This is a genomic window from Cellulomonas humilata (genome assembly GCF_013359775.1).
Classification (GTDB): domain Bacteria; phylum Actinomycetota; class Actinomycetes; order Actinomycetales; family Cellulomonadaceae; genus Cellulomonas; species Cellulomonas humilata.
The window spans coordinates 1-56335 of sequence record NZ_JABMCI010000069.1; the positions used below are offsets into that span (position 1 = coordinate 1).

Genomic DNA, 56335 nt, shown 5'->3' on the forward strand with positions numbered 1-56335 from the left:
CGTCCTGATCCAGAACATCACCATGCTCGAGGTCTGGAACAGCGTCCTCGCCCAGATCGAGGCGCTCACCGGGATCACCAGCTACGCCGTCATCTTCACCGTGGCGTTCGCCGTCGCCGTGTCGGTGCCCGTGGGCCTGCTGGCCCTGGCATCGCGCATCGCCGCCAGTCGGAACCTCGACGACACCAAGCTGAACTTCGCGCGGTTCGGGTATGCACTCATCCCCCTGGACGTCGCCGCGCACCTCGCGCACAACCTGTTCCACCTGCTCGCCGAGGGCGGGTCCGTCTACTACACCGTCGGCGCACTGGTCGGCGTCGGCGGCACCGGCGGCGACCCTGCCCTCATGAGCACGGGGGCCATCCAGGTCCTGCAGTTCGCCCTGCTCGCCCTGGGCGTCGCGGGCTCGCTCTACACGGCGCGACGCATCGCCCACCGCCGCTACCGCACCGCGAGCCGCCGCCGGTCGACCTTGATCCCCTACGTCGCCATCATCGTGCTGCTGGGCGCGATCAACGTGTGGATGTTCCTGCTGCCCATGGCCCACCGCATGTGACTCGCGGCCGTCCTCGCCAAGGAGGGCTTGACCTTCGACCCGAGTGGAAGGTTTACGGTCGCGGCATGAGCTACCGCATCGCTGAGGTCGCAGCCCTCGTCGGGGTGCCTGCCACGACGCTGCGCTACTACGAGGACATCGGGCTGATCGACCAGCCCGCCCGAGGCGGCAACGGGTACCGGTCCTACGACGACGCCGATCTCGCGCGGCTGCGGTTCATCACCGCGACCAAGAACCTCGGCATCCCGTTGGCCGACGTCGCCGAGCTGGTGAAGGCCTACGACGTCGAGGAGTGCTCGACCGTCGCCCACCAGGTCGTGGAGATGGTCGCCCGACGTCTGGCCGAGACCCAGGAGCGCATCGGCGAACTCGTGGCGCTGGCGGCCCAGCTGCAGACGGCCTCGGCCCGGCTGGCTGACGCACCGACGTCGGGTGCCTGCGGGGACGGGTGCCCGTGCGCGACCGCGGCACCCGCGCCCCTGGCCGATCGACGGACGTTCGTCCCGCTGACCCGCGCTCCGGTCGTCGCTGCACCGGATTCACCCGTCATCGCGTGCTCCCTCGACGCCGGCTCGGTGCCGGACCGGATCTCCGACTGGCAGGCGCTGGTCGCCCGGGCGGCGAGCCGCGAACCGATCACCGGCGGCGTCTCCCTGCAGTTCGTCGCCTCGCCCGAGCTGGTCGCGGAGATCGCACGGCTCGCCGCCGCCGAGCAGGACTGCTGCACCTTCTTCACCTTCACCCTGCAGATGACCACCGGCCACGTCCGCCTCGAGGTCCAGGCTCCCGACGCCGCCGCCGACGTCGTCGCGGCCATGTTCGGCACGGCTGCCTGAGCCGGCCCGCACGACCCCGACCGACACCCGAACCGTTCCGGTCGCGATCCGTCCTGCCTGAAACCACCGAGGAGATCCACGATGAGCACCCCGACCACCTACGACCACACGACCACCGGCAAGAAGAAGGGCCTCCTTGCCGGCATCGCCATCGCGGTGGCCTGTGCCGTCGTGTGCTCGCTGCCGCTGATCGCCGCCGGCGGTCTGGTCGCGGGGGTGGGGGCGTTCCTCCTCGGTGGGGAGGCCGTGGCCCTCGGGGTGGTCGTCCTCGTCGGTGTGCTTGTCGGAGCGGCGGTGTGGGTGCGGCGGCGTCGGGATACGGCGGCGGCAACCGCGTGCGGCACGGGGTGCGGGTGCGGCGGCCGCTGCTGACCTCGACCAACCATCGCCGGGCACGTCGAAGGACCGACCATTCCGCGTCAGCACACCGCGGCGGCGAGCGGACCCGCGCGAGACTGCTCCCATGACCCTGCTGCGCTCCCTGCTGCTGTTCGCCGTCGCGGCCGTTGCCGAGATCGGCGGCGCCTGGCTGATCTGGCAGGGCGTCCGCGAGCACCGCGGCGTGCTCTGGATCGGCGCCGGGGTAGTCGCCCTGGGTGCCTACGGGTTCATCGCCACGCTCCAGCCGGACGCGAGCTTCGGACGCATCCTGGCGGCGTACGGCGGGATCTTCGTGGCCGGCTCGCTGGCGTGGGGCATGGCCGTCGACAAGTTCCAGCCCGACCGCTGGGACGTCATCGGCGCGGCCATCTGCCTGCTCGGCGTCGCTGTGATCATGTACGCACCCCGGACCTGACCCGAGCCGGGCGCACAAGACAGCGCCGCTCGGTGCGCTGCAAGGGCGGGCCCGGATCTGCGGGCGCGGCGATCACGGGAGCGTCGACCGGAGAGACCTCGACGACCAGAGCCTGACACTCGCCTCGGCGGTCGTTCAGCCACGAGAAGGGCGTCGATCGGAGGGCGTTCCATACCTAGAGGCGCTAGGGTTTGATACCTAGCACATCAAGGTAGAGGAGCCGTCGTGCGCATCGACAAGGACCTGGTCGCCGCCTCGGCGACACCGCTCGTGCTCGGGATCCTCGCGGACGGCGACCTCTACGGGTACGCGATCCTCAAACGCGTCGGTGAGCTCTCCGGCGGGCGTATGCAGTGGACGGACGGAATGCTCTACCCGCTCCTGCACCGGCTCGAACGGCTCGGTCACGTGTCGTCGTCCTGGGGCACGTCGGAGTCGGGCCGACGCCGCAAGCACTACACGATCACCTCGACCGGCCGCGCGGCGCTCGCCGAGCGGCAGGCGCAGTGGACCGTCGTCGCGGACGCGCTCCGGCAGGTCTGGGAAACGGCGCCGCGGCCCGCGACGGTCGTCGAGGCGTGGGCATGATGGCGCACGACGACGAGCTCGAGGCCCAGGTCGACCGGTGGAGGGGCTACGTGCTCCGACGTCAGGTCATCTCGTCGGCCGACGTCGACGAGCTCGAGGACCACCTGCGGGGGCAGGTGGCCGACCTGCGGGCGACGGGGCTCGATGACGACGAGGCGTTCCTCGTCGCGATCAAGCGGCTCGGCAACGTGGACGCCGTGTCCCGCGAGTACGCACGTGAGCACTCGGACCGGTTGTGGAAGCAGCTCGCGCTGGTCCCCGACAGCACGCTCGGCGCCTCCGGCGCCCCGGCGCCGCGGTGGCGCGAGCTCGCGGTCGTGATCGCGCTCGCGGTCGGCGCGGGCGTCGCGGTGCGGGCCGGGATCGCCTGGTTCGACGACGAGGGTGCGCTCGCCCGCAACGTCGGCCTGCTCGTGGCGCCGTTCCTCGCCGCGTACCTCGGGTGGAAGCGCCAGGTCGGCGTGCGGACGGTCGCGGCGATCGCCGTGCCCTTCGTCGTGCTCGCCGTCGCGCTCAACGTCTACCCGTTCGTCCCTGAGGGATCGACCGAGGTGCTGGCGATCATCCACGCGCCGGTCATCCTGTGGCTGCTGGTGGGGCTCGCGTACGTCGCCGAGTCGTGGCGCTCCGACGGCCGACGCATGGACTTCGTGCGGTTCACGGGCGAGCTCGCGATCTACTACACGCTGCTCGCGCTGGGTGGCGGGGTCCTCCTGGGGCTCACCGCCGGGGTGCTGCAGCTCGTGGGCATCGACCCCGAGCCCGTGATCACCGAGTGGGTGATGCCGTTCGCCGTCCCCGGCGCCCTCGTCGTCGCTGCCTGGCTCGTCGAGGCCAAGCAGGACGTCGTCGAGAACATCGCGCCCGTGCTCACCCGGATCTTCACGCCGCTGACCATCGTCATGCTCGTGGCCGTCCTCGGGGCGCTGATCGCCTCGGGGGGCCTCGTCGAGGTGGACCGCAACCTGCTCATCCTCATGGACGCGATCCTCGTGCTGGTCCTGGCGCTGCTCCTCTACTCGATCTCGGCCCGCGACCCGCTGGCACCGCCCGCGCTCGCCGACTGGCTCCAGCTCGTCATGGTGGTGGCGGCCCTCGCGGTCGACGTCGTGATGCTGACCGCGATGCTCACGCGGATCGCGGAGTTCGGCACGAGTCCCAACAAGATCGCCGCGCTCGGGCTCAACCTGCTGCTGCTGGTGCACCTCGTGGTCTCGGCGTGGCGGAGCGCTCGTTTCCTGCGCGGTCACGGCACCTTCTCGGAGCTCGAGCGCTGGCAGACGCGGTACCTGCCGGTGTACGCCGCCTGGGCCGCGGTCGTCGTGATCGTGTTCCCGCCGCTGTTCGACTTCGCCTGACGCGCTGCACCGGAACCGCGTGGGTACGTGGAACCTTTCGCCGAGATGCTGCGTGTTGAGGGTGTGACGGTGACCGGGGACGCTGCAGCGGTGCTTGCCGAGGGCGACCCTCCGCGCGAGCACGGCGACGGTGAGGACTGGGTCCTGGTGGCCACGGGTGCCACCTACGAGGACGAGTTCGTGGCGTTCGTGGCGACGTCTCGGGACCCGCTGTTCCGCATGGCATACCTACTGTGCGGCGATCGGCACCGCGCCGAGGACCTGACCCAGCAGACGTTCGAGAAGACCTGGCGGTCCTGGCGCAGCGCGCGGCGCGGTGACCCGTTGGTGTGGGCTCGTCGGATCCTGGCCAACCAACGCATCGACTCCTGGCGCCGCACCCGCCGAGAGGTGCTGACCGGCCTCGAGCAGCCCGATGCCACGAGCCGCTCGTCGACGAGGGCGGTCGACGACCGCGACGCCGTGGTGCGCGCCCTGCTCCTGCTGCCCGTGAAGCAGCGCCGCGTCGTCGTCCTGCGGCACCTGCTCGACCTGTCCGAGGCGGAGGTCGCCGCCGAGCTGGAGATCCCGCTCGGCACCGTGAAGTCCTCAGCAGCGCGGGGCCTGTCCCAGCTGCGGCGCACGCTCGATGAGACACGATCGGAGGACTCATGACGCTCACGACAGATGAGGAGTACGCCGCCCGGCTGCGTACCTCGATGCGTCTCGACGAGCTGCACTCCGACGCGCGGCCCGAGCAGGTGCTCGTCGCCAGCCGTCGCGCTCAACGGCGGCGGGCGTTGCGGACCTCGGCCGTGGTGCTGTGCGGGGTCCTGGCCGTCGGGTTCGCCGGACCGGCCCTGGTGCAGGAGGTGCGTCGCGCTGCGGAGGCGCCGTCGGCGACCCAGCCGGAGGACGTCGAGGTCGTCATCGACACGACGGACGGCACCATCACCCTGCCCCTGGACCGGTACTTCCTCACCGAGACAGAACAGGCGGAGGTTCTCCACGCGAGCGCCCTCGCGATGCACGAGTGCGCCGCAGACCGCGGGTACGTCATCTCCGACGCCGCATCCATGGCCCTCCTGACGCCGTCGACGGAGCCCAACCCGATCGGTGACCGGCGGTTCGGGGTGTGGTGGATGCCGTCCGCAGAGACCTACGGGTACGCCACGTGGTCCACGCCCGGCAACGACTACGGGGTCGCCGACGCACTCTGGGGCGAAGCTCGGACCGATGAGCAGTGGGAGATCCTCGACGAGTGCGGCCGGACTCCCACGGTTCAGCAGTTCTGGCCGGACGCTGAGCTGGGCGAGCCGACGCCCGACTTCCAGAAGCGGGCGCTGGACAGCGGTGCCGGCCAGGCCGCGGTCCGCGACTGGGATGCCTGCCTCGCGACCCACGGGCTGCACGAGACGGGAGGGTGGGGCGTCACCGACGGCACGCGCAACTCGGGGGACACCCCTGCCGACAACGGCGAACCCCTCGGCCCCGACAGCGCCGTCATCGACGCTCAGTGCAAGGCGGACGTCGACCTGGTCGAGCGGCTCACGCAGATGGTCGCCGACCGGCAGGCACCGTTCATCGCGGCCCACCGTTCCGAGCTGACGGTCATCCGGATCGCGCTGGACGAGTCCCTGCGTCGCGCCCGGGCCTACATCGCCGAGCACGGCTGACCGGTTGAGTGGCGGACGTCCCGGCGGGTCGTCCGATTTTGCCCGCGGATCGGGGTGAAGAGTTCTACATTTCAGACATGGCAGACATCCTGTTGGGCATCCTGGCGATCGTCGCCGGGGGCGCCATGTTGTTCGCGGGGCAGTTCGTGCTGCGGCTCGTGCTCCCGATCTGGGGCTTCTTCGCCGGGTTCGCCTTCGGCGCAGGCCTCTTTGCCGAGCTCGCGGACGAGAGCTTCCTCGGCACCGCACTCGGCTGGGTCTCGGGGTTCGTCTTCGCCGTGATCTTCGCCCTGCTCGCCTACCTCTACTACGCGGTGGCCGTGATCCTCGCGATGGCGGCGTTCGGCTATGCGATCGGTGCGGGCCTGGTCGTCGCCCTGGGGATCGACTGGAGCTGGGTCGCGGTTCTCGTGGGCGTGGCCATCGGTGCGGTCTTCGGTCTGCTGGCGGTCGTCGGGAACATGCCGATGGTCGTGCTGGCCGTGGCCAGCTCCCTCGCGGGCGCCGTCAGCGTGGTCGCCGGCCTGATGCTGCTGCTGGGCACCCTGAACTCCGCCGACTTCTCCGAGGGCGGCTTCAGCAGCGCGGTCGACGCGAGCTGGGTGTGGTACGTGCTGCTGGTGGTGCTGGCCGTGGTCGGCTTCATCGTCCAGACCCGGCAGCGGATCGAGGTGCGCCGCACCGTCAACGAGGCCTGGTTGGCCGAGGCGCGGTGACCTGAGGGGGGCGGTCGGGTGAGTCAGCTCGGCGGGCCGAACGGGTTGTGCCCGGGCGGGAGCGGCTGCTGGGCCGGGGGCGGGTAGTACGCCGGGACCGGAGGCGCGGGGAACATCCCGTGCTGGTGCCACTTCCGCGTGAAGTGGAGGGCGACCAGTCCCAGTCCGAAGACCACCGGCGCGAGCACGAGGAGCAGAGCGCCGGCGCCGAAGCGGAACCCGTCGGTCAGGACCCCGTCCGTGGAGGTGATCGCGAAGGACTCGACACCTTCCCCGGTGCAGGTCAGGAGGTCCGGCTCCATCCACTCGGTGTTCCGGGTCGCGGCAAGGGGCACGAAGCTGCGCGGCGTCGCGTCGTAGGTGGTCAGGGTCTCGGCGACGCCGTCGGGGTGGGCGATGTCCAGGCGGCCTTCCCTCTGCTCGCCCGTGCTGTACACCCGGCTCTTCCAGGCGCACTCGACCGTGCCGAGGTCCACGGTGGCGGGGGTGGCCAGCACCATGAAGTTGCCGGGGCCGACGCCGTCGTCGACCGCCACCTCCTGGCCGGGGGAGAACTCCAGGCCGGGGTCGACGACCGCCTTGTCGGCGAACACGCCGGTACCCGTGACGAGCATGAGGCCGAAGGAGCCGAAGAGCAGGGCGCCGCCGAAGCCGACGACGATCCACATCCCGACGACGATCCGGAATCGTTCGGCGTTGTTGCGGACGTAGCCGGTGATGCTCACGGGGCGATTGTGCACGGTCGTGCCCGGCAGGTGGCCATGCACCGCACACGACTACGATCGAGCATGAGTAAAACGATTGCCAAGTCCGGGTTGTTGCGCCTGGGTGTGATGGCCACGTCGCGCAAGCCCGACGAGCGGCGGCTCCCGATCCACCCCGGTCACCTCGAGCGCATCGACGCGGACCTGCGGGCGCAGATGATCCTCGAACGGGGCTACGGCGCCCGTTTCGGCATCGCCGACGACCAGATCGCGCCGCTGGTCGGGCAGATGTCCGACCGCGACGAGGTCATCGCCCAGGCGGACATCGTGCTGCTGCCCAAGCCGCAGGCGTCGGACCTGGAGGATCTCCGCGACGGTCAGGTGCTGTGGGGGTGGCCCCACTGCGTGCAGGACCGCCGGATCACCCAGCTGGCGATCGACAAGCGGCTCACCCTGATCGCCTGGGAAGCCATGAACCACTGGCAGGCGGACGGCGGTTTCGGCCTGCACGTGTTCCACAAGAACAACGAGCTGGCGGGCTACTGCTCGGTGCTGCACGCGCTGCAGCTGTGCGGGTCGACCGGTGACTACGGGCGCAGGCTCAGCGCGGTGGTGATCGGGTTCGGCGCGACCGCTCGCGGCGCCGTCACGGCGCTCAACGCGCACGGGATCCACGACGTGCGGGTGCTGACCAACCGGGAGATCGCGGCCGTCGGCTCCCCGATCCCGTCGGTGGACATCATCCACTTCGACCACGACCCCGAGCACCCGTTCGAGAGCACGGTCACCACCGAGGACGGACCGGTGCGGCTCCCTGGGTACCTGGCCGAGAACGACATCGTCGTCAACTGCACGTTGCAGGACCCGAACGCGCCGCTGACGTACCTGCGCACCTCGGACCTGGGTGAGTTCCGGCCGGGCAGCCTCATCGTCGACGTGTCCGTCGACGAGGGGATGGGCTTCGGCTGGGCGCGGCCGACGGCGTTCGCGGACCCGATGTTCACGGTGGGTGACACGACGAACTACTACGCGGTCGACCACAGCCCGTCGCTGCTGTGGAACTCGTCGACGTGGGAGGTCAGCGAGGCGCTGATGCCGTTCCTGCGCACGGTGATGGAGGGCCCAGAGTCGTGGGCCTCGTCGGACACGATCCGGCGGGCGGTGGAGATCGAGGACGGTCAGATCCGCAACGAGGCGATCCTCACGTTCCAGGGCCGGTCCGCCGACTACCCGCACCCGGTGGCGTAGGGCCACGGAGGTGATGCCTCTGTGTGTCGTTGCCTTCTCCGGTGACACGTGTCACCCTATGGGAGCGCATCCACGGTCGCACCGACGCGGCCGACACCAGACCCACGCGCGTACGAACGAAGGACATCGGCAATGGCGTCGCAGACAATCACGCCCGCACCCACGGACGAGCCGGGCATGATTCCGGATGTGCCTGACGCCCCCAAGTCCGGGCTCGTCGACCTCGACGGACGACGCTTCTACCGGATCACGTCCTTCGACGACCTGCCGCCGTTCTTCATGACGCTCGTCGGCGCGAGCGACCTGTGGCTGTTCGTCTCGAGCACCGGTGGCGTCACCGCGGGCCGCGAGCAGGCCGACCGCGCGCTGTTCACGTACACGACCGAGGACAAGGTCGCCGCGGGCGCCGGCCGGACCGGCGGGCTCACGCTCCTGCGCGTCGCCACGGCCGACGGCACCGTGTTCTGGCAGCCGTTCGCGCCGCGCCGGCCAGGCGACCCGGACGCCGAGCGCCACCTCTACAAGGACCCGCTCGGCACGACCCTCGTGTTCGAGGAGACCCGGCCGGACCTGGGCCTGCGCGTGCGCGTGACGTGGCAGACCGCCGCCCGCTACGGCATCGTGCGCGAGGTCGAGGTCGCCTCGACGACCGACCGGCACGTCCGCGCCGAGGTGCTCGACGGCTTCGTCGACCTGCTGCCCGCGGGCGTCACCGTGCAGACGCAGGGCGAGCTCAGCAGCCTGCTCGACGCGTACAAGCGTGCCGAGGTCGACGCCGCGACCGGCCTCGGGCTGGTCTACCTGAACTCGACGCTCACCGACAAGGCCGACCCCAGCGAGTCGCTGTCGACGACCGTCGCCTGGCAGGTCGGGCTCGACGACGTCGACCACCTGCTGTCCGTGCGGCAGGTCGGCGCGTTCGCGACCGGCTGCCCGGTCGTCGCGGAGCACGAGGTCCGCGGCGAGAAGGGCGCGTACCTGGTCCGCGCGCGCCTCACGATCGCCCCCGGCGAGCACCGACGCTGGAGCGTCGTCGCCGACGTCGACCAGAGCGCCGCCGACGTCGTGCGCCTCCAGACCCAGCTCGCCGACCCCGCCGCGGCCGCCGCTGCGCTCGCCGCGGACGTGGAGGGCACCCGCGCGCACCTCGACCGGCTCGTCGGGACCGCCGACGCCGCGCAGGTCACGGGCGACGAGCTCGCCACCGCCCACCACCGCGCGAACGTGCTGTTCAACGTCATGCGCGGCGGCATCCTGGTCGACGGGTACGCCGTCCGCACCTCCGACCTGCGGGCCTTCGTCGGCCAGCGCAGCCCGCGGACCGCGTCCCGCAGCGGTGCGTGGTTCGACGCGCTCGCCGCGACCGAGCAGCTGGACGACCTGGTCGAGCGGGCCGACGCGTCCGGCGACCCGGACCTGCTGCGGCTGGTGCGCGAGTACCTGCCGTTGACGTTCAGCCGCCGGCACGGCGACCCGAGCCGCCCGTGGAACAAGTTCGCGATCGCCCTCACCGACGCGAACGGCGAGACGCGCGTCGACTTCCAGGGCAACTGGCGGGACATCTTCCAGAACTGGGAGGCGCTGGCCTTCTCGTTCCCGGAGTACGTCGAGTCGATGGTGGCGGTGTTCCTCGACGCGACGACGGCCGACGGCTACAACCCGTACCGCATCTCGCGCTCCGGCATCGACTGGGAGGTGCCCGAGCCGTCGAACCCGTGGGCGAACATCGGCTACTGGAGCGACCACCAGGTGATCTACCTGGTCAAGCTCCTGGAGGCGTCGCGCCGGTTCCACCCGGGTCGCCTGGAGGCGCTCGTCGACCGGGCCGTCTTCACGCACGCCGACGTGCCGTACCGCATCGCGACCTACGACGAGACGGTCGTCGAGCCGATCGCGACGATCGCGTTCGACACCGCGACGGAGGAGCGCGTCGAGTGGCGCGTCGCGACCGAGGGTGCCGACGGGAAGCTCGTGCACGGGCCCGACGGCGACCTGGTGCGCGTGTCGCTCGGCGAGAAGCTGCTCCTGACCATCCTGGCGAAGGTGGTCAACCTGGTGCCCGACGGCGGCATCTGGATGAACACCCAGCGCCCCGAGTGGAACGACGCCAACAACGCGCTCGTCGGCAAGGGCCTGTCGGTCGTCACCCTCGCCTACCTGCGCCGCGCCCTGAGCCTGGCCCGGGACCTGCTGGCCGACGACCTCACGGTGACGAGCGAGCTCGCGGGCCTGCTCACCGACGTGCACGCGGCGCTCGACGAGCACATCGAGCAGGCGGGCACCGGGTTCGACGACCGGGGCCGGCGCTCCGTCATGGACGCCCTCGGCGCAGCCGGCACGGCGTACCGCACGCGCGTCTACGCCGGGTTCAGCGGCGCGCGCACCGGGGTGCCGGCGGCGGCGGTGCAGGAGTTCCTCGCGCACGCTCAGGTCTACGTCGACGCCGCGCTGCGCGCCAACCGTCGCCACGACGGTCTGTTCCACGCGTACAACCTGCTCGACCTGCGCTCCGGGGCGGCCATCGGTCGCCTCCAGGAGATGCTCGAGGGCCAGGTCGCGGTGCTGTCGTCCGGCCTGCTGACCCCGGCGGAGGCACTGGGCCTGGTCCGGGCCCTGCGCGGCAGTGCGCTCTACCGCGCGGACCAGCACTCCTACCAGCTCTACCCGGACCGCGAGCTCCCGACGTTCCTGGGGCGCAACCTGATCACCGCGGAGCAGGCCGCGTCAGCGCCGCTGCTGGCGGCCCTCGTCGCCGCAGGGGACACGTCGCTCGTGCTGCGCGACGTGCGCGGCGACCACCGGTTCGCGCCCGGCCTGCACAACGCGCGCGACCTCGACGCCGCCCTCGACGCGCTGAGTCGCCACGTCCCGGGCGTGGCCGACGGTCGCCAGGCCGTTCTCGACGTGTTCGAGCAGGTGTTCCGGCACGCCGAGTTCACCGGTCGGTCGGGGTCGTTCTTCGGGTACGAGGGACTCGGCAGCATCTACTGGCACATGGTCTCCAAGCTGCTGCTCGCCGTGCAGGAGAACCACGAGCGCGCGGTCGCGGAGGGCGCCGACGCGGCCGTCGTGGCGGGCCTCGCCGACGCCTACGAGGACGTCCGCCTCGGCCTCGGCTACTGCAAGAGCCCCGACGTGTACGGAGCGTTCCCCGTCGACCCGTACTCGCACACCCCCGCAGGCAAGGGTGCCCGGCAGCCCGGCATGACCGGCCAGGTCAAGGAGGAGATCCTCACGCGGCTCGGCGAGCTGGGGCTGCGGGTCGAGGGCGGGCGGATCGTGCTGCGGCCGGTGCTGCTGCGCGCCGACGAGTGGACCACGACCCCGACGACGTTCACGTTCCACGACGTCGCCCAGCAGGAGCGCGTCCTCGCACTGCCCGCGGGGTCGCTCGCCTTCACGTTCTGCCAGGTGCCGGTGGTCTTCCGCCGCGTCGCCGTCGGTGCGGCGCTGACGGTGGTCGCGCACCTCGCCGACGGCACCCGGGTCGAGGGGGTCGACGGCGCGCTCGACACCGACGTGAGCGAGCGGGTGTTCCGGCGCACGGGCGAGGTCGTCCGCGTGGACGTGGAGGTGCTCGGGTGAACACGGGCACCTGAGCCGGTGGATGGTGGGCGGCCGCCGTACGGTGGGCCCGTCACACGCCGTGTGCGACGACGAGAGGCCTGCGATACCCATGACCGAGCCGAAGAGCTACATGTACGTCGCGTTCCCGGACCGGTTGGTCATGACGGACAACCTCCTGCTCGTCACGGATGCGGCCGCCACGGCTGTCACCGCGTTCACCGTCCAGTCCAAGAACGCGTCCGTGGCATTCGTCAGCATCCTCGGCGACGACGAGGACGGGACCCAGGCGGCGCGACGGTGGGTCGGCACGTACCACGCGTCCGGCGCGTTCATGGTGAGTGCCTGGCTCGCCGGCCAGCACCTCGACACGAACGACCCGGCGAGCGTCCGCACGTTCGCGCCCGGCGCCTGGTCGTCGGTGGCCGTCGGCTCGGTCGCGCAGGTGTGGTCGACCGACGGCATCGACGCGGGCGACGTCGTCCGCGTGGAGACGGATGCTCCCGTCCGCTGACGCCTTCTAGTGCCGCCCCGTGCCGTCAGCGTCGCCGGGGGCCGCATCGGGGAGCGCGACCGTGAAGCGCGCCCCTCCCTCGGCGGCCTCGCCGACGGTGATCGACCCGCCGAGCCGGCTGACCAGACCGTGCACCAGCGAGAGCCCGATGCCGACGCCGACCGGCCGCTCGTCGCGGTAGCGCGCGCCGAGGGCGCCCGGCTCGAACGCGACAGCCCGGTCCTGCGCGGAGAGTCCCGGCCCGGCGTCGCGGACCTCGAGCACCACGCGGGTGCCCGCGGGGTCGGACGGTCCGGGCGGGCGGGCGGCGACCACGACCGGGCGGCCCGCCGGGGTCATGCGGACGGCGTTGTCCGTGAGGCCGTCGAGCACCTGGCGTAGCCGAAGAGCATCGGTGCGGACGGGCAGCGGCACCCCTGGGCGTTCGACGTCGACCTGCGCCCTGCCGGACCAGACCCGAGCGGCCTCGTCGAGCAGCGCCGCGGCGTCGACGGTCGCCAGGTCCAGCCGGAAGTCGTCGGCACCCAGGCGCGCGAGGTCCAGCAGGTCGCGCACGAGGTGCTCGAGCCGCCCCGACTCCGCGAGGATCACGCTCCCGGCGGCGCGGGCGTCGTCGCCGGTCACGACGCCGTCGGCCACCGACTCGGCGAAGCCGCGGACCGCCGTGAGCGGGTTGCGCAGCTCGTGCGACACCGACAGGAGGAAGCGTCGCTGACGCCCCTCGCTCGCGGCCAGCGCCTCGGCCAGCGCGTTGAGGCTGACGGCGACCTCCGCGATCTCCGGCGGGCCCTCGACGGGCACCCGCACGTCGCGCCGACCCGTCCCCATGGCCCGGGCGGCGTCGGCGGTGCGGCGCAGCGGCCGCGTGAGCACCCGCGCGGCCGACCCCCCGGCCAGCACACCGACTCCGAGCCCCACCGCCACGGAGACCAGCACCGCGCGCGTGACGCGCAACCCGGCCCGGCGCTCGATGCGGTCGGACTGCCGGGACGCCGTCGAGGTCGCGACGTCCTCCGCGCGGCGCTCCGCGACCGCGAACCGTGCGCCGGCTAACCCGGCGAGCACGGCGGTGACGATCGCGACGCCGACGCACACCAGCGTGATCCGCGCGGTCAGGCTCGTGCTCCTCACGGCTCACCGGCCGACTGGTCCGCCGCGTAGCCGACGCCGCGGACCGTGCGGATCGGTGCGCGCGCGCCGAGCTTGGCCCGCAGCTGGGCCACGTGGACGTCGACCGTGCGCGTGCCCGCCGCCGCGCCGTAGCCCCAGACCGCCCCGAGCAGCGTCTCGCGCGTGTGCACGCGGCCGGGCGAGCGCAGCAGGTGGACGAGCAGGTCGAACTCGGTCGCGGTCAGGTGCACCGGGTCGCCGTCGACCGACGTGCGTCGGCCGGGCACGTCGACCACGACCGGGCCGAGCGCCAGCCGCTCGACGTCGACCGGGCGCGCGCGCCGGAGCACGGCGTGCACGCGCGCGACGAGCTCGCGCGGGCTGAACGGCTTGGTGATGTAGTCGTCCCCGCCGAGCTCGAGGCCGAGGACGCGGTCCACCTCGTCGTCGCGTGCGGTGACGAAGAGCACCGGGGTGCGGTCGCCGTCCGCCCGCATCCGACGGCAGACCTCGATGCCGTCCAGCCCCGGCAGCCCGATGTCCAGCACGACCGCCACCGGCCTGTGCGCGCGGACGGCCTGGAGGGCGGCGCTGCCGTCGGAGTACGTCTCGACGCCGAACCCGTCGCGCGTGAGGTACAGCCGCAGCAGCGCGACGACGGCGGGGTCGTCCTCCGCCACGATCACGAGCCCGGTCCCCGTGGTCACGTGCCTCCCGTCGGGTCGATGTCGGTCGTCCTGCTCATCCGTCGCCGGCCAGCTCGGACTCCACGGCCGCGGCCAGCGCCTCGCCCTCGCCGACCGTGGCGTCGAGCGTCTGGAGCACATCCTGTGGCATCGCGGCGCCCGAGGTGGTGGGCGCGCCCACGACGGGGTCGGTCCGCCCACCGCACCCCGCCAGGCCGATCGCGAGCACGCCCGCGACCACCGCGATGGCGACGGTCCGCGACCTGTGGCGCCAGGTCACGGGGTGCTCGGCGTCGCGGTGGCACCGCAGTGCTCGGCCGACGCGCTCGCGAGGCGGTCGAGGACGTCCTCGATCTCCGGCACCCGCGCCTCGCGACGGTCGGCCCGGGCCCGCAGGGACGCGGCGAGGTCGGCGTGGCCGGCCGTCGACGCCCGCTCGCCGCGGGCTCGCAGCCACGCGACCGAGCCCTGCCGGTCGACGTCGCCCTGGATCCGGTCGAGCGCCTTCTCCAGCCGGGCACTGAGCTGGTCGGCCCGCGCGCAGAGGGTCGCCGAGCGGTCGGTACGTGCCGGCTCGACGACGGCGTCCGCCGCGAGCGCGGTCGTCGCACCGGCGGTGACGAGCCCGAGGGTCAGGGCCGCGGTGACGGCCAGGCGGGCGAGGGCGGGGCGGTGTGCGGTCATGATCGGCTCCCTGAGCAGGACGCCCCGGCGGGGTGTCGTGAGGGGAGCCTGTCGCGGCCGTGCGTACGAGAGGTGCGGCGGATGTTCGGGTCGTGCAAAGGCCCGATCGGCCGGGAGCAGCAGTCGCGGGTGTCGTCGCCATTCCCGGGACGCGCACGCCGCTGACCTGCCACGATCGGCGCGTGACCGACACGGTGGCGCTGTCCACGGACCTCGCGACGCCCGTCGACGCGCCCCCGGTCGCCTCCTGGTCGCGGCGCGTGGTCGCCGCACTGCTCGACTGGGCGATCCTGTCCGGCGCGACGTGGCTCGTGCTCGGGTCGGGCGGTGTCGCGCCCTCGCTGCAGCCCACGTTCGGCGGTCCGTCGTCCGGCGCTGCCGACCCGGTCGAGTGGTACACCAGCGGCTGGCTCGTCGGGCTCGTCGTCGCGATGCTCGTGCTCCAGGGCTGGACGGGCGCGACCCCGGGCAAGCGCGTGGCGGGGGTCGCGGTGGTGCGGGTGTCCGGGCGGCCGGCGGGGATCGTCGCCGCCGGCCTGCGGGTGGTGGCGCACGTGCTCGACTCGATCCTCGTCATCGGCTACCTGCGCCCGCTGTGGAACGCGCGGAGGCAGACGTTCGCCGACTCGATGATCGGGACGCTCGTGATCCAGACGCGCGAGCCCGCGGCGCACCCGTGGTTCGCGCGGTTCCGGCGCGAGCCGTCGGCGGTCGGCTCGACGGTGGTGAGCGTGGCGGCGTTCTCGGTGTGCGTGGTCGGCGTCGGGTTCTCGACGTCGTCGAGCTCGTGGGGCGGGGAGTGGGAGTCCGACGTGCCGTGCGTCGCCGACGGGACGGTCGCCGCCCCGACGGCCACCGCGACGGCGGCGCGCGTCGGCGGCGGCATGTACGAGGGGCGGTTGTGGATCGACCGGGAGGTCGACGACCACGTGGAGAAGGGTCTGCGGATCACGTGGTCCATGGCCTCTCCGGACGGGCAGGTGGACGGCGCGCGGGTGGACACCGACGTCCGACGGGCGGACGGGTCGGTGATCGCGATCGAGCAGGAGGTGGCGGTCGCGAGCGGGGACGGCTACGTGGTGTCCCTGGACCGGGCCGAGGTCTCGGCGGACGACCTGGCGGAGGCCGGACCGGGGTGGACCGCGCGGACCAGGCTCGTCGTGGAGGGGCGCGTCGTCGGTGCCTGCTCGATCGACGCCGCGGACTGGGAGGCCGCCGACGTGCCCGACTACGGACCGCCCTCGATCGACGGCTGAGCGAGGTCCAGCCGACGACACGCACCACCTCGCGTGCGGCGTCCTCGACGGACCGGCCGTGGGTGCTGACCAGGACGTCGCGGATGCGCTCGAGGTCGGTGCGCCCGTCGTGCAGGTCGACGAACGCCCGCAGGCGCGCCCGCCAGAGCTCGTCGGGCTCCCGGGCGGTCACGCGCTCCTTCAGCACGTCGACGGGAGCGGTGAGCTCGCACACGACGAAGGTGCGCCCCGGGGCGGCGGCGCGCAGCGAGACCAGCTCGTCCTCGTCCCGGACGACGGTGGGGAGCGCGAGCTTCAACCCGGCGACGGCCGCGTAGCGGGGCCAGATCGCCCGCAGGTTCTCGATCGCACGCGGCGCCGCTAGCGGGCTGACCAGCACTGTCGGAGCCCGATACCGTGACGCCCATGGATCGTCGCCCTCCCGTGCAGGTATTCCTCGGCATCCTCATCGTCGGCGTCGGCCTGATCGCCCTGCTGACCCAGCTCGACGTGGTGGACGTGAACGTCGGTCAGCTCGTCGCCGACTGGTGGCCGCTCGCCGTGATCGGGGTCGGCCTCGTGGCGCTGGCCACCGTGCCGCGGGCGTGGATCGGTCCGAGCGTGATCGTGGCGGTCGGGGTGTTCTTCCTGCTCCAGACCCTCGGCATCCTCGACGTGCACCTGTGGGAGATCCTCTGGCCGGTCGGGATCATCCTGGTCGGGCTGTCCCTCATCACCAGCATCGGCAGCCGCTCCCTGGACGACGACACGATCAACTCGACCGTGTTCTGGTGGGGGTCGCAGCGCAAGACGCGGTCGCAGCAGTTCAAGGGCGGCAGCCTGACCGCGATCATGGGCGGGATCGAGGTGGACCTGCGGGACGCGGACATCGTCGACAAGGCGGAGATCGCGATCTTCGCCCTCTGGGGTGGGGTCGAGGTCAAGGTGCCGCCCACGTGGCGCGTCCGGACCAGCGGGCTGCCGCTGCTGGGGGGCTGGGACGACAAGACGACGCTCCCGCTCGAGGACGGGGCCCCGGAGCTCGTCGTGCACGTGACCGCCATCATGGGCGGGGCCGAGATCAAGAGCTGACGCGATGCCCTCCTACCGGGTCACCGCCGCCATCGGCCTGCTCCAGCCGGGGGTCTCCGCGCCGGACGTTCTGCCCCAGGCCGTGGCCACCGCCGAGGCGATGACCACCGTCGAGGCTCACGACGTCGCCGTCGTGCGGGGTCAGGCGCGGGTGACCGTGCGGTTCCAGGCCGACGACGACCAGACTGCCCGCCGCGTCGGGTGGGCGGTGCTGGCGCGGCTCGACGAGCTGGCGGACATCAGCGGGCGCAGCGTGACCCGGCGGTTCGGCTCGCGCTGGTACCCGGTGCGCGCTCAGTCCTAGCCGACGCCCAGCTCCTCGGCCGCCTTGGCGATCCGACGAGTGCGCGTCTCGGGGGTCTTGGCGGCCTCGATCGGGTCGACGAGGGCGCGCTGCCTGCTGATCGACAGCGCGTCGAACGTGGCACGCGCGGGCTCGCTGAGGGCCGCTGCCAGGTCGGCCGGAACGTCGACCGTGCGCGGGGCGTCGTCGTGCTCGATGTCGACGTCGATCTCCTGACCGGCCTCGACTCCGGCGCCCGCACGGTTCTCGGAGCTCAGCGGGAGCATCGTCTTTCCGCGGTACGGCGTCACGGTGCTCCGGTACGAGTAGCCGTTGATGGTCACGACGACGGGGAACCGGGCGCCGCGATCCATCGCCACGACCACGTCGTCGGGTACCGGGAGGCCCGTCGCGGACTTGCCACTGAGCTCCACCGTGGTGCGAAAGCGCATGAGTTCCTCCTCTGCCGGCAGCCGCGCCCGGTGCACGGGGCGCACCGTCGCAGACTAGCCACGCGTCAGAGCAGCGGCGCGGCCTGCCCCAGCACCAGCGGCTCACCGACGGGTCGTGCGGGGCGCGCCCGGCCGTCGCCCTCCGGGGTGGCGGCCGTGTAGCGGTGCGCGACGACGAGGCTGGGCGCCCCGGCGTCGGAGGCCTCGACCAGCACGGCGGGCCGGTCGGCGTCGTCGGCGGGGAGCTGGCCGAACCAGGCGACCGCGGCCCGCGCGGCACCGGAGCTGCGGACCCACGCCCGGGCCTCCTGCAGCGCCCGCTCGGGCGCACCGTCGAACGTGCGCACGTCGTGGCCCTGCGCGGGGCTGCCGTCGACGACCGCGAACGGCACGACGGCCGCCCCGGGGGTGAGCGCCGCCTCGAGCACCTGGTCGAGCACCCCCAGCGCGATGTCCTGCGCGGCCGGCGACGGAGGGAACGGGAGGTCGGCAGGCGTGCGGAAGGTGGCAGTCGCCGCCGCGACGCGCGCCGGGGTCCGAGGGCTGGGCACCTCGGGGGCGGTGTCGGGGGTCAGGTGGGCCGAGGCGGCGGCGACGTACTCGCTCACCCACTCCGGGCCGCACCCCGACTCCCAGCGGGAGGCGACGTCGGCGAGCGGCAGCGCGGCATCGGCCCCCGAGACCGACACGACCGCCGGCGTGGGTGCCGCACCGCCGGTGCGCAGGGCCCATCGGGCACCCGGTGCCCGCGCGACGACGAGGTCGCCGACGCCGACGCCGAGCGCCATGACCATCGCCTGCGGGACGGGGGTGGCGGGTCCGGCGGCCCAGCGCGAACGGGTGGTGTGCAGCAGGGCGCCGACCGCACCGGCATCGGCGAGGTCCGTGCCGCTGGCCCGCAGGTGGGCCCGCGCGCGGTCGAGGTGGGCCAGCTCGACGGGGGTCAGCGGGCGTACGCCGGGGGCCGTGCCGTGCACGTCGGACGCGGGAAGGGACAGCGTCGGACGCACCTCAGTCATGCCTGCGGGATCGGCCCCCAGGGCCGGGTCCTTGAGTGCGCCGCAGACGGTTCCACCGGATGGCGGCGGGCGGCCCGGTGGGTCGTCACGCGGGCCGGCGGCTACCCTGGCTCCCGGTCCTGACCGTCGTACGCCCGGGAGATCCGTCATCCGACCATCGCGCAGCATCGTCGCCGCCGTCACCGCCGTCCTGCTGGTCGGCGGCGCGGGGAGCGCCTGGGCGTGGACGGAGCACGAGGACCGCGTGGCCGCCGAGCAGGCGTCCGCGCAGGACCGCGCGTCGGACGTGCTCGCCGCGCAGGTCCGCGACGCCGACGAGGTCGAGGCCCAGGCCGCCGACGCCGCCCGGGTCCGGTCGGCCGCTGTCCTGTCCGATGCGCGTGCCGTCCTCGCGGCCGCCGCCGAGCACGCCCGCGCGACACTGGCCGCGAGCGACGGCGCGGTGGCCGACGACGCGGTCCGGAAGGCGCTCGCGGCGGAGCTCGCCGGGGCCGATGCGGCGCTCGCCGCCACCGGACCGGGCGCCGGCCAGAGCGCCACGGCCCTGCGGTCGCTGTCGGCCGCGCTCGCCGCCTCCGACGCTGCAGTCGTCGGGGCGCACGACGCCTGGCTCGCGGAAGAGGCGGCCGCTGCTGCCGCGGCGGCCGCTGCCCCGAGGCCGTCGACCCCGGGCAAGCCCGCCACCTCGGCCCCCTCGTGCGGGACCACCTACTCGGGTCCGCCGTTCTACACGTCCCCCGCGACCGCCGGCGGCGACGGGTCGAACGGCAGGCTTCCCCCCGAGGCGCTGGCGGCGATCTCGTGGGACGTCGACCCGCACGGCACCCCGTACTTCCTGAAGAACGCCGCCGCGGCCGCGCTCGAGCGGCTGAACACCGCCTTCCGCGGAGAGTTCGGGCACAACCTCGACCTCGACCTCACGTACCGCGACTACGACACCCAGGTGGCCATGCGCGCCGCGCTCGGCTCGGTGGCCGCCACACCCGGGACCTCGACGCACGGCACCGGTCTGGCGCTCGACGTGCCGGAGCTCCCCTGCGAGTACGGGTGGGACACCCCGCAGCGCAGCTGGATGGTCAGCAACGGGCCGTCGTACGGGTGGGTCTCCCCGTCCTGGGCCGGCCGGAACGGGTCCAACCCGGAGTACTGGCACTTCGAGTACCGCGGCTGACCTCAGACCACGTCGACCGGTCGTACCGCGTCCGCGCTCGACGGGACCGTGAGCAGCGAGACCACCCCGCCGGCGGCGAGCAGCCCGGCGCACACGAGCATCGCGAGCCGGTGGGCGGGCTCCAGGGTGCTCGGGTCGGTCAGCGACGAGCCGACGCCGGCGGCCAGCGGCAGGACCGCGATCGCCAGGAGGCCGGCCACGCGGGCGACCGCGTTGTTGACGCCGCTGGCCACGCCGGCCAGGTGGTCGGGGGCGGCCGCCAGCGCGGTCGTGGTCAGGGGCGCGACGGTCGCGGACAGCCCGAGGCCGAACACGAGGACCCCGGGCAGGACGTGCGTGAGGTACGGCTCGTCGGGTCCGATGCCGGAGAGCATCACCGCGCCGACCGCGCACACCAGCGGACCGACCGTCATCGGGATCTTCGGACCCATGATCGTGCTCAACGCACCGGCCCGCGGGGACAGCAGGAGCATGAGCACCGTGACCGGCAGGGGAGCCAGGCCGGCCGCGAGCGGTGAGTAGCCGGCCACCACCTGGAGCGTCACGACGAGGAAGAAGAACACCCCGGCGATCGCGGCGTAGATCAGCAGCGTGGCGGCGTTGGTGCCCGCGAACGGCCGCCACCGGAACAGGGCCGGGGGCAGCAGCGGGGCGGCCGCCCGCGACTCGACGACGAGGAACGCCACCATCGCGGCGACCCCGAACGCCAGCGCGCCGACGACCAGTGCGTCCGGCGTCCCACGCTCCGTCCACGCCGTGAACCCGTACGTCAGACCGCCCAGTCCCAGCGCGCCGAGCACCGTGCCCGCGATGTCGAGCTTCTTCACCGCGCTGGCGTCGGCACTCTCCGGCACGTGCCGCATGGTCACCGCGACCACGACGGCGGCCAGCGGCAGGTTGATGCCGAAGATCCACCGCCACGTGGTGATCTGGACGATCCAGCCGCCCAGGAACGGCGCGACCGCCCCGGCGATGCCGCCGAGACCCGACCAGGCGCCGATCGCGCGCCCGCGGTCCGGGCCGCTGAACGTCGACTGGAGGATCGCCAGCGAGCCGGGGGTGAGCAGTGCGCCGCCGATCCCCTGCAGGGCCCGCGCCGCGTTCAGCGCTCCGATGGTCGGCGCCACCGCGCAGAGCAGGGACGCGACCGCGAACCAGACGACCCCGACGAGGAACACCTTGCGCCGGCCGAACCGGTCCCCGAGCGAGCCGCCCAGCAGCAGGAACGCCGCGAGCGTCAGGGCGTACGCGTTGACCGTCCACTGCAGGTCCGTGGTGGTGGCGTCCAGCTGGTCGGCGATGGTCGGCAGGGCGATGGTGACCACGGTGGCGTCGATGAACGCGATCGCGGAGCCGAGGACCGTCGCGAACAGCACCCACCGGCCGCGCGCGGACGCATAGACGATGCCGTCCGTGGGCTCAGCGGGGGCGGTCACGGTCCTTGCTCGGCTGCACGCGCTTGGGCTCGCCCGGCATCTTCGGGTACTCCGGCGGGTACGGCAGGTCACCCTCGCCGTGGTCGGTCTCCTGCCGGTCGGCCAGCTCCAGCAGCGACTCGAGGGAGTAGCGCGGGGTCGCGTGCGCCACCAGCGCGGCGAACAGGTCGCCCACCTCCGCGAACCGCGCGGGCATCGTCGTCACGTCGAAGTCGTTCGGGTGCACGTCCGCGACCTCGTCCCAACGCAGCGGGGCGGAGACCGTGGCGCGCGGGTTGGTGCGGATCGAGTAGGCCGACGCGATGGTGCGGTCGCGGGCCATCTGGTTGTAGTCGACGAAGATCTTGGCGCCGCGCTCCTCCTTCCACCACTTCATCGTGACCTGCTCGGGCATGCGCCGCTCGAGCTCGCGACCGAACGCGATGGTGGCGCGGCGGGCCTCGACGAACGACCAGCGCGCCTCGATGGGCACGAAGACGTGGATGCCCCGGCCGCCGGAGGTCTTGGGCGTTCCCTCCAGGCCGTGCTCGGACAGCAGCTCCCGCACGTGGGGTGCCACGCGGGCGGCGTCGGAGAAGTCGGTGCCCGGCTGCGGGTCCAGGTCGATGCGGATCTGGTCGGGGGAGTCGACGTCGTCGCCGAGCACGGGCCACGGGTGGAACGTCAGCGTGCCCAGGTTGGCGGCCCACGCGACGACGGCCAGCTCGCTGGGGGCGACCTCGTCCGCGGTCCGGCCGCTCGGGAAGGAGATGCGAGCGGTCTTCACGTACTCGGGGGCGCCCTGCGGGACCCGCTTCTGGTAGAACGCGTCGCCGGTCGAGTCCATCCGGGTGGCCAGCTTGGCGCCCTCGAACACGCCCTTGGGCCAGCGCTCCAGCGTCGTCGGCCGGTCCAGCAGGGCACCGAGGATGCCGTCGCCGACGGACACGAAGTACTGGACGACGTCGAGCTTGGTCAGCCCGCGCTCCGGGAAGTAGACCTTGTCCGGGCTGCTGACCCGGACCGTCCGGCCGCGCACCTCGAGCTCGACCGCGGGGGTCTTCGACGGAGACATGACCCTCAACCTAAGGGCAGGCGTCGGTCCGCGCCCAGGTCAGCCCGCACCGATCAACCCCCGCTGGTGCGCGACGGACACGGCCTCCGCGCGGCCCGAGACCCCGAGCTTCGCCAGCAGGTTGGAGATGTGCACCGAGACGGTCTTGCCGGAGATGAACAGCTTCTCGCCGATCTGCCGGTTGGACAGCCCCTGCGCCACCAGTGCGAGCACCTCCGCCTCGCGCGCGGTCAGCACGTCGACGCCGCCCACCCGGACGCCCGGCAGGTCGAGCCGGCCGCGCCGCGCGAGCCCCCGGACGGCGGTCGCCAGCGGCACCGCTCCCATCGCGTCCGCCTCGCTCAGCGCGATCCCGGCCTCGTCACGCGCGGCGTCCCGGTCCCCGCTCTCCAGCAGCGCCTCCGCCAGCCGGAACCGGCTGCGCGCCATCTCGTAGCGGTAGCCGTAGCCGAACTCCGCGACCGTCGCGCGCCACAGGTCCACGTCGCTGGCGCCCGCGAGCCGCGAGTGCTCGGCGTGCGCGCGGGCCAGCCACGCGCGCCCCTCCGGGCCCAGGCGACCGCCGCGCGGCCGGCCGCGCTCCGCCGTGGTCCGCGCGCGCTCCAGCAGGCGCTCGCCCAGGGCCAGCCGCTCGGACACGTCCCGACCGAGCAGCCGCTCCTGCTGGGCGGCGTCGGCCAGGGCGCTCAAGGCCAGCGCGACCAGCCAGATGCCGCCGAGGAAGTAGTCCGACCACGCCCGCCACAGGTGCTCCAGGAGCCGCAGCGCGAGGGTGATCGCGTCCTCGAGCTCCCCGCGCCACGTGTGCGCGTCGATGGTGCACCCGCCGGCGACCAGCGCGATCAGCCCGTCCTTGGACCAGCTGGGCTCCAGGGCGTGCCCGCGCTCGGCGGCGTCGACGTCCCCGCGGGCCACGGCCGCGTACAGGTTCACGGCGATGAGCGTGTCGGCCAGCTCGTCGGGGACGCCGCCGATGGACGCCGCGCGCAGGTCGCCCGACACGTACCGGATGAGCTGCGTGAACATGTGCAGCTCGACGCCGTACACGCTCCACGTCATCCCGAGCGAGCGGGCGCGCTCCACCCCGTCGGCCGTGACCTGCGTGGCACCCGGCAGGTCACCCGCGTAGTAGCGGTTGCTGGCGAGGTTGTACATGGTCCGCAGCTCGGTCGCGTAGTCGCAGGCCTCCCGGGCGCGGGCGAGCGCACTGGTCAGCAGCTCGGCCGCGCGGTCCTCGTCGTCGACCACGAGCACCGCCAGCGTCGTCAGCGCGTCCGACTCGGCGTCGGCCGCGCCCGCTTCCCGCGCCAGCTCGACCGCCCGGGTGGCGCTCGCGACGGCCTCGTCGTCCAGGTCCGCGTTCAGGGCGGAGCGGGCGTAGGTGGCCAGGGCCCAGGCGCGTTCCGCCGTCGGCGCGTCCGGTAGGTCGGCCAGAGCGCGCGACGACTGCTCCAGGGCGTCGTGCACGCTCTCGATCCCCAGCAGGTACCGCGCGAGGCTGGTGCGCAGGTGGGCCTGCCGCGGGACGTCCGACGCCGTCTCCTCGACCGCCGCGCGAGCCAGCTGCACCGAGCGGTCCACCTGTCCGGCGCGGCTCGCGGCCGCCGCAGCCGCGACGAGCACGTCGATGTGGTCGGTACCCCCGAGCGACGCCGTGACCTCCGGGACGGCCTCCCAGAGCCGCAGGACCACCTCCAGGTGCCGCAGCTCCTCCGCGGGCGCGAGCACCTCGTGCGCCTGGTCGGCCGCATCCAGGGACGCGCGCAGGGCGGTCGGCAGGTCGGGGGCCCGCAGCGCGTGCGAGGCCAGCTGCGACGACGGCCCCAGAGTCGGGTCGTCCCGCAGCACGCGCAGGTAGGCCCGGTGCAGCGACGACTGCTCGCCGGGGAGCAGGTCGGTGTAGACGGCCTCCGCCAGCAGGGCGTGCCGGAACGCGATGAGCTCGTCCTCGCCGACGAGCACGTGGTGGGTGACGGCCTCCCGCAGCGCGGTGTCGAACGCCCCCGGCGCGGTGAGCTGCGGGTCAGCGGCCGCGACGGCAGCCCGCAGCAGGGGCTCGGACACGCGCCGGCCGGCGGCCGACGCGATGCGCGCCAGGCGCTGGACCGGCGGGTCGAGGAGCTCGAGGCGGGCGCGCAGCACGTCGGCCAGGGACCACGGCAGCTCGTCGGCCTCGGCGCCGGCCTCCAGCAGCTCCTCGGCGAAGTAGGCGTTGCCCTCCGACCGGTCGATCACCCGGCGCAGCGTGGACTCCGTCAGCGGGGCGCCGGACAGCGCGGTGGTGAACTCGCGGAGCTCGTCGTCGGTGAACGGGGACAGGTCGAGCCGCTCGACGCGGGGGTGCCGGCTGAGCTCGGTGGCGACCGGGCGCCACGGGTGCCGGCGGTGCAGGTCGTCCGTGCGGTAGCTGGCGACGAGCAGCAGGTGCTGGTCCCGCAGCCGCGAGACCAGGAACCGCAGCACGTCCCGGCTCGAGGCGTCGGCCCAGTGCAGGTCCTCGAGGACCAGCAGCAGCGGGTGTCCGGGGCCGCCGACCGCGCTGAACGCCTCCACCAGTCCGTCGAACAGCTGGAGCCGGTTGGCCTGGTCGTCCGGGGCGGCGCCGGTGCCGGACGGTCCGGGCAGCAGCCGGGCGAGCGCCGGACGGTTGGCGACCACGGCGTCGACCGCCTCGGGGTCCAGCGCGTGCAGCTGCGACAGCGCCTCCGCGAAGGGCAGGTAGGGCAGGCCGATCTCGCCCAGGTCGACGCAGTGCGCCACCACCACCCGGGCTCCGGCGGCGTCGGCGAGCTCGGCGACGTGCCGCAGCAGCCGGGTCTTGCCCACGCCCGCGTCCGCCCCGATCAGGACTGTCGACGGCTCGCCGACGCCCGCGCGCTCCAGTGCCAGCGTGAGCTGGTCGACCTGGAGCGCGCGGGCGACGAAGGGTGTGCTCATCGAGCCACGTGCCATGTCTCCGATCCTCGCAGCAGCCACCCACGCGCCGCACTCACCAACGGGTGCGCGGGGTGCACGGGTCGCAGCGAGCCGTCGGGGCGGGCAGTGGCAGCCAGCGCGTCGTCGGGACGGGCGGTGGCAGTCAGCGCGTGGTCGTCGTCGCCACGCTCCGAAGGGTTCGGGATCCCTCGCAGCGCCGTGAACAGGCGCTCGTGACGGTAGGCGAGCTCGGCGTCGAGGCCAGGTCCCCAGAAGTCAGGCATGGTGTCCTCCTCATGAACGCCGGACGATCTGCCCGGCTCTCGTTGACAACCACGACTCTGGTGGTGAGGGGGCGGTCGCCGGATCGGGCGGTCGACGGGTCATGAGGAGGGGATGGGACGGCGGACCACCTGAGGCGGGGCTCGTCGGACCTGAGGCGGGCCCGTCGGCGTCTGAGGTACCTCAGAAGGGGCTGACCTGGGCTGACGGCAGGTGCAGGATGGGCGCATGGGACTCGTCCAGGTCGCCCAGCACGCGGAGGACCTCGACCGCGCCGCCGCCTTCTACACCGACGTGCTGGGCGCGCCGCCGACGGCCCGGTTCGACCCGCCGGGGCTCCTGTTCTTCGACCTCGACGGGGTCCGGCTCCTGCTCGACGTGGGCGCCCCGTCCTCGCTGCTCTACCTGCGGGTGCCCGACGTGGCCGCCGCGACCGAGCGGTTGCGCGCCCGTGGGGTGGTCGTCGAGTCCGAGCCGCACGTGATCTTCCGGCACGAGGACGACACCCTCGGCCCCGCGGGCACCGACGAGTGGCACGCGTTCGTCCGCGACTCCGAGGGGAACCTGCTCGGTCTCGTGAGCCAGCTGCCCTGAGCGCGGCCCGTTCACCCGGACGCGTCGGCGGTCCCCCCAGGCAGGAACGGACCGCGTCGGGCACTCTGGGCTGGTGGGCGATGTGCGAGATCTCCGGAGCGCGGCCAGCGTGCGCCGTCGAGACGCCCAGGCCGTCGTCGGCGAGCTCGTGGTCCAGGCGGAGCGCTCGGCACCCCGGGCCGTGCGGCACTGGGTCATGCGGACCATCGCCGACGCCGACGTCGGGGGAGCGCCCAACCAGGTGGTCGAGCTGCTCACGGCCGAGCTGGTGTCGAACGCGGTCGTGCACGGTCCCGACGGTGGCGACGTGCGGGTCGAGGTCCGGATCGACGGTGCGACGGTCCGCGTGAGCGTCCGCGACACCGGCGGTGGCACCCCGACGGTCGGCCACCCGGAGCCGACGGCACCGAGCGGGCGCGGTCTGGCGCTCGTCGAGGCGCTGTCCACCGACTGGGGCATCCACCCCCACCGCGACGGCAAGACGGTGTGGTTCGAGGTCCGGACGGACGAGTGACCGGACGAGCCGGCCCGACACGCCCGGGATGTCTGGCAGTTCCGGATGTCACGCGGAGGTCCTCGGGCGCTGCTCATGGCGGCCCCGGAGGGGGCTCCTAGTGCGCTGGCCTGCGCCTCGACAGTGCGCGCCGGGCCTGTGCAGCGTAGTTTCGGTGGCGGACGACCAGGAGCGAGGGGCAACCACACCATGAGCGAGCGCACCGACGGGCAGAACTCGTCGACGACGACGACTCGACTGCCGGACATCCGCGCCGAGGTGCGCGAGGACGGCACGGGGGAGATCTCGGTCGACGGCGTCATCGAGCGGGTGCGCATGGCCACCCTGGCCGAGGCGGGCGCGGCGATCACCAGCCGCATCGCCGGTCTGGCCGGCTCGCTCGGGCGGCCGGTGCCGGTGCAGGTGCGGGACCCCGACGGCGTCTGGTCGCTGCTGATCCACCCGGACGGCCTCGTCGACGAGGCACCCGGGGACCCGTCGTCCGACGACGCCGACGCCGACGGTGCGCCGCAGTCCGGCCCGGTCGACGAGGTCGGCGACGCCGACCAGAAGCGTGCCGACGAGAAGCGCCCCGGCGACGCACCCGCTCCGGAGCGTCCCGCCACCCCGACCTCCGTCACCACCAGCCCCGAGGCCCCGCCCGCCGGCTCGGTCCCGTCCACCCCGTCGGCCGGTCTGCCGATCCCCGTCACGACGGCGCCCCCCGCCGGTGCGAGCGCGCCCACGGCCCCGCCGTCACCCGCCCGCGGACCCGCGGCGACGCGCGGAGCGTCCACGCGTCCGCAGGACGCGACCCCGACGACGGACGCCGCCGGCACGAGCAGCCTGACCGGCAACCGCCTGAGCTCTCCCGCGCCGGCCAGCTCGTCGCAGCCGCTGCCCACGCTGGACGACCTCCTCGCCGCGCGTCACCCCGCCGCGACCGGCGGCCCCGCCGAGCACGGGTGGCAGGCGGGCATCCGGCGGCTGACGTTCGGCGGCATCTCGCCCGCGCCCGGACGGGTGGAGCGGCGTCGGCGCATCGCGTCGGCCTCGGTGCGCCGCACCCTGGACGGTCCCAAGACGATCGTGGTGATCAATCCCAAGGGTGGCGCCCACAAGACGACCGCCACGATGCTGCTGGCCGCGACGTTCGGGCTCCAGCGCGGCGGGTACACGCTGGCGTGGGACAACAACGAGACCCGGGGCACCCTCGGCTGGCGCTCCTCGCACGCCGACCACACCCGCACCGCGGTGGACCTGCTGAACGCGCTGCCCGTGCTCGGCGACGAGGGCACCGTGCGCATCGGCGACCTCGACGGGTTCGTCCGCACGCAGCCCAGCGAGCAGTTCGACGTGCTGGCGTCCGACGAGAACTCCGCGTCGGCGTCGTCGGTCGACGCCGACTCGTTCAGCTCCCTGCACCAGGTGCTCTCGCGCTTCTACCGCGTGCTCGTCATCGACACGGGCAACAACATGCGGGCCTCGAACTGGCAGGCGGCCGTGGGTGCGGCCGACCAGATCGTCGTCGTCTCGACCGTCCGCGAGGACACCGCGCAGTCCGCCGCGTGGGCCCTGGACGCGCTGCGCGCCACCGGTCACGACGAGGCGGTCCGGCGTGCGGTCACCGTCCTGTCGGCACCCGAGCCCAAGGTGGACAAGGACCTGCAGAAGCGCCTGCGGTCCCACTTCGGCGCCCTCACGCGGGCCGTGCTGGAGGTGCCGCACGACAAGGCCCTGGTCGCCGGCGGGCCCATCGACTACGACGCCCTGAGCACGACCACGCGCGACGCCTGGCTCCGCGTCACCGCCGTGGTGGCCGACGGTCTCTGAGAACTCGCCCGCAGGGGCGTGCAAGATCCCACGCGCTCGCGACAGAGTGCAGGTGTAGGCCTTCGTCCGACCACCACCAGGGGAGCACCGTGCCGTCGCGGACATCGAGCACGCCGGACAGCGAGACCGGCGACGTGCCGACGGGCATCGGGGACGCTGGGGGCCCTGCGGACACGGCGCACGACGCCGCCTGGTTCGAGGCGCTGGTCCGCGCGCACGCCACCGCCGTGCACCGCTTCGTGGTCCGTCGCGCGGGCCGTGAGGAGGCCGAGGACCTGGCCGCCGACGTGCTGACGATCGCGTGGCGACGACGCGCGGACGTGCCGGACGGCGCCGAGCTGCCCTGGCTGTACCGCACCGCGGGGTTCGTCGTCGCCAACCACCGGCGCAAGAGCCGCCCCATCCCGGTCGCGGACGTGCCCGACGAGGTCGACTCCGACGACCCGGCCGTCCGCGCGGTGCAGGAGGAGCGCGTCCGCGAGGTGCTCGGCGCCCTGAGCGCCCGCGACCGGGAGGTCCTGCTGCTCAACGCGTGGGAGGGGCTCACCGGCGACGGGCTGGCCCAGGTGCTCGGCATCGGCCGCGGCGGGGCGGACGCCGCGCTCAGCCGCGCGCGGGCCCGGTTGCGTGAGGTCTGGGCGGCTGCGGAGGCCTGACCTGCAAGGTGCGGGCCCCTCGGCACACAGGAGGGGTAGAGGGGCACCGCGAACCAGGAGGCAGTCCATGAACGACCGCGAGCACGACCGCACCGAGCACGAGCCCACCGAGGACGTGGCCTTCGCCCGCCTCCAGGCGGCCGACCCCGCCGCCGGCAGCGAGCCGAACCTGCCGGCGCTGTACGCAGCCGTCGCCGAGGGGACCGGCATCGCCGTGACCGCCCCGCAGGACGAGCTCGCGGCCCGCCGGAACCGTCGGGCACCGCGCTGGATCACGATCGCGGCGGCCGTCGCCGGGGTCGCGGTGATCGGCGGGGGCAGCTACGCGTTCGGCCTCAACAACGCTCCGCCGGCAGTGACGGCCGAGCCGGCGATCTCGCTCGGGCAGGCGCCCGGCGCCGAGGTCGCGCGCGACGAGGCGGCGACGTCGATGGCGGCCGGGGGACCGGAGTCCGCCAAGCTGATGTACCCCTGGTACGGCGGCCGGACGGTGTTCACCGCGTCCGGGCTGTCCACCGACGGGGGCTCAGGCGGCGCGTGGGGGTTCGACGCCGCGGGCACCTACTCGGAGGCGACCGTCACGGCTGCCGCTGCGGCGCTGGGCGTCGACGGGCAGCCGCGGCAGGAGTACGGCAACTGGTCGGTCGGGCCGACCGACGGCTCCGGTCCGTCGGTCTCGCTGTCCGCGGACGGCCTGTCGAGCCTGTCGTACTACGACCCGACGCGGGACCCGTGGAACTGCCAGCTCTCTCCCGACGGTGCCGTGCAGCCCGACTCCGGGACCACCGAGGGTGGGGTCGCCCTGCCCGAGCCGGCGATCGACGGCGGGGAGACCAAGTGCCCGGCCCCCCTGGACGCACCGACGGGGGACGCCGCGGTCCAGCAGGCCACGGACGTCCTCGTCGCGCTCGGCATCGACGTCGCCGACTACCAGCTCACCGCCTCGACCGAGGCGTCCGGCCCGCAGGTGACGTACGTGACCGCCAGCCAGACGCTCGACGGGCAGCTCACGGGCGTCACGGCGAGCGTCACGGTCGTGGCCGACGGGGTCCAGTCGGTGTACGCCCCGCTGGCGCCGATGGTGGAGCTGGGCACGTACGACGTGGTGAGCCCGACCGAGGCCGTCGAGCGGCTGGGCGACCCGCGGTTCGGCGTCTCCGGAGGGGGCGGCGTGATCCCGCTGGCCGCCGAGAGCGCGCGCGTGGCCGACGACTCCGTGAGCTCGCCGGTCCAGTCGGAGCCGACGGTCCCCGAGACGCCCTCTGCCGGCAGCCCGCTGGCCTGGCCGGTGCAGGAGGTCACCCTGGTGTCCGCGCGTCTGGGCGTCGCCCTGACCACCCTGCCGACGGGCGCGTCGGTGCTGGTGCCCACGTACGAGCTCGCGGACGCCGACGGCGTCACGTGGAGCGTCATCGCGGTCGTGGACGACCAGCTGGATTTCTCCGCGGCGGGCTGACCCCCCCGGAAGCCCTGCGGAGAAAGCACGAAGGCCGGCCGGCGTCGGAGGGACGCCGACCGGCCTTCGTCACGCCCGACGGTCGGTGCACGGCCCGCCGAGCACAACCTGGGTGCCGTTCCGACCGCGCGATCCGCGACCCAGGTTGTTCTCGCTCAGACGCTCGAGGGCGCCGAACCGGCGGCATTCACCCCGCGGGCGTCCCGGGTGGTCCGCGCGAGCGCGTGAGTACCCTCACCGGCATGGGCGGAGGAGACGAGGGCAGATCCGGGTACACGTGGAACCGATCACCTCCTTCGAGCGCGACCGTCGCGTCCTGGCCCGGATGATCGACGCCGGCGAGGCGAACGAGACCGAGGTCGAGGCCTACGAGATGGTCTCCGACCCGGCCGTCCGGGACCTCAACCGGCAGCAGCGTAGCCGTGCCGGCCAGTACCTTCGCCGCCTGCGACGCCGCACCCGCCACACCTGACTCGGTCAACCTCCCGGGCACAAGCGCGAGAACAACGTTGGACGTCTTCTGCGCTGTCATACGGCGTGCAACGTTGTTCTCGCCTTCGGGGATCGGGACGCGCGGCCCCCGGCGACGTCGGGCAGGCCGGACGTGCAGACCCACGTCGGTCGTTGCTGACAGACTCGCGGGCATGGGTGAACGGACCGAGAAGCTGCTCCTGCTGGACACCGCGTCGCTGTACTTCCGCGCTGGAGCGCTTCCGTGGTGATCCGAATGCGCCGCGTGGGTCAACGGCGCACGTGGCCCTTCTTCCAGATTCGCGCGGTGTACGAGATCGTCATTGCAGAGGGAAGCCGCGAGATCTTCAACGACACGACGATGGCGCCGTCAGCAGTCCTCGTCTCGCGAGGGAAGATCCACCCGATCGACTCCTATGACTGGATTGCCGCTGCCGACCACGTCTCCTCGTCAGGCGAGGCAGCCTGGGTCACTGATCCCTTCGGAGGGCGTTGAGATGGCGGAGAAGCTGCTCCTGCTGGACACCGCCTCGTTGTACTTCCGGGCGTACTTCGGGGTGCCCGACTCCGTGAAGGCTCCGGACGGGACGCCTGTGAACGCGGTGCGTGGGCTGCTCGACATGATCGCGCGGCTGGTCAACGACCACCGGCCCACGCGGCTGGTCATGTGCTGGGACGACGACTGGCGCCCGCAGTTCCGGGTCGACGCGATCCCGTCGTACAAGGCGCACCGCGTGGCGGTCGAGGTGCCCGGCACCACGGGGGTCGAGGAGGTGCCGGACACCCTCTCGCCGCAGGTGCCGATCATCGTCGAGGTGCTCAAGGCGCTGGGAATCGCACGCGTCGGGGTGCCCGGCTACGAGGCGGACGACGTGATCGGCACGCTGGTCGCACGCGAGGTGGCCAAGAAGGACCGCGCCCCGGTGGACGTGATCACGGGGGACCGGGACCTGTTCCAGCTGGTCGACGACGCGGTCCCGGTGCGGGTGCTCTACACGATCCGGGGCATCAAGGACCTGATGGCCATCGACCAGGCGGTGCTCAAGGAGAAGTACGCGGTCTCGTCGGGACCCGGCTACGCCGACATGGCCGTGCTGCGCGGCGACCCGAGCGACGGGCTGCCCGGCGTGCCGGGGATCGGCGAGAAGACGGCCGCGCAGCTGGTGCACCGGTACGGCTCGTTGCAGGGGATCCTCGCCGCGCGCGACGCCGGCGACCCGGGCCTGACCGCGACGCAGCGTCGGCGGCTGGTCGAGTCGGCCGACTACCTGGCGGTCGCGCCGGCGGTCGTGCGGGTGGCGCCGGACGCTCCCGTCGGGGAGCTCGACGACCGGCTGCCGAGCGTCGTCGCGGACGCCGGGGCGCTCGTCGCGCTGGCCGAGACGTGGGGGCTGTCGTCGAGCGTGAAGCGGGTGGTGGACGCGCTCGCCGGGTGAAAGTCGGGCTCGACCCGAGAATCGGACGTATCAGACATGGACAAGCGTCCTCCTGCTCGGACGTGCGTTACCGACCGGTAGCCACGGCCCCGCCGGAGATCACCGGCACCCTGCGCCCCGACCCCCGGGGTCTCGACCGGAAAGGCACGTCCCATGTCTTCTGCCCGCACCCTGACGTCCACTGTGTCGAAGCGGCACCCCGCGCCACGGACGTCGGCCCCCGTGCCGAGCAACACGTTCGCTCCCTCCGTCCCCCCGGCCTCGATGCTCGACCGCGCGGTCGCTGGACTGGCGACCGTGCTGACCCGCTACTCGATCACCGCACTCCGGATCAGCCTCGGGCTGGTGTTCCTCGGCTTCGGCGTCCTGAAGTTCTTCCCCGGCATGAGCCCGGCGGCGGAGCTGGCCGAGCGGACCATCGGCACGCTGACGTTCGGCCTCGTCGGCCCCACGGCGGCCCTGCTGCTGACCGCGATCATGGAGACCGTCATCGGGCTCACGCTGGTCACGGGACTGTTCCTGCGCACCGGCCTGGTCATCCTCGCCGCGGCGCTGGTCGGCATCATGTCGCCGATCGTGCTCTTCTACGGCGAGCTGTTCCCCGCCGGCGGACCGACCCTGACGGGTCAGTACGTGCTGAAGGACATCGTGCTCGCGTGCGCGGGCGCGGTCATCGGCGCCGCGGCGCTCGGTGCACGGCTGCGCCTCCCGCAGGAGTGAGCGGCGTCAGTCCTTCAGGAACACCTGGGGGCCCGCCTCGTGCCAGCCGTCCGCGGCGGCCGGGGCGGGTCCTCCTGCGTTCACGACCAGCAGCTCGTCGCCGATGACGAGGTCGACGACGCCCCCGTCGGTCGACGTGCACCCGGTGGTCGGCAGCTCGCCGGTGGTCAGGCTCAGCACGCAGAGCAGGTGCGTCCGCGACACGCCGGCGTAGTAGCGCGTGTCGTCCGTCGCGGCGAGGAACCGGGTGCTGGCGGGGTCGATGAGGCTGCCGGTCAGGTCGTCGGCGTCGACGGTGTCCACCGACCGCTGGGGGTGGTCGAACACGGCGAGCGTGGTCGCAGGGTCCACGGCGGGCAGCGCGACGGGGATCTGCGCGAGCCGCACCCAGATCATGCCGCTGGCCACCAGGGCGGCCGCGGCGACCAGGACGAGCGCGGTGAGCATGCTCGACCTGCGCCGGGGCGCCTGGTCGGCACCGAACCCGGTGAACGCGTCGGTGAAGAAGTCCGTGTCGTCGAACGTCGTCATGCCGTGCACATCGACGTGATCCGTGCCGGACGTGAGGGGCTGTGCACCGAATGCCCCCGTTCGGGTGCAGCGACCGTGCGAACGCAGGGCAGAATCACCTCCCGTGATCACGGTCAGCACGGACGGCTCCTGCCTGCGCAACCCCGGCGGGGCGATCGGCTGGGCCTGGGCCAACCACGACGGCAGCAGCGCCAGCGGCGGTCACGCGTCCGGCACCAACCAGGTCGCCGAGCTCATGGCGGTCCTCGAGGCCATCCGGTCGCACCCGGGTGACGAGCCGCTGGTGATCCAGGCCGACTCGCAGTACGCGATCAAGTGCTCGTCGGAGTGGGTGCACAGCTGGAAGCGCAAGGGCTGGCGGACTGCCGCCGGCGGACCGGTGCAGAACCTCGCCCTGATCCAGTCCATCGACGCCGCGATCGCGCAGCGGCCGGGTGGGGTGAGCTTCGTGTGGGTCCGCGGTCACCGCGGGGACGAGTTCAACGAGCGGGCCGACGAGCTGGCGGGGATCGCGGCGCGGAGCGTGCGCGACGACGCTCCGGCTCGGGCGACGGCCGCGGAGCCCGACGTCTTGTTCTAGGGGGCGATCAGCGAGGCTGGGAGCTCCGGGAGAGGATCGCCTTCGCGCCCTGCGACGCCTCGGTCACGTACTCGGAGACCCACCCGACCGGCGCGCTGCCCCACGACTGCCCGACGGCGGCCACGGGGAAGACCACGAGGTCGTGCTCCGCGTGCGTCAGGACCAGCTCGGGGGAGCCGTCGCCGCGCGCTGAGCCCCACACCAGGCCGGGCACGCGCTGCGCGACGAGGTCACCCAGCGTGACGCCGAACGCGTGCACGAGAGACTCGGGGTCGGTGCGGTCACGCTCGTCGGACTGCAACCAGATGGCCTGGACGCGGTCGAACAGGTCACCGAGCGTCTGCGTGTCGACCTGGCCCGCGCACAGGCCGGTGATGATCTCCCGGTGCTGGGCTGCCCAGACAAGCTCGGCAGGGTTGAGCGGCTCCACCTGTACCGAGCGGGTGTCGTCGGCAGGCGTGTGCGGGTGCGGCACCGTCGACCCGTCGGTCGGCGTCTCGGCGCGTCGGAACAGTCCCATGTGCCGAGTATCGACGGTGTCACCCCTGCGCTTGACCCCCGACACCCCGGGATCGCCCGGACGGCGTCTCGGTGCACCCGGGCAACTGACCGCCGGACGCACGAAGGCCGCGCCGACCAGGAGGTCGACGCGGCCCTCGTCACGGAGCCGGGCGGCTCAGCGCCTGACGGTCAGGGCGTGCGACGTGGCGGTCGGCAGGTACCCGCCGTCGCCGTTGTAGCTGGCGAGCACGACGGTCGAGTGCTGCACCGCCGGGAGGGTCACCTTGGCGACCCCGTTGGTGAGGGGCACCGTGGCCACCCGCTGGAGGCCCAGGGAGACGGACACCGAACCGGTGGGCGCGGGTGCACCCTTCGGGCCGGTGACCGAGACGGTCACCACGGGCTTGGCGCCCTTGGAGACGGTCCATGAGGTCGCCGTGAGCGACGCCTTGGCCTTCACCTTGGTCACGCTGAACCACCGCTGCGCCTGCGACCCGGACACGTCCGCGTTGCCGGTGTAGACGGCGGTCAGGTGGTGGTTCCCGGACCGGAGCGTGCCGGGGATCACCACGTCGGCGACACCCCGCAGACCGGTGACCGTGACCGTGCCGGTGGCGATCGTCACCCCACGGTCCTTGATCTCGACCGTGCCCGTCGGCGGTGCGGTCGCACCCTTGACCACGATCGCTGCCTTCGTCGACTGCCCGTACGGGGCGGAGGTCCGGGACAGGATGAAGGTGGTCGTCGAGGTCGACTTGGCGATCTCGACCGGGACGGCCTCCGACGTGGACGGCGCGAACAGGCTCGCGTCCGCCGGGGCGAAGCTCGCGGTCAGCGAGTGCGCTCCGGCGCCGAGCGTGACCTTCACGCTCGCCGTGCCGTCGGTGACCGCGGACGAGCCGACCGGGGTCTGTCCGTCGAGGAACGTGACGGTGCCCTCGGCCTCCGTCGGCGCGACGGTGGCCGTGAGCGTGAGCTCCGAGCCGACCGTCTTGTTGCCCGTGACCGCCAGGGTGGTGGTCGTCGGCGTCGCCGGCTCCCCGGTGGCCACCTGTACGACCGTGAACACGCCGGTGTCGCCGTAGCTCACCAGACCGAGGTAGGTCGTCTGCGGCGTGAGGTCGGCCCACGACGCGGTGTAGGTGACCGGGACGCCCTGCACGCCGGGCAGCACCGCCGGGTCGAGCGCCAGCGGCGCCCCACCCTCGACCACCGAGGTGACGGTGGTGTCCCAGGTGACGCCGTTCGGCGCGCTGTACACGTCCACGAGGACCGCGTACGTGCCCGCGTCGGGCTGCACCAGGTTGACCCGCTCGTCGGCCGACCCGGACGCCGACTGCCAGCCCGCGACGGGGTTGCCGTCGGCGTCGAGCAGGTAGACGACCAGGTCGAGGTCGGCTGTGTCGTCGAGCGCGTCGAGGTTGAACCGCGCGTACTGCGCACCCTCGGGGACGTCGACGAGGTACTCCGCGAAGTCGCCCGTCGAGCCAGACCCGCTGTGCTCGGTCTCGGTCCCGGTCGGGTCGGCGAGGAGCTCACCGGCGGACAGGCCGGTGGTCGCCAGCGGGATGTCCCCGTCGCCACCGGGGGTCACCTCGACGGCGACGGACCCGGTGACTCCCGTCCCGGCGACCGACGCCGGGGCGACGATCGTGACGGGCTGCACGGCGATCGGGCTGCGGACGGCCGTGTCGCCGGACGTCCAGGTGAGCGAGCCGGTCGAGAACTCGTCGAGAGGTGCGTCCGTCCGGCTGAACGTCACCGAGTAGGTCTTCGACTCGCCGGCGGCCCCGAACACCAGGGTGGCCGGCTCGACGACCGTGGTGATGCCGGCGAGCCCCTGCACCGAGGAGGTGAAGGTGCCGGCCTGCGTCGCGGTGACCGTGCGGGTGATCGTCTCCGGCGCGGTGAGGCTGCCGATGCCGATCGAGGCGATGTTCAGGTCGCTCGGGTCGATCGCCTCGACCGGGACGTCGTAGCCGACGCCGCCCAGGTACGCGTACCAGTCGGTCAGGCCGTTGAGGTAGAGCAGACCCGGCTCGAAGAACTTCGTCGGGTCGACGTGGCCGGCGCCCTGGGCGAACGGGTCGGTGGCGGGGTCGCCCGCGTCGTCGACGGTGTCGTACGCGGTCGTCATCATCGCGGACTTGATCTCGGCGGGCGTCGCGTTGGGACGCTCCCCGAGGTAGAGCGCCGCGATGCCGGCGATGTGCGGCGACGCCATGGAGGTGCCGCTGAGGAACTCGTACGTGGGCTCGGCGCCCTCGGCGTTCGCCGCAGCCGCCAGGATCGACACGCCAGGTGCGGCGATGTCGGGCTTGATGATGTCGCTGCCGCCCGCGAGCACGGGGCCGCGCGAGGAGAAGCCGGCGACCTGCGGGACCGGCGGGGTGGTGCCCAGCTCGTTGCCCGTGGTGAACGTGGCCGTCGCACCGGGGGTGGCCGCGTAGGCGACGACCTCGTCGTGGACCAGGTGGCTGAGGTGGACGGTCGGGACCGCGTGGAAGTCGGTGTCGATGGAGCCCGGCGTGACGTTCACCAGCACCATGCCGATGCCGCCGACCCGTGCCACCTCGGCCGACTTGTCCGTGCGGGCGTACGTGCCGCGCTCGCAGACGATGATCGTGCCCGGCGCGACGAGCGCGGGATCGAGCGAACCCGGGGCGCACAGTGCCGCACCGGTCCCACCCGTGAGGGCGACGGCGGTGGAGTTCACCAGCGCACCGGTGAGCGGCTCCGCGGCCGGGTCCATGTCGACCGTGATCGACGCACCGGCGAAGGCCTGGCCGTCACCGAACGTGACCGTGGCCTCGTAGCTGGGGATCGTCGTGGCGGCCACCGAGGTGTACCAGGGGGACGCGTGGTCCGTGGTCGAGGCACCGGGGCCGTCGTTGCCGGCGGAGACCGCGACGAACACGCCGGCCGCTGCTGCGCCGAGGAACGCCTGGTCCTCGGGAGCGGCGACGCTCGTGGCGGCACCGCCGCCGATCGAGAAGTTGATGACGTCGACGCCGTCCGCGACGGCCTGGTCGATGGCGGACAGGATGTCGGTCGTCGTGCAGCCGTCGTCCGTGGTCACCACCGGGTCGGGGCCGGACCAGCAGACCTTGTAGGCCGCGATGCGGGCCGCGGGGGCGACGCCGGAGATGGTGCCGAAGTCGATGCCGCCGATGGCCGCCGGGGTGCCGACGTTGCCCGCGGCCGTGCTCGCGGTGTGCGACCCGTGCGAGTCGCCGTCACGCGGGGAGATGTACTCACCCGTGGACGCGTCGCCGAGGTTCTCGGCGCCGAACCCGTCGAGGTAGTAGCGCGCGCCGACGACCTTGGTCGAGCAGTCGTCCGCGGTGAACTGCTCGCCGGTCTCGCAGACGCCCCGGAAGACGTTCCCGTCGCCCTTCAGGTACGTGATAGCGGTGCCGTCGAGGTAGGGCTCGGCGCCGGGCGTGGTGCCCAGCGCGTCCCCCGCGAACGCGGGGTTCTCCGGCGCGATGCCGGTGTCCAGGACGCCGACGACGACGCCGGCACCGGCCTCGTCGGCCCCGCCCACGGCCTCCCAGACGCCGCCCGGGCCCTCGAGGCCCAGGAAGGACGTCGACGGCTCCGCGGTGATGTGGCGGAGCTCGTCGGGGACCACGGAGACCACGTCGTGGTCGGCCAGGAGGTCGGCCGCCTGGCGGGCGGTGAGGTCCGCCGAGAAGCCGTTGAGGGCCAGCGTGTAGGACACGTCGATGGAGACGCCGGCGGCCTCGGCCACCGACTCCTGCTTCTCCGTGAGGTGCTCCCGGTAGCTCTTCACCGGCGCCTTGCGCGCGTTGAGCTGGTCGCCCTCGTCGGGCGTGGTGGCCGCGAAGCCGCTCACGCCGCCGTCGTAGGTGGCGACCGCGTCGTCGGCGAGCGTGACGATGTACCGGCCGGGCTTGAGCTCGGTCTGACCCGAGGGCTTCGTGATCTGGAAGCCCGTCCCTGTCGGCGGGGGAGCCGCCGACGCGCCTCCGGCGCCGAGTAACGCGGTGCTGACCGCGACTGACAGGGCGGTGACGGCGGCGAGGACGGGTCGACGTGGCATGTGCGCATCCCTGGCTTCGAGGAGGATCGACGTGCGTGCGCCCACGACGTGACGGTAGTCACACGGTGGCGCACGCCCGGTGCACGTTACTGGCAGGTACGGCATTCGTCACCTTCAGGCGGAATGATCGTTTCCTGTTCGTGACCTGTGGCCTCAGCGGAGGGGCACGAAGACGAACGACCCGTGCGTCGTGATCTCCGTCCGACCCTCCCGCCGCTCCACCAGGTGCATCGTCGAGCGCACCGGGATCACCATGCGCGCGTCCTCGCCCAGCTGGTCCACCAGGGCGGCGGGCATGCGCCTCGGTGCCGCCGACACGAGGATCCGGTCCCACCCGCCGTCGACCGGCCGGCCGAGGGCCCCCGGGGTCGCCCGATCGATGCGCGCCCACGGCAGACCGCACGCGTCGAGGTTGGCCGCACCCCACACGGCCAGCTCGGGGTCCAGCTCCAGCCCGAGCACGACGCCCCCCGGTCCGACGAGCCGGGCGAGCAGCGCGGTCGTCCAGCCGGAGCCGGACCCGACGTCGAGCACGCGCGCACCGACGGGCACCTGCAGGAGGCGGAGCATGAACGACACGGTGCTCGGCTGCGAGCTGGTCTGCCCGTGCCACAGCGGCAGCGGGTGGTCCTCCGCCGCGCGGGCACGCTGCTGCGCCGGCAGGAACCGCTCGCGCGCGAGCTCGCGCATCGCGTCGGCCACGTCGGCGGCGCGCGTCGGGTCGGCCTGCTCACCCATGAGGTGAGCCTACGATCGGGCGTTCCGCCATGGACGCCGTGAGGAGGCACCATGCACTACGACGTCGTGGTCGTCGGCTCCGGCTTCGGCGGGTCCGTGGCGGCCCTGCGGCTCGTCGAGAAGGGCTACCGCGTCCTGGTGCTCGAGGCCGGGCGACGCTTCACCGACGAGACCCTGCCGCGCACGTCGTGGGACGTCAGCCGCTTCCTCTGGGCGCCCCGGCTCGGCTGGCTCGGCATCCAGCGCATCCACGTGCTGCCCGACGTGGTGGTGCTCGCCGGCGCGGGCGTCGGCGGCGGCTCGCTCGTCTACGCCAACACCCTCTACCGGCCCACGTCCGACGCGTTCTTCGCGGACCCGCAGTGGGCGGACATCACCGACTGGCGCGCCGAGCTGGCGCCGTACTACGACCAGGCGAGCCGCATGCTCGGGGTCGTCGACAACCCCACCTGCACCCCGTCCGACGAGATCGTGCGCAAGGCCGCGATCGACCTGGGCGTCGGCGACTCGTTCCGGCTGGCCCCGGTGGGCGTGGTGTTCGGCGTCCCGGGCGCGCGGGTGCCGGACCCGTTCTTCGGGGGTGCCGGACCGGAGCGGCGCGGCTGCCTGGAGTGCGGCGAGTGCATGACCGGCTGCCGGCACGGTGCCAAGAACACGCTGCCCACCAACTACCTGTACCTGGCCGAGCGGGCGGGCGCGCGGGTGGTCGCGGAGACGACAGTGACGTCCGTGCGCCCCGGCGGTCAGGGCTGGGAGGTCCGGACCGAGCGCACCGGTCGCCGCGGGCCCGGGCGCACCGTGACCGCCGACCAGGTGGTCGTCGCGGCCGGGACGTGGGGCACCCAGCAGCTCCTGCACCGGATGAAGGCGGACGGCACCCTGCCGCGGCTGTCGGACCGCTTGGGCGCGCTGACCCGCACCAACAGCGAGTCGCTCGGCGGCGCGGCGACGCGCTGGCGCGGGTGGCGACGCCGGCCGGACCTGACCCGCGGCGTCGCGATCACGTCCTCGGTCCACCTGGACGACCACACCCACCTGGAGCCGGTCCGCTACGGCCGCGGGTCCAACCTCATGGGCCTGCTCAGCACGGTCCTCACCGACGGCGGCGGGCGCGTGCCCCGACCGGTGCGCTGGCTGGGCAACGTGCTGCGGCACCCCGGACAGGTGGCGTCGCTGCTGCTGGGCCTGGGCAGCTGGTCGCAGCGGACGGTCATCGGGCTCGTCATGCAGACCGGCGGCGCGTCGATCACCGTGCGACCCCGGCGCACCTGGCGGGGGACCACCCGGCTCACGTCGACCCCGGGGGAGGGCGAGCCCAACCCCACCTGGATCCCGGCCGCCAACGCGGCCTACCGGCGGATGGCCGCGCACCTGGGCGGCTTCGCCGCGAGCAGCCTGGGCGAGGTGGCCGACGTGCCCATGACGGCGCACTTCCTCGGCGGGTGCCCCATCGGCCGGTCGGCGGACGACGGGGTGGTCGACGCCTATCACCGGGTGTTCGGGTACCCGGGCCTGCACGTGGTGGACGGCTCGACGGTCTCCGCGAACCTCGGTGTCAACCCGTCGCTCACCATCACCGCGCAGGCGGAGCGGGCGTTCTCGCTGTGGCCCAACGTGGGGGAGCCCGATCCGCGGCCCGCGCCCGGGGAGCCGTACGAGCGGCTGCGACCGGTCCGACCGGTGCGTCCGGCGGTGCCGGCGTCGGCCCCGGGTGCGCTGCGCCTGACCGTGCTCTAGACGGACTCGCGCGCCGGGACCACGGGGATCATCCCCGTGCGCGGCACGTCCGCCGCCGACGGGGGCGGGACGAACTTCGGCTTGCGACCCGGACGGCCGCGTTCGCGACGCATCTCGATGCCCTCGAGCGTCGTCGCGCGCCACACCGCGCCGCCGTTCAGTCGCCCGTCGGGCTGCGGCAGCCACGGCACCTTGCGAGACAGCCAGACGCGGATGGTGGCGTGCTCGACCCCCAGCCGGTCGGCCAGCCGGGCGATGTCGTAGAGGTCGTCGAGGCCGTGCGGCACGGGGGGCGCGGCGGTCGGGGTGGGGGGTGGTTCGGGGAGCACGGCGAAAGCGTAGCGGCCCGTCCCTATGAATTGTGTGACGGAGACGTGACGAGATCCACACGAGATCTCCCCCGCCCTGAGGCCTCAAGTGTCAGGAGCGACCGTCCGAAGAACTTAACGTGTTACGCGTGAGTAACAAGATTCCGTTCCGAGGTCGGCCAGCGGGTGGCCGGCACGCTGTGGCGCGCCCTGCGCCGACGCGTGCCCTCGCCCACCCCGCCCGCCTCGCCCAGGGTGCCGTGGTCGCGGCGCTCGCCGTGAGCATGTGCGCGATGGTCGCTGTGTCGGCGAATGCCCGTGACGGTGGGAGCGCGTTCATAGGCGCCGCTCCGGCCCCCCGGTCGACCGCCCAGGTCGAGCAGGCGCGGGCAGGTGCGGTCGAGGTCGCCTCCGACGCCATCGTGTTCGCCCAGTCCGTCAAGGCGGAGGCGACGCAGGTCGCGATCGACGCCGCCCAGCTCGAGGCCCTGGAGGTCGCGACCGCCCACCTCGACGAGGTGCTCGCCGTCGCGACCGCCGACGTCGACCGTGGCGCAGCCACCTCCCGCACCGCCGACCGCGACGAGGTCGCTGGCATGGAGGGCACCGCCGGGGCCGCGGCCGAGCCGACCGCCGCCGCGACCAGCACCCCGGCCCCGCAGACGGAGACCGACCCCGCGACGGTGTTCGAGCAGACGCCGGCCGCCGTGCCGACCGTCGCGCCGAAGACCGGTGCGGAGGACTCCACGACCGCCGAGCTGCGGGAGGCCGTCGCCGCGGTCGCGACCGCCACGGCCGCCGTGAAGCAGAGCGCCGAGGCGAAGAAGGCCGCCGACGCCGCCGCTGCCGCGGCCTCCGCGCAGGCCGCCGCCGACGCCGCTGCCGCCGCGCAGGCCGCCGCCGAGGCGGAGGCAGCCCGACGCGCCTCGTGGAAGCAGTCGCTGCTCGGCTACGCCAACGGCAAGATTCCCGACTCCGCCCTCTGCGGCGTCAGCTTCGACTCGTCCGTGCGCCTGCGCTGCGACGCCGCCGAGCAGCTGGACATCCTCAACGCCGCCTACCGGGCCAAGTTCGGGACCAACCTCTCGATCAGTGACTCCTACCGCTCGTACGCGGGCCAGGTGATGTGCCAGCGCACCAAGGGCTACCTGTGCGCGACGCCCGGCACGTCCAACCACGGCAGCGGCGTGGCGGTCGACTTCGGTGGCGGCATCGAGACGTTCGGCACCAAGCAGTACCGCTGGATGACCGCCAACGCCCCGGCGCTGAACTGGACGCACCCGTCCTGGGCCGAGAGCGGCGGCAGCAAGCCCGAGGCGTGGCACTGGGAGTACACGGACTGATCGTTCGTGGTGGTCCGTCCGACCCGGACGCGCCACCGCGGCCCTACGATCGGGCGCATGAGCACCTCGGCCGAGCCGGGGCGGACCTGGCCCTTGGTGGGCCGGGCCGCCGAGCTCGACGACCTCGACGACCTGCTGTCGACGGCCGCCGACGGGGTGGGCGTGACGGTGCTGCTCGAGGGTGAGGCCGGCGTCGGCAAGACGAGCCTGGTCGACGCCCTGCGCGGCTCGGCGAGGCTGCTCGACGTCGAGCTGCGCACCGCCCGCGCCACCGAGATGCGCGCCTGGCCGTTCGCCCTGCTCTCCGACGCCCTGCTGGTGCGGTCCGGCCGGTCCAGCCGCGGTCCCGTGGAGGCGGAGCTGACCGACCTGCTCGACGCGATCTATGCCGACCCCGTCCGCTCCGTCGCCCGGTACGACCGCGCCGCCGAGCTGTTCGCCGCCCTCCTGCGCCGCCGCGGTGACAGCCGACCGTGGGCCCTGGTGCTCGAGGACGTGCACGAGGCCGACGCCCCCTCGCTCGAGGTCCTCCTCCAGCTGGCGCACGAGGGTGCGGTGCCGCGGGCGCTGGTGGTGCTCACCATGCGTCCGGTCCCGTACCGGCCCGAGCTCGCCGAGGTCGTCGCCGCGTGGACGCGGGCGGGCGCCCGGTACCTGGAGCTGCGGCCGCTGAACGCGCGCGCCACCGTGGAGCTGGCCGAGAACCTCGTCGGCACCCCGGTGGGTCCGGCGCTGCGCGGGACGCTCGCGACGACGGGCGGCAACCCCCGGCTGGTCGCGGACGTGGTGCGCACGGCTCGGGCGGCCGGCGCGCTGGTCACCACGGACGGCGTCCTCGACTCGACGGGCGTCCGCTGGCTGACGCCGCTGGACGAGGTGGTCCGGCGGCGCGTCGAGTACCTGGGGCCTGAGGTGCTGGCCCTGCTGGGTCAGGCGTCGGTGCTGGGCTCGTCGTTCGTGATCGCCGACCTGGCCTCCCTGGCCGGCGACCCGGTCGGCGACTGCTGGCGCACGCTGCGGCACGGGCTGGCCGCCGGCGTGGTCCGCGCTCGCGGCGACCGGCTGGTGTTCGGACACGACCTGGTGCGGGGGGCGCTGTACAACGGGCTCGAGCCCGACCAGCGCCGCGCTCTGCACGCACGGGCCGCCTGGGCGCTGCGGCAGGCCGGTGCGCCCGCACAGATCGTCACCGCGCACCTCGAGCGCGCGCGCTGACGCGTCCGGCTGCCTAGCGTGGGGGTGCGGGCAGCTGCCCGCTCCACCAACCCGAGGAGCACCATGTCCACGCGCACCGCTCGCACCGCCTGGAACGGGACCCTGATGGAGGGGGGCGGCCAGGTCGAGCTCACGAGCTCAGGCGCCGGCACGTTCGACGTCTCGTTCCCGAAGCGGACGGCCGACGAGGCGGGCGGCACGACGAGCCCCGAGGAGCTCATCGCCGCCGCTCACACCTCCTGCTACGCCATGCAGCTGTCCGGCGTGATCGCCGCGGCCGGCGGCACCCCCGTCGCGCTCGAGGTCTCCGCCGACGTCACGCTGCGTCCCGACCCCGCCGGCGGCCTGCACATCACGACGATCGCCCTGACGGTCCGCGGCGAGGTCGAAGGGCTGGACGAGGCCGGCTTCCTCGCTGCTGCGGAGAACGCCAAGGCCACGTGCCCGGTGAGCAAGGCCCTGACCGGCACGGAGATCACCCTGAACGCGTCGCTGGCCTGACAAACCCTCCCGCAGCGTCCGCACTCGATCGGGTTCCCACCCCCACGAGTGCGGACGCTGCGTCGTCCTTGGTCGGTGCGTCCGCACTCCGGCGGGTTCCGGGCCACCGGAGTGCGGACGTCGTCGGGTTCCACCCCTCGGTGACGTGTGCGGGGGAGACGGTCGCCGGTGCGAGACTGCCCCCGTGGTGGCCGTGACGCAGACCGTGGCAGGTGACGTGGGGAGCGCCGACGTGGTGCAGGCCCTGCGGGCCGCGCTGCGCGGGGAGGTCGACGACAGCACCCGCCGCCGCGCCGAGTACTCCACCGACGCGTCGAACTACCGCGTGGTCCCCCAGGTCGTCGCGTTCCCGCAGGACACCGACGACGTGCTCGCTGCCCTGTCGGTGGTGCGGGACCTCGGCGTCCCGCTGACCGCCCGCGGCGGAGGCACCTCGGTGGCCGGGAACGCGGTCGGCACCGGGGTGGTGCTCGACTTCTCGCGGCACGTCAACCGGATCCTCGAGGTCGACCCGGAGGCGCAGACCGCCCGCGTCGAGCCCGGCGTCATCATGGCCGCCCTCCAGAAGGCCGCGGCCCCGCACGGTCTGCGCTTCGGGCCGGACCCGTCCACGCAGGCACGCGCGACGCTCGGCGGGATGATCGGCAACAACGCCTGCGGCCCCCGCGCGGTGGCGTACGGGCGGACCGCGGACAACGTGCTCGCGCTCGACGTGGTGGACGGCACCGGGCGACGGTTCGAGGCACGGTCGGGAGCGGGCGCGCTCGACGTCGTACCGGGTCTCGACGCCCTCGTCCGCGGCAACCTGGACGTCCTCCGGACCGAGCTGGGCCGATTCGGCCGGCAGGTCTCCGGCTACTCGCTCGAGCACCTGCTGCCCGAGAAGGGCACCGACCTGGCCAAGGCGCTGGTCGGCACCGAGGGGACGGTCGCCACGCTGCTCGGCGCGACCGTGCGCCTGGTGCCGGTCGCGGCCGCCCCGGTGCTCGTCGTGCTCGGCTACCCGGACATGCCCACGGCCGCGGACGCCGTCCCCGCGCTGCTCGCGCACGCGCCGCTGGCCATCGAGGGCATGGACTCCCGGCTGGTCGACGTGGTGCGCCGGGTCCGTGGTGCGTCGGCCGTCCCCCCGCTGCCGGCCGGTGGGGGATGGCTCATGGTCGAGGTGGGCGGTTCGGACCTCGCCGAAGCTCTGCAGCGGGCGCACGCGCTGGCGAGCGACGCGGGCACCGACGCCGTCGGCCTCTTCCCGCCCGGACCCGAGGCCGCCGCGATGTGGCGCATCCGTGAGGACGGTGCCGGCCTGGGTGGTCGTACGCCCTCCGGCGCGCAGGCGTGGCCGGGGTTCGAGGACTCGGCCGTGCCGCCGGAACGGCTCGGTGCGTACCTGCGCGAGCTCGAGGCGCTCATGGCGGCGCACGCCGTGGACGGTCTGGCGTACGGGCACTTCGGCGACGGCTGCGTGCACCTGCGGCTCGACATCCCGCTCGAGCGGTCGGGCAACCCGCTGCGCGCGTTCATGACGGACGCGGCGGCGCTCGTCGCGTCGCACGGCGGCTCGCTGTCCGGGGAGCACGGCGACGGCCGCGCCCGCTCGGAGCTGCTGCCGGTGATGTACTCCGCGCAGGCGATCGACCTGTTCGGCGCCTTCAAGGACCTGCTCGACCCGCGCGACCTGCTCAACCCTGGGGTGCTGGTCCGGCCGAGCCCGCTCGACGCCGACCTGCGCCGCCCCTGGGCGCGCCCGCTGCTGGCCGACGGTCACGGCTTCTCGTTCGCGCACGACGCGGGGGACCTGACCACCGCGCTGCACCGCTGCGTCGGCGTCGGCAAGTGCCGCGCGGACAGCACCGCGACCGGCGGCTTCATGTGCCCCTCCTACCTGGCGACGCGGGACGAGAAGGACTCGACCCGCGGCCGCGCCCGCGTCCTGCAGGAGATGGCCAACGGCACGCTGGTCGGCGGTGGCTGGTCGTCGCCCGAGGTGCACGAGTCGCTCGACCTCTGCCTGTCCTGCAAGGCGTGCTCGTCGGACTGTCCTGCGGGCGTCGACATGGCGCAGTACAAGTCCGAGGTGCTGAACCGTACGTACCGCGGCCGGCTGCGCCCGGCGTCGCACTACGCCCTCGGCTGGCTGCCCCGCTGGGCGCGGCTGATCACCGGTGTCCCGGGGCTGTCCGCGCTGACCAACCGGGTCCTCGGCATCCGCCCGGTCGCGCGAGCGGTGCTGGCCGGCGGCGGCATGGACACCCGGCGGCAGATGGTCACGTTCGCCCGCCGGCCGTTCCGCGTGTGGGTGCGCGGCGAGGGCCGCGACGCGGTGACCCTCACCCGCAACGTCCGAGGACGGTTGCGCCAGGACGACCAGAGGCTCGGACGTCCTGCGAAGCGCGAGTTCCTCGGGCGTCCGGGCAAGGGGACCCAGCACGGCGGCGCCACGGGGGGACGCAGGCCGCAGGTCGTGCTCTGGACGGACTCGTTCTCCGACACGCTCGCGCCGTCCGTCGCGCAGGCCGCGGTGGCGGTGCTCGTCGACGCGGGGTACGAGGTGCTGGTCCCGCAGGACAACGCGTGCTGCGGCCTCACCTGGATCAGCACCGGGCAGCTGGACGGGGCGAAGAAGCAGCTGACCCACCTGCTCGGCGTGCTCGGTCCGTTCGCCGTCAACGGCATCCCGATCGTCGGCCTCGAGCCGTCATGCACCGCGGTCCTGCGCTCCGACCTGCGCGACCTGCTCCCCGACGACCCGCGCGCGGTCGCGGTGGCCCGCGAGTCCCGCACGCTGGCGGAGCTGCTCACCGCGCCCGCCCCCATCGGTCCCGGTGACCGCTGGCGGGTGCCGGACCTGTCGGACGTCACCGCCGTCGTGCAGCCGCACTGCCACCACCACTCGGTGATGACGTGGACGCCCGACCGCCGCCTGCTCACCGACGCGGGCGCGCAGTTCTCGGCGCTCGCCGGGTGCTGCGGGCTGGCCGGCAACTTCGGCATGGAGAAGGGGCACTACGACGTGTCGGTCGCGGTGGCGGAGAACGCGCTGCTCCCGGCCCTGCGCGACGCCGCTCCCGGGGACGTGTTCCTGGCCGACGGGTTCTCGTGCCGCACGCAGGCGGACCACCTGGCGGGGGTGCAGGGCGTGCACCTGGCCGAGCTGCTGGCCGCGCACCTGCCGGCGCGGCACGGCGCCGACACGTCCGCCTAGGCTGGCCGCATGCTCGTCGCCTTCTCCGTCGCCCCGCTCGGTGCGGGCGAGTCCGTGACCGCCGCCGTCGCCGATGCCTGCGCATCGTCCGCGAGTCCGGGCTACCCAACCGCACCGACGCCATGTTCACCACGCTCGAGGGCGACTGGGACGAGGTGATGGACGTCGTCAAGCGCGCCACCGAGGCGGTCGGCCGGCACGGCCACCGCGTGAGCCTGGTGCTCAAGGCGGACATCCGCCCGGGGCGCGACGGGGAGCTCACCGGCAAGGTCGAGCGGGTCGAGGCCGCGCTCACCAACGGGTGACGAAAGCGGCCGACCGGACGATCCGGACGGCGGAAACTGGACGCATCCGGGTGATGTGACCGATCTCCGAGCGGCACGTCCGACGGACGGGCTGACGTGCCAAGCGCGCTGTGGGACAGTGTGGTCGCGAGCGTGCCGGTCGGGGCGCGCGGGGCGCACGACGGGACGCGGAAGGCCAGACAGATGCCCATCTTCGAGCTCGACGAGGGCCGACCGCGCCTAGTCCAGCCGATGCAGCCCCTGACCGGATCCTTCGCGCAGGAGTGCGCCTCGCTCCTCACGCACCACCTCGCCGCCATCGCCGGTGAGCCCCTGTTCGCGGTCCGTTCCCGCACGGGTGCCCCCGACCACGCGGACCTGCCGGAGCTGCTGGCCCTGGACTCCACCGGCCGTCCGGTCGTCGTCGACGTGGTGCAGGTGGTCGACGACGACGCCGTCATCTCCGCCCTCCGGCACGCGGGTGCAGCTGCGCGCATGACCACCACCGACCTCGCGCGGGCCTACCACCCGGACCCGAGCCGGTTCGCGGTCGACTTCGCGGCGTTCCGGGAGCAGGCGGCGTTCGGCGCCCAGACGAGCCGGCGCGAGGGCGTCCGGCTGGTCCTGCTGTGCTCCGAGGTGGCCGCGGAGGCCGGTGACACGCTCGGCTTCCTGCGCGGCCCCGGCCGCCACGTGGACGTGCTCCAGGTGGGCGTCGTGCGCGGGGTCGACGACCGCCGCCTGCTCGACGTCTCCCCGCTGGCCACGCACGAGGGCGCCCGGCGATCCGTGGAGCCCACGGCCCTGCGCCTCGTGCGGTCCAGCGAGGGCTTCACCGCGGGTGCGTACGAGCCCTACGTCCCGACGGTCGGCCCGGTGCGCACGCCCGCGACGGGGGAGCTGCGTGCGGTCACCCCGCCGCCCGCCACCCCGGCGCCGCCGGCTCCGACCCCGCTGCGGGTTCCGCCGCCCGAGCCGGCACCGCGGCCCGCCACGGAGCAGAAGCCCCGACCGACCGTGCACGAGGCGCCGACCACGCTGACGCCGGTGGTGGGCCTGCGGTCCGCCGCCGACCACGTGGTGCCGCGCACCCCGCCGCGCGACCGGACCGACGAGGTGGCCGGTCCGCGACCGTTCGTGCCGGTGTCGGCGCCGCTGCCCATCTCGTCGAGCTTCCCGTCGACCCCGGCCACACCGGCGGTCCCGACCATCCCGATGCCCCCACGGCCGTCGATTCCCGCGCAGCCTGCGCCGCCTGCTCCGCCGGCACCGACCGAGGAGATCGCCCCGGTCCGGGACCCGATCCTCGACGACGACCTCAGGGCGCTGCCCGAGCTGGCCACGCTGGCGAAGAGCCGCCGCGCGATCACGACGCTCGTGTGGGTCCGGGCGCGCCGCGGTCAGCGGCTGGTCGCCATGCTCCGCACCGACGGGCTCATCGAGCTGCCGACGGGCGAGCTGCACGCGGATCCGGACAAGGCGGCGTCGGCGGCGGTCGCCGCGGAGAACCTGGTCGACGGCTGGCGGGCGTGGCGGCTGGGCGAGGGCGGTCCGACGCTCGCCGAGGCCACCGGCATCCTGCGTCCGTGAGACCCGGTCAGCTCCACCCGTAGGCGGCGGACCACCGGTCGATCTCCGCGTACAAGCGCCTGCGCACAGGCTCCGGCGAGAGCGTGAGGTCGTGCAGACCGTCCCGGACCCGCACCACGGTCACGTGCGTCCCCAGCTGCACCGCGCGGCGCACCACCAGCTCGACGTCGAGCACCACGTCGGCGTGGCGCATCTCCTCGTTCCACCGCGGGTTGATGACGGTCCGGCTGGACGCGAGGACGAGGATCGGCTGCTCGACGGTCAGGCCGCGGGCCACCCGCGCGTGCCCGGCCATGATCGCCTGGAGCCAGCCGGCGCGGACCGGGAACGACGGCGTCGGCCGCCACACCGTGTCGTACGTCCACTCGCCGCCGCTCGCGCTGCTCAGGGTCCGCGCGTAGTAGCCGGGGTCGATGTTGGGCAGGGGCGCCTTCGGCTGGAACCGCGCGATGCGCGCGATCGCGGGGGTGCTGACGTGCCGGAGCACCGACGACCCCTGCAGCTCCAGCCATGGGCTGTTGAGCACGAGCCCGCTGAGCTCGCCGGGGTGCCGGTGGGCCCACAGCGCCGCGATCAGCCCGCCGGTCGAGTGCCCCATCACCATCACGCGCGCCCGGGCGCCCAGGTCGGCGGTGATCACGGCCAGGGACGCCTCGAGCTCCTCGTCGTACGTCTCCAGGTCGTCGATGTACCCCGGCGTCTGTCCGGGACGCAGGCTGCGGCCGTACTTGCGCAGGTCGACGGCGTAGAAGGCTGCCCCGCGCGCGTGCCAGTACTGCGCGAGCTCGGTCTGGAAGAAGTAGTCGGACCAGCCGTGGACGTAGAGGATCGCCCGCGACGGACGCAGCGGCTCGGGCGCCGGCGGCGCGTAGCGGACCAGGCTGGCCACCACGTCGCCCTCGTCGTCGGGCCGCAGCGGCAGGGTCCGGACCTGGTAGTCAGGACCGAGGATGTCGTCGACCCACTCCCCTCCTGGGCTCATGGCTCGAGGACGATCTTCCCGAACTGGCTCCCGTCCACCAGGCGTCGGACGGCGTCCCGCGCGTCGGCCAGCGCGAACGTCGAGTCGACCAACGGGCGCACCCCCGTGCGGGCGAGGAACGCGAGCAGGTGCTGGAGGTCGTCGCGCGAGCCCATCGTCGCGCCGACCACGCTGATCTCCTGGAAGAAGATCCGGGTCAGCTCCGCCGGCTCCGCGTCCCCGCTGGTGGCCCCCGCGACGACGATGGTCCCGCCCGGCCGCACCGAGCGCACCGAGTGCGACCAGGTGGCCTTGCCGACGCTCTCCAGGACGATGTCCACCCGCGGCACCCGGGCGCCGGGCTCGACCGCGGCGGCGGCGCCGAGCGACAGGGCACGTGCGCGGCGGTCCTCGTCGCGACTCGTCACGATGACCTCCAGCCCGGCGGCGGCGCCGAGCAGGATCGCCGCCGAGGCCAGCCCGCCACCGGCGCCCTGCACCAGCACGCGCTGCCCGGGCGTCGCGCCCCCGGAGCGGAAGAGCATCCGGTACGCGGTGAGCCAGGCGGTCGGCAGGCACGCGGCCTCGACGAACGACAGCGCGGCCGGCTTGTCGACGAGGTTCCAGGTGGGCACCGCGACCTGCTCGGCGAGCGTGCCGGGGTAGCGCTCCGACAGCAGGCTGCGCGGCTCGTCGGCCCCCACGCCGTGCCCCGACGCCCCGCCGATCACGCCGTGCACGACGACCTCGCGCCTGTCGGCCGTGACCCCCGCGGCGTCGGTGCCCAGGATCATCGGCAGCTGCTCCGCGCGGATGCCGACCCCGCGCAGCGTCCACACGTCGTGGTGGTTGAGGGCGGCCGCGCGGACGTCGACCACCGACCAGTTCTCCCGAGCCTGCGGGGCCGGCTGCTCGCCCACCTCGAGGCCGCTCGCGGGGTCGTCGGACGAGAAGCGGGCGGCGTAGGCGGCGATCACGAGCCCAACGTATCCGCCTGCGCGGTCACGCTCGCGGTTACAGGATCGGCAGCATCCGGCCGAGGTCGGGCACCGCGTCGGAGGTGTAGCGCGGGTGCAGGGCGACGGCCAGCTCGTCCACGTCGTACGGGACGCGGCCGGCGGCGAGCCGGACCCACGTCCGGGCGTCGGCGATCTCCAGGCTCCACCCGCCGCGCGCGACGACGATCTCGAGCAGCTTGTCGGCGACGAGCCGCAGCGCGCCGGGGTCCACGGGGTCCGGGCTCTGCGGCACCGACCGCGCCAGGTCGTCGGCGTGCACCACGAGCTCGAGCACCCGCGAGACCGCCATCGTGCTGAGCAGCACCGGTCCCCGACGGGCCTGCACCACGCGGTCGTCCGGGCCGAGCGCGTCCAGCTGCGCGAACGCGGCCTCCGCCCGGCGGTCCACCTCGGCGAGCGGGTCGTGGGCGATCTCGACGGCCAGGGCGCGGGTGGTCTCGGCGATGTCGGCTGCCCGGCCCGCGTACGTGCCGACGTACTCGCCGAGCGTCAGCGGCACGGTGCCGTCCGGCACGGGGACGCAGACGGCCAGGGCCTCCATCGCGCGGCCCAGGTGCGCGACCAGCTCGGCGACCGTCCAGCCGTCCAGCACGGAGGGGGCGTCGGCCACGTCGTCGTCGACCACGTCGGTGACCCAGGACCGCAGCCGGTCCCACTGGGCGTGCAGGGCGGTGCGGGCGTCGTCGAGCTCTCCGGAGGGCATGGGGCCCATCGTGCCCGCTACCGCCGCTCGGCGGGCTGCTCCAGGAACTCCCGCACGTAGGCACCCACCAGGTCCTCCTCGATGAGGAAGCCGTCGTGCCCGTAGTCGGAGTGGATCGTGTGCAGCGAGGCGTCGGTGATGCCCGCCGCGATCCGCTCGGACTGCGCGGGCGGGAACAGCCGGTCGGAGTCGACCGCGATGACCAGCGACCGGGCGGTGATCGACCGGAGCGCCGCGCTGACCCCGCCCCGGTCGCGGCCGAGGTCGTGCGTGATCATCGTGCGCGTGAGCACCACGTAGGTGTTGGCGTCGAACCGCCGGCTGAGCTTGTCGCCGTGGTGGTCGAGGTAGGACTGCACCGCGAACCGGCCGCCTTCCAGCGGCTCCTCGCCGCCCTGCGGGATGCGCCCGAACCGGGTGTCCAGCTCGAGCGGGCTGCGGTAGGTCTGGTGCGCGATCTGCCGGGCCAGGCCGAGGCCCACGTGCGGCCCCTCACCGTCGGGGGCGTCGTAGTAGTCGCCGTCGCGGTAGTGCGGGTCCGCCCGGATCGCGGCCAGCTGCGTGTGGAAGCCGGCGATCTGGTCGCCGGACGTCTGCGCGGCCGTCGCGATCGCCGCGATGGCGTCGACGCGCTCGGGTGCGCTGGCCGCCCACTCCAGCACGCGCAGGCCGCCCAGCGACGCGCCGATGACGAGTGCCCACGAGTCGATGCCGAGCAGGTCGCTCAGCCGGACCTCCGCGGCCACCTGGTCGCGCACGGTCAGCAGCGGGAACCGGCTGCCCCACGGCTGGCCGTCGGGACCGGGGGAGGCCGGTCCGGTCGAGCCCTGGCAGCCGCCGAGCACGTTCGGTGCGACGACGAACCACCGGTCGGTGTCGATCGGCGCACCCGGACCCACCATCGACGACCACCAGCCGGGCGTCGGGTGCCCGTCGCCCGCGTCGCCGGTGACGTGCGAGTCGCCGGTGAGCGCGTGCAGGACGAGCACGGCATTGCTGCCGTCCTCGTTCAGCTCCCCCCACGTCTCGTACGCCAGCCGCACGGCCGGCAGCCGCCCGCCGGACTCGAGCTTGAGCGGGCCGAGGTCGGCGAACTGCCGACGCCCCACCGGGTCGCCGTCGTGCCACGCCGCGCTCGCGGGCACCGGGCCGCGGTCGGTCTGCGGGGCGCGCGAGCCCAGGGTGCGCGGTCGGGCGGGGGACAGAGTCAGGTCGGGCACGTGCTTCCCTTCGGGGTGCGTCGCCGGACCGCCGGTGCGCGTGCTGCGCTCCGGCGGTCTCGGCGGCGTCGTGCTCATGCTCGGTCAGACGCCCTTCGCGGCGCGGAAGCCCGCGTCCAGGTCCGCCAGGATGTCATCGATGTGCTCGATGCCGACCGCGAGGCGGACGAGCCCCGGCGTGACACCCGACAGCGCCTGCTCCTCGGGGGTCAGCTGGCTGTGCGTGGTCGACGCCGGGTGGATGACCAGGGAGCGCACGTCCCCGATGTTGGCCACGTTGGAGTGCAGCTCGAGCGCGGACACGAACGCCTGGCCGGCGTCGGTGCCGCCCTCGAGCTCGAACGCGAGCACCGCGCCCGCACCGCGCGGCGAGTACTTCAGCTGGGCCGCGTGCCACGGGCTCGACTCGAGACCGGCGTAGTGCACTGAGAGGACGTCGTCGCGCGCCTCGAGCCAGGCGGCCACCTTCTCGGCGTTCTGCACGTGCCGCTCGATCCGCAGCGACAGGGTCTCGATGCCCTGCGCGATGAGGAACGCGTTGAACGGGGAGATCGCCGGGCCGAGGTCGCGCAGCAGCTGCACGCGGGCCTTGAGGATGAACGCGAGGTTGACGCCGAACGCGCCACCGACGCCGAGGTCCCGCGCGAACACCAGGCCGTTGTAGGACGGGTCGGGGGTGTTGTAGTTGGGGAACCGCTCCGGGTGCTGCGCGAAGTCGAACGAGCCGCCGTCGACGATGACGCCACCGATGGCCGAGCCGTGGCCGCCCAGGTACTTGGTGGCCGAGTGGACGACGATGTCCGCGCCCCACTGGAGCGGGTTGATGAGGTACGGCGTCGCGACGGTGTTGTCGACGATCAGCGGGACGCCCGACTCGTGCGCGACGCCGGCGACGAGCTCGATGTCGAGGATGTCGGCCTTCGGGTTGGGGATGGTCTCCGCGAAGAACAGCTTGGTGTTCGGGCGGACCGCGTCCTTCCACGCCTGCGCGTCGTGGGGGTCGGTGACGAACGTCGTCTCGATGCCGAGCTTGGGCAGCGTGTAGTGCAGGAGGTTGTACGTGCCGCCGTAGAGCGACGGGCTGGCGACGATGTGGTCGCCGGCCTCGGCGATGTTGAGGATGGCCAGCGTCTCGGCCGCCTGGCCCGACGCGACGAGCAGCGCGCCGACGCCGCCCTCGAGAGACGCGATCCGGTTCTCGACGACCTCCTGCGTGGGGTTGTTGATGCGTGTGTAGATGGGGCCGAGCTCGGCGAGCGCGAACCGCTTGGCGGCCGTCTGAGCGTCCGGGAAGACGAACGAGGTCGTCTGGTAGATCGGCAGCGCGCGGGCGCCCGTCGTCGGGTCGGGCTCCTGGCCGGCGTGGATCTGGCGGGTCTCGAAGTTCCAGTTCTCGTTGCTCATGGTGCTGCGCTCCGTTGTCGATGGCTTGTCGAAGGGCTTGTCGATGGATCTGCTGTGGTGCACGGATCCGCGGAGGGCCTCGGGCAGCCGACATCCGTCCCGCGGAGGGGGGAGTGGCGCACGGATCGAGCCATGGCTCGGGCGGGGATCAGGACCGTCTGCTGGTGACGGTGACCTGCCCGCGGGCACAGCCGAGCGTGCGCTGGGTCAGCGACACATTCGGCGGGTCATGGGCCGAGGGTAGGCGGATCCGTCCGGTCGTTGGAACAGCCGTCTCAGGATGTGGATTCTGGGTCGGTCGCTACGGCGAACGGGTGATCTCGCACGGATCGCGTCCGGTTCGTCCCAAAGCACATGGATGTGACTCGTGGGACTGGTGTGACAGGTGTTCACTCCTGAGGTTTTCGCAGGTAGCGTCCTTCGAGAACGGCCACCGAAGGCCGTCCATCCATGTCAGGGAGCGACCACGGTGAGCCACAGCAGGAGCACGCGCAGGGCCCTGGTCGCGGGCGCCCTCGTCGCCACCCTGCTCGCCGCCGGAGCGTCGAGCGCCCTGGCCGACCCGACGCCACCGTCCGCGCAGGACGTCCAGCGGGCGCAGGGCGCGGTGAAGTCCGCGGAGCGCTCGGTCGCCTCGATGGAGGTCCGGCTCGCCCAGCTGAGCTCCGAGACCGACGCCGCCGAGCTCAAGGTGCAGCAGGCGGGTGAGGCCTACAACCGGGCCGTCGTCGACGCCGATGCCGCGCAGCAGGCCTCCGTCGATGCCGTCGCCCAGGCCGAGGACGCGTCCGGCAAGGCCGAGGACGCCCGCCGCCAGC

General features: G+C 73.5%; 54 protein-coding genes and 2 pseudogenes (1 of these 56 cut by a window edge). 35 read left to right on the forward strand and 21 right to left on the reverse strand.

Annotated features, from left to right (window positions below; all coding sequences use genetic code 11):
• From HP550_RS16145 to HP550_RS16185, 9 genes and pseudogenes are all read left to right on the forward strand, one after another.
• Positions 1 to 556: pseudogene (locus tag HP550_RS16145) on the forward strand (4Fe-4S binding protein); the annotation flags it as partial.
• A 65-nt stretch (positions 557 to 621) separates the two neighbouring features.
• A complete protein-coding gene (locus HP550_RS16150) occupies positions 622 to 1392 on the forward strand; it encodes a MerR family transcriptional regulator (protein ID WP_175348717.1) in 771 nt (256 codons plus the stop codon).
• A gap of 81 nt (positions 1393 to 1473) precedes the next feature.
• On the forward strand, positions 1474 to 1764 hold the full coding sequence (locus HP550_RS16155) for a hypothetical protein (protein WP_175348718.1): 291 nt from the start codon (positions 1474 to 1476) through the stop codon (positions 1762 to 1764).
• 91 nt (positions 1765 to 1855) lie between these two features.
• Positions 1856 to 2188, forward strand: a complete 333-nt coding sequence (locus tag HP550_RS16160; protein ID WP_175348719.1) for a YnfA family protein — start codon at positions 1856 to 1858, stop codon at positions 2186 to 2188.
• Positions 2189 to 2413: 225 nt separating this feature from the next.
• Positions 2414 to 2776 carry a helix-turn-helix transcriptional regulator gene (locus HP550_RS16165; RefSeq protein ID WP_175348720.1) on the forward strand — a complete coding sequence of 121 codons (363 nt, stop codon included), beginning with the start codon at positions 2414 to 2416 and terminating at the stop codon, positions 2774 to 2776.
• Entirely contained in the window at positions 2773 to 4134 is a 1362-nt protein-coding gene (locus tag HP550_RS16170; protein ID WP_246280947.1) for a permease prefix domain 1-containing protein, read from the forward strand. The genes HP550_RS16165 and HP550_RS16170 overlap by 4 nt, the downstream gene beginning before the upstream one ends.
• A 69-nt stretch (positions 4135 to 4203) precedes the next feature.
• Positions 4204 to 4788: a SigE family RNA polymerase sigma factor gene (locus HP550_RS16175; RefSeq protein ID WP_343048218.1), complete on the forward strand. Its 585-nt coding sequence runs from the start codon at positions 4204 to 4206 to the stop codon at positions 4786 to 4788.
• Positions 4785 to 5789 carry a hypothetical protein gene (locus tag HP550_RS16180; protein WP_175348722.1) on the forward strand — a complete coding sequence of 335 codons (1005 nt, stop codon included), beginning with the start codon at positions 4785 to 4787 and terminating at the stop codon, positions 5787 to 5789. The genes HP550_RS16175 and HP550_RS16180 overlap by 4 nt, the downstream gene beginning before the upstream one ends.
• A gap of 77 nt (positions 5790 to 5866) precedes the next feature.
• Positions 5867 to 6505 (forward strand): DUF4203 domain-containing protein, encoded by a 639-nt coding sequence (locus HP550_RS16185; protein WP_175348723.1) that lies wholly within the window; start codon positions 5867 to 5869, stop codon positions 6503 to 6505.
• A gap of 23 nt (positions 6506 to 6528) precedes the next feature.
• Here the strand turns inward: HP550_RS16185 and HP550_RS16190 are convergent, their stop codons facing one another.
• Positions 6529 to 7230 (reverse strand): hypothetical protein, encoded by a 702-nt coding sequence (locus tag HP550_RS16190; protein ID WP_175348724.1) that lies wholly within the window; start codon positions 7228 to 7230, stop codon positions 6529 to 6531.
• A 63-nt stretch (positions 7231 to 7293) separates the two neighbouring features.
• On the opposite strand from HP550_RS16190, the gene HP550_RS16195 reads away from it, so the two are divergent.
• From HP550_RS16195 to HP550_RS16205, 3 genes are all read left to right on the forward strand, one after another.
• Positions 7294 to 8457: a N(5)-(carboxyethyl)ornithine synthase gene (locus HP550_RS16195; RefSeq protein ID WP_175348725.1), complete on the forward strand. Its 1164-nt coding sequence runs from the start codon at positions 7294 to 7296 to the stop codon at positions 8455 to 8457.
• Positions 8458 to 8589: 132 nt separating this feature from the next.
• Positions 8590 to 12042, forward strand: coding sequence for a hypothetical protein (locus tag HP550_RS16200; protein WP_175348726.1), 3453 nt, complete (start codon positions 8590 to 8592; stop codon positions 12040 to 12042).
• Positions 12043 to 12133: 91 nt separating this feature from the next.
• On the forward strand, positions 12134 to 12535 hold the full coding sequence (locus tag HP550_RS16205; protein WP_175348727.1) for a hypothetical protein: 402 nt from the start codon (positions 12134 to 12136) through the stop codon (positions 12533 to 12535).
• Positions 12536 to 12541: 6 nt separating this feature from the next.
• On the opposite strand, the gene HP550_RS16210 is transcribed toward HP550_RS16205, so the two are convergent.
• Genes HP550_RS16210 through HP550_RS16225 form a run of 4 tightly spaced genes read right to left on the reverse strand, consistent with a single transcriptional unit; the run spans position 12542 to position 15015 of the window.
• Positions 12542 to 13666, reverse strand: a complete 1125-nt coding sequence (locus HP550_RS16210) for an ATP-binding protein (RefSeq protein ID WP_175348728.1) — start codon at positions 13664 to 13666, stop codon at positions 12542 to 12544.
• Positions 13663 to 14352 carry a response regulator transcription factor gene (locus tag HP550_RS16215; RefSeq protein ID WP_343048219.1) on the reverse strand — a complete coding sequence of 230 codons (690 nt, stop codon included), beginning with the start codon at positions 14350 to 14352 and terminating at the stop codon, positions 13663 to 13665. The genes HP550_RS16210 and HP550_RS16215 overlap by 4 nt, the downstream gene beginning before the upstream one ends.
• Before the next feature lie 34 nt (positions 14353 to 14386).
• Entirely contained in the window at positions 14387 to 14611 is a 225-nt protein-coding gene (locus tag HP550_RS16220) for a hypothetical protein (RefSeq protein WP_175348730.1), read from the reverse strand.
• The gene (locus HP550_RS16225) at positions 14608 to 15015 is read right to left on the reverse strand and encodes a hypothetical protein (RefSeq protein WP_175348731.1); all 408 of its coding nucleotides are present in this window, start codon (positions 15013 to 15015) and stop codon (positions 14608 to 14610) included. The genes HP550_RS16220 and HP550_RS16225 overlap by 4 nt, the downstream gene beginning before the upstream one ends.
• Positions 15016 to 15197: 182 nt before the next feature.
• On the opposite strand from HP550_RS16225, the gene HP550_RS16230 reads away from it, so the two are divergent.
• From HP550_RS16230 to HP550_RS16245, 4 genes are read left to right on the forward strand one after another with little or no spacing between them, the layout of a single operon-like run.
• Positions 15198 to 16271: an RDD family protein gene (locus HP550_RS16230; protein ID WP_175348732.1), complete on the forward strand. Its 1074-nt coding sequence runs from the start codon at positions 15198 to 15200 to the stop codon at positions 16269 to 16271.
• 58 nt (positions 16272 to 16329) lie between these two features.
• On the forward strand, positions 16330 to 16635 hold the full coding sequence (locus HP550_RS16235; RefSeq protein WP_175348733.1) for a hypothetical protein: 306 nt from the start codon (positions 16330 to 16332) through the stop codon (positions 16633 to 16635).
• 41 nt (positions 16636 to 16676) lie between these two features.
• A complete protein-coding gene (locus tag HP550_RS16240) occupies positions 16677 to 17342 on the forward strand; it encodes a LiaF transmembrane domain-containing protein (RefSeq protein WP_175348734.1) in 666 nt (221 codons plus the stop codon).
• Between the two features lie 4 nt (positions 17343 to 17346).
• Positions 17347 to 17646 (forward strand): hypothetical protein, encoded by a 300-nt coding sequence (locus HP550_RS16245; RefSeq protein WP_056085786.1) that lies wholly within the window; start codon positions 17347 to 17349, stop codon positions 17644 to 17646.
• Here HP550_RS16245 and HP550_RS16250 read toward each other — a convergent pair.
• Both HP550_RS16250 and HP550_RS16255 read right to left on the reverse strand, forming a co-directional pair.
• A complete protein-coding gene (locus HP550_RS16250; protein ID WP_175348735.1) occupies positions 17643 to 18077 on the reverse strand; it encodes a YdeI/OmpD-associated family protein in 435 nt (144 codons plus the stop codon). The genes HP550_RS16245 and HP550_RS16250 overlap by 4 nt on opposite strands.
• Before the next feature lie 65 nt (positions 18078 to 18142).
• Positions 18143 to 19096, reverse strand: a complete 954-nt coding sequence (locus HP550_RS16255; RefSeq protein WP_175348736.1) for a DUF3806 domain-containing protein — start codon at positions 19094 to 19096, stop codon at positions 18143 to 18145.
• A 244-nt stretch (positions 19097 to 19340) separates the two neighbouring features.
• Between HP550_RS16255 and HP550_RS16260 the strand changes: the two genes are divergently transcribed.
• Positions 19341 to 20267 carry a M15 family metallopeptidase gene (locus HP550_RS16260; RefSeq protein ID WP_343048220.1) on the forward strand — a complete coding sequence of 309 codons (927 nt, stop codon included), beginning with the start codon at positions 19341 to 19343 and terminating at the stop codon, positions 20265 to 20267.
• A 2-nt stretch (positions 20268 to 20269) separates the two neighbouring features.
• Here HP550_RS16260 and HP550_RS16265 read toward each other — a convergent pair whose 3' ends face one another.
• From HP550_RS16265 to HP550_RS16280, 4 genes are read right to left on the reverse strand one after another with little or no spacing between them, the layout of a single operon-like run.
• Positions 20270 to 21703: a DHA2 family efflux MFS transporter permease subunit gene (locus HP550_RS16265; protein ID WP_175348738.1), complete on the reverse strand. Its 1434-nt coding sequence runs from the start codon at positions 21701 to 21703 to the stop codon at positions 20270 to 20272.
• Positions 21687 to 22757: a non-homologous end-joining DNA ligase gene (ligD, locus tag HP550_RS16270; protein ID WP_175348739.1), complete on the reverse strand. Its 1071-nt coding sequence runs from the start codon at positions 22755 to 22757 to the stop codon at positions 21687 to 21689. Before ligD ends, HP550_RS16265 begins: the two co-directional genes overlap by 17 nt.
• 39 nt (positions 22758 to 22796) lie before the next feature.
• Positions 22797 to 25694: a helix-turn-helix transcriptional regulator gene (locus HP550_RS22770; protein WP_175348740.1), complete on the reverse strand. Its 2898-nt coding sequence runs from the start codon at positions 25692 to 25694 to the stop codon at positions 22797 to 22799.
• Positions 25691 to 25957, reverse strand: a complete 267-nt coding sequence (locus HP550_RS16280; RefSeq protein ID WP_175348741.1) for a hypothetical protein — start codon at positions 25955 to 25957, stop codon at positions 25691 to 25693. The genes HP550_RS22770 and HP550_RS16280 overlap by 4 nt, the downstream gene beginning before the upstream one ends.
• Positions 25958 to 26183: 226 nt before the next feature.
• On the opposite strand from HP550_RS16280, the gene HP550_RS16285 reads away from it, so the two are divergent.
• The 9 genes from HP550_RS16285 (at position 26184) to HP550_RS16325 (ending at position 33614) form a co-directional block, all read left to right on the forward strand.
• A complete protein-coding gene (locus tag HP550_RS16285) occupies positions 26184 to 26549 on the forward strand; it encodes a VOC family protein (protein ID WP_175348742.1) in 366 nt (121 codons plus the stop codon).
• A gap of 109 nt (positions 26550 to 26658) precedes the next feature.
• Complete coding sequence (locus HP550_RS16290; protein WP_343048221.1) at positions 26659 to 27063, forward strand: ATP-binding protein; 405 nt, start codon at positions 26659 to 26661, stop codon at positions 27061 to 27063.
• A 189-nt stretch (positions 27064 to 27252) separates the two neighbouring features.
• On the forward strand, positions 27253 to 28875 hold the full coding sequence (locus tag HP550_RS16295; protein ID WP_175348744.1) for a MinD/ParA family ATP-binding protein: 1623 nt from the start codon (positions 27253 to 27255) through the stop codon (positions 28873 to 28875).
• A gap of 89 nt (positions 28876 to 28964) precedes the next feature.
• Positions 28965 to 29531 (forward strand): RNA polymerase sigma factor, encoded by a 567-nt coding sequence (locus HP550_RS16300; protein ID WP_343048222.1) that lies wholly within the window; start codon positions 28965 to 28967, stop codon positions 29529 to 29531.
• Positions 29532 to 29598: 67 nt separating this feature from the next.
• The gene (locus tag HP550_RS16305) at positions 29599 to 30987 is read left to right on the forward strand and encodes a hypothetical protein (RefSeq protein WP_175348745.1); all 1389 of its coding nucleotides are present in this window, start codon (positions 29599 to 29601) and stop codon (positions 30985 to 30987) included.
• 277 nt (positions 30988 to 31264) lie between these two features.
• Positions 31265 to 31459, forward strand: coding sequence for a hypothetical protein (locus tag HP550_RS16310; protein WP_210768207.1), 195 nt, complete (start codon positions 31265 to 31267; stop codon positions 31457 to 31459).
• Between the two features lie 306 nt (positions 31460 to 31765).
• A complete protein-coding gene (locus tag HP550_RS16315; protein ID WP_175348746.1) occupies positions 31766 to 31954 on the forward strand; it encodes a hypothetical protein in 189 nt (62 codons plus the stop codon).
• Position 31955: 1 nt separating this feature from the next.
• Positions 31956 to 32894 (forward strand): 5'-3' exonuclease, encoded by a 939-nt coding sequence (locus HP550_RS16320; RefSeq protein WP_175348747.1) that lies wholly within the window; start codon positions 31956 to 31958, stop codon positions 32892 to 32894.
• Between the two features lie 153 nt (positions 32895 to 33047).
• Positions 33048 to 33614: a DoxX family protein gene (locus HP550_RS16325; RefSeq protein ID WP_246280949.1), complete on the forward strand. Its 567-nt coding sequence runs from the start codon at positions 33048 to 33050 to the stop codon at positions 33612 to 33614.
• A gap of 6 nt (positions 33615 to 33620) precedes the next feature.
• Here the strand turns inward: HP550_RS16325 and HP550_RS16330 are convergent, their stop codons facing one another.
• Positions 33621 to 34145 carry a hypothetical protein gene (locus tag HP550_RS16330; RefSeq protein ID WP_175348748.1) on the reverse strand — a complete coding sequence of 175 codons (525 nt, stop codon included), beginning with the start codon at positions 34143 to 34145 and terminating at the stop codon, positions 33621 to 33623.
• Between the two features lie 103 nt (positions 34146 to 34248).
• On the opposite strand from HP550_RS16330, the gene HP550_RS16335 reads away from it, so the two are divergent.
• Entirely contained in the window at positions 34249 to 34725 is a 477-nt protein-coding gene (locus HP550_RS16335; protein WP_175348749.1) for an RNase H family protein, read from the forward strand.
• A gap of 7 nt (positions 34726 to 34732) precedes the next feature.
• Here HP550_RS16335 and HP550_RS16340 read toward each other — a convergent pair whose 3' ends face one another.
• The 3 genes from HP550_RS16340 to HP550_RS16350 form a co-directional block, all read right to left on the reverse strand.
• Positions 34733 to 35245: a DUF3806 domain-containing protein gene (locus tag HP550_RS16340; protein WP_175348750.1), complete on the reverse strand. Its 513-nt coding sequence runs from the start codon at positions 35243 to 35245 to the stop codon at positions 34733 to 34735.
• 156 nt (positions 35246 to 35401) lie between these two features.
• Positions 35402 to 39292 (reverse strand): S8 family serine peptidase, encoded by a 3891-nt coding sequence (locus HP550_RS16345; protein ID WP_175348751.1) that lies wholly within the window; start codon positions 39290 to 39292, stop codon positions 35402 to 35404.
• Between the two features lie 153 nt (positions 39293 to 39445).
• Positions 39446 to 40030, reverse strand: a complete 585-nt coding sequence (locus tag HP550_RS16350) for a protein-L-isoaspartate O-methyltransferase family protein (RefSeq protein WP_175348752.1) — start codon at positions 40028 to 40030, stop codon at positions 39446 to 39448.
• Positions 40031 to 40081: 51 nt separating this feature from the next.
• Between HP550_RS16350 and HP550_RS16355 the strand changes: the two genes are divergently transcribed.
• Complete coding sequence (locus HP550_RS16355; protein WP_175348753.1) at positions 40082 to 41767, forward strand: FAD-dependent oxidoreductase; 1686 nt, start codon at positions 40082 to 40084, stop codon at positions 41765 to 41767.
• Here HP550_RS16355 and HP550_RS16360 read toward each other — a convergent pair.
• Positions 41764 to 42096, reverse strand: coding sequence for a hypothetical protein (locus HP550_RS16360; protein WP_175348754.1), 333 nt, complete (start codon positions 42094 to 42096; stop codon positions 41764 to 41766). The two genes, HP550_RS16355 and HP550_RS16360, sit on opposite strands and share 4 nt — an antisense overlap.
• A 986-nt stretch (positions 42097 to 43082) precedes the next feature.
• On the opposite strand from HP550_RS16360, the gene HP550_RS23225 reads away from it, so the two are divergent.
• The 6 genes and pseudogenes from HP550_RS23225 to HP550_RS16390 all read left to right on the forward strand — a co-directional run bounded on the left by HP550_RS23225 (position 43083) and on the right by HP550_RS16390 (position 50210).
• A complete protein-coding gene (locus tag HP550_RS23225) occupies positions 43083 to 43418 on the forward strand; it encodes a M15 family metallopeptidase (RefSeq protein WP_425484459.1) in 336 nt (111 codons plus the stop codon).
• Positions 43419 to 43475: 57 nt separating this feature from the next.
• Positions 43476 to 44633 carry an AAA family ATPase gene (locus tag HP550_RS16370; protein ID WP_175348756.1) on the forward strand — a complete coding sequence of 386 codons (1158 nt, stop codon included), beginning with the start codon at positions 43476 to 43478 and terminating at the stop codon, positions 44631 to 44633.
• Positions 44634 to 44696: 63 nt separating this feature from the next.
• Positions 44697 to 45134 carry an OsmC family peroxiredoxin gene (locus HP550_RS16375; protein ID WP_175348757.1) on the forward strand — a complete coding sequence of 146 codons (438 nt, stop codon included), beginning with the start codon at positions 44697 to 44699 and terminating at the stop codon, positions 45132 to 45134.
• A 184-nt stretch (positions 45135 to 45318) separates the two neighbouring features.
• Positions 45319 to 48336, forward strand: coding sequence for an FAD-binding and (Fe-S)-binding domain-containing protein (locus HP550_RS16380; RefSeq protein ID WP_425484457.1), 3018 nt, complete (start codon positions 45319 to 45321; stop codon positions 48334 to 48336).
• A gap of 9 nt (positions 48337 to 48345) precedes the next feature.
• Positions 48346 to 48641 (forward strand): annotated as a pseudogene (locus HP550_RS16385) (MTH1187 family thiamine-binding protein).
• A gap of 183 nt (positions 48642 to 48824) precedes the next feature.
• A complete protein-coding gene (locus tag HP550_RS16390; RefSeq protein WP_175348759.1) occupies positions 48825 to 50210 on the forward strand; it encodes a hypothetical protein in 1386 nt (461 codons plus the stop codon).
• 7 nt (positions 50211 to 50217) lie between these two features.
• Here the strand turns inward: HP550_RS16390 and HP550_RS16395 are convergent, their stop codons facing one another.
• The 5 genes from HP550_RS16395 to HP550_RS16415 are packed head-to-tail and all read right to left on the reverse strand — an operon-like array spanning position 50218 to position 55562.
• A complete protein-coding gene (locus HP550_RS16395; RefSeq protein WP_175348760.1) occupies positions 50218 to 51192 on the reverse strand; it encodes an alpha/beta hydrolase in 975 nt (324 codons plus the stop codon).
• Positions 51189 to 52148: a zinc-binding dehydrogenase gene (locus tag HP550_RS16400; protein WP_175348761.1), complete on the reverse strand. Its 960-nt coding sequence runs from the start codon at positions 52146 to 52148 to the stop codon at positions 51189 to 51191. The genes HP550_RS16395 and HP550_RS16400 overlap by 4 nt, the downstream gene beginning before the upstream one ends.
• A gap of 37 nt (positions 52149 to 52185) precedes the next feature.
• A complete protein-coding gene (locus HP550_RS16405; RefSeq protein ID WP_175348762.1) occupies positions 52186 to 52893 on the reverse strand; it encodes a maleylpyruvate isomerase N-terminal domain-containing protein in 708 nt (235 codons plus the stop codon).
• A 17-nt stretch (positions 52894 to 52910) separates the two neighbouring features.
• Positions 52911 to 54191 (reverse strand): homoserine O-acetyltransferase MetX, encoded by a 1281-nt coding sequence (gene metX / locus HP550_RS16410; protein ID WP_175348763.1) that lies wholly within the window; start codon positions 54189 to 54191, stop codon positions 52911 to 52913.
• Between the two features lie 6 nt (positions 54192 to 54197).
• Positions 54198 to 55562, reverse strand: a complete 1365-nt coding sequence (locus tag HP550_RS16415) for a bifunctional o-acetylhomoserine/o-acetylserine sulfhydrylase (protein ID WP_343048236.1) — start codon at positions 55560 to 55562, stop codon at positions 54198 to 54200.
• Positions 55563 to 55986: 424 nt separating this feature from the next.
• Between HP550_RS16415 and HP550_RS16420 the strand changes: the two genes are divergently transcribed.
• On the forward strand, positions 55987 to 56335 hold the start of the coding sequence (locus tag HP550_RS16420) for a C40 family peptidase (RefSeq protein ID WP_343048224.1). The gene runs 1058 nt beyond the window's last position; only the first 349 of its 1407 coding nucleotides appear in the window; it begins with the start codon at positions 55987 to 55989; its stop codon lies off the right edge, out of view.

Bases quoted from the DNA above. Each gene is read 5' to 3' on its own strand.
- HP550_RS16150 (WP_175348717.1), top strand. From the start codon at position 622: ATGAGCTACCGCATCGCTGAGGTCGCAGCCCTCGTCGGGGTGCCTGCC.
- HP550_RS16155 (WP_175348718.1), top strand. From the start codon at position 1,474: ATGAGCACCCCGACCACCTACGACCACACGACCACCGGCAAGAAGAAG.
- HP550_RS16160 (WP_175348719.1), top strand. From the start codon at position 1,856: ATGACCCTGCTGCGCTCCCTGCTGCTGTTCGCCGTCGCGGCCGTTGCC.
- HP550_RS16170 (WP_246280947.1), top strand. From the start codon at position 2,773: ATGATGGCGCACGACGACGAGCTCGAGGCCCAGGTCGACCGGTGGAGG.
- HP550_RS16180 (WP_175348722.1), top strand. From the start codon at position 4,785: ATGACGCTCACGACAGATGAGGAGTACGCCGCCCGGCTGCGTACCTCG.
- HP550_RS16185 (WP_175348723.1), top strand. From the start codon at position 5,867: ATGGCAGACATCCTGTTGGGCATCCTGGCGATCGTCGCCGGGGGCGCC.
- HP550_RS16195 (WP_175348725.1), top strand. From the start codon at position 7,294: ATGAGTAAAACGATTGCCAAGTCCGGGTTGTTGCGCCTGGGTGTGATG.
- HP550_RS16200 (WP_175348726.1), top strand. From the start codon at position 8,590: ATGGCGTCGCAGACAATCACGCCCGCACCCACGGACGAGCCGGGCATG.
- HP550_RS16205 (WP_175348727.1), top strand. From the start codon at position 12,134: ATGACCGAGCCGAAGAGCTACATGTACGTCGCGTTCCCGGACCGGTTG.
- HP550_RS16225 (WP_175348731.1), bottom strand. From the start codon at position 15,015: ATGACCGCACACCGCCCCGCCCTCGCCCGCCTGGCCGTCACCGCGGCC.
- HP550_RS16240 (WP_175348734.1), top strand. From the start codon at position 16,677: ATGGATCGTCGCCCTCCCGTGCAGGTATTCCTCGGCATCCTCATCGTC.
- HP550_RS16245 (WP_056085786.1), top strand. From the start codon at position 17,347: ATGCCCTCCTACCGGGTCACCGCCGCCATCGGCCTGCTCCAGCCGGGG.
- HP550_RS16250 (WP_175348735.1), bottom strand. From the start codon at position 18,077: ATGCGCTTTCGCACCACGGTGGAGCTCAGTGGCAAGTCCGCGACGGGC.
- HP550_RS16255 (WP_175348736.1), bottom strand. From the start codon at position 19,096: ATGACTGAGGTGCGTCCGACGCTGTCCCTTCCCGCGTCCGACGTGCAC.
- ligD (WP_175348739.1), bottom strand. From the start codon at position 22,757: ATGTCTCCGTCGAAGACCCCCGCGGTCGAGCTCGAGGTGCGCGGCCGG.
- HP550_RS22770 (WP_175348740.1), bottom strand. From the start codon at position 25,694: ATGAGCACACCCTTCGTCGCCCGCGCGCTCCAGGTCGACCAGCTCACG.
- HP550_RS16280 (WP_175348741.1), bottom strand. From the start codon at position 25,957: ATGCCTGACTTCTGGGGACCTGGCCTCGACGCCGAGCTCGCCTACCGT.
- HP550_RS16285 (WP_175348742.1), top strand. From the start codon at position 26,184: ATGGGACTCGTCCAGGTCGCCCAGCACGCGGAGGACCTCGACCGCGCC.
- HP550_RS16295 (WP_175348744.1), top strand. From the start codon at position 27,253: ATGAGCGAGCGCACCGACGGGCAGAACTCGTCGACGACGACGACTCGA.
- HP550_RS16305 (WP_175348745.1), top strand. From the start codon at position 29,599: ATGAACGACCGCGAGCACGACCGCACCGAGCACGAGCCCACCGAGGAC.
- HP550_RS16320 (WP_175348747.1), top strand. From the start codon at position 31,956: ATGGCGGAGAAGCTGCTCCTGCTGGACACCGCCTCGTTGTACTTCCGG.
- HP550_RS16325 (WP_246280949.1), top strand. From the start codon at position 33,048: ATGTCTTCTGCCCGCACCCTGACGTCCACTGTGTCGAAGCGGCACCCC.
- HP550_RS16330 (WP_175348748.1), bottom strand. From the start codon at position 34,145: ATGACGACGTTCGACGACACGGACTTCTTCACCGACGCGTTCACCGGG.
- HP550_RS16340 (WP_175348750.1), bottom strand. From the start codon at position 35,245: ATGGGACTGTTCCGACGCGCCGAGACGCCGACCGACGGGTCGACGGTG.
- HP550_RS16345 (WP_175348751.1), bottom strand. From the start codon at position 39,292: ATGCCACGTCGACCCGTCCTCGCCGCCGTCACCGCCCTGTCAGTCGCG.
- HP550_RS16350 (WP_175348752.1), bottom strand. From the start codon at position 40,030: ATGGGTGAGCAGGCCGACCCGACGCGCGCCGCCGACGTGGCCGACGCG.
- HP550_RS16355 (WP_175348753.1), top strand. From the start codon at position 40,082: ATGCACTACGACGTCGTGGTCGTCGGCTCCGGCTTCGGCGGGTCCGTG.
- HP550_RS16370 (WP_175348756.1), top strand. From the start codon at position 43,476: ATGAGCACCTCGGCCGAGCCGGGGCGGACCTGGCCCTTGGTGGGCCGG.
- HP550_RS16375 (WP_175348757.1), top strand. From the start codon at position 44,697: ATGTCCACGCGCACCGCTCGCACCGCCTGGAACGGGACCCTGATGGAG.
- HP550_RS16390 (WP_175348759.1), top strand. From the start codon at position 48,825: ATGCCCATCTTCGAGCTCGACGAGGGCCGACCGCGCCTAGTCCAGCCG.
- HP550_RS16395 (WP_175348760.1), bottom strand. From the start codon at position 51,192: ATGAGCCCAGGAGGGGAGTGGGTCGACGACATCCTCGGTCCTGACTAC.
- HP550_RS16405 (WP_175348762.1), bottom strand. From the start codon at position 52,893: ATGCCCTCCGGAGAGCTCGACGACGCCCGCACCGCCCTGCACGCCCAG.
- metX (WP_175348763.1), bottom strand. From the start codon at position 54,191: ATGAGCACGACGCCGCCGAGACCGCCGGAGCGCAGCACGCGCACCGGC.